This window comes from Armatimonadota bacterium (assembly GCA_016869025.1).
GTDB lineage: Bacteria > Sysuimicrobiota > Sysuimicrobiia > Sysuimicrobiales > Humicultoraceae > VGFA01.
In genome coordinates this window covers 1-42,869 of sequence record VGFA01000023.1, presented here as the reverse complement: position 1 = coordinate 42,869, position 42,869 = coordinate 1, and the positions used below count along the sequence as shown (strand labels likewise).

42 protein-coding genes, 1 tRNA gene and 2 pseudogenes are annotated in these 42,869 nt (G+C 67.6%); 6 read left to right on the top strand and 39 right to left on the bottom strand.

The features are described from left to right. Positions 1–19 precede the first annotated feature (19 nt). On the bottom strand, positions 20–589 hold the full coding sequence (locus tag FJX73_11145) for a plasmid pRiA4b ORF-3 family protein (GenBank protein ID MBM3471327.1): 570 nt from the start codon (positions 587–589) through the stop codon (positions 20–22). Positions 590–868: 279 nt separating this feature from the next. Here FJX73_11145 and FJX73_11140 point away from each other — a divergent pair, with 279 nt between their 5' ends. The 5 genes from FJX73_11140 to FJX73_11120 all read left to right on the top strand — a co-directional run bounded on the left by FJX73_11140 (position 869) and on the right by FJX73_11120 (position 3,555). Continuing rightward, positions 869–1,099 carry a hypothetical protein gene (locus FJX73_11140; protein MBM3471326.1) on the top strand — a complete coding sequence of 77 codons (231 nt, stop codon included), beginning with the start codon at positions 869–871 and terminating at the stop codon, positions 1,097–1,099. After that, a complete protein-coding gene (locus FJX73_11135; GenBank protein MBM3471325.1) occupies positions 1,096–1,536 on the top strand; it encodes a PIN domain-containing protein in 441 nt (146 codons plus the stop codon). The genes FJX73_11140 and FJX73_11135 overlap by 4 nt, the downstream gene beginning before the upstream one ends. A gap of 310 nt (positions 1,537–1,846) precedes the next feature. Beyond that, positions 1,847–2,107, top strand: a complete 261-nt coding sequence (locus FJX73_11130; GenBank protein ID MBM3471324.1) for a hypothetical protein — start codon at positions 1,847–1,849, stop codon at positions 2,105–2,107. Between the two features lie 119 nt (positions 2,108–2,226). Then, positions 2,227–2,853 (top strand): EVE domain-containing protein, encoded by a 627-nt coding sequence (locus FJX73_11125; GenBank protein ID MBM3471323.1) that lies wholly within the window; start codon positions 2,227–2,229, stop codon positions 2,851–2,853. A 48-nt stretch (positions 2,854–2,901) separates the two neighbouring features. Beyond that, positions 2,902–3,555, top strand: a complete 654-nt coding sequence (locus FJX73_11120) for a DUF429 domain-containing protein (protein MBM3471322.1) — start codon at positions 2,902–2,904, stop codon at positions 3,553–3,555. Here FJX73_11120 and FJX73_11115 read toward each other — a convergent pair. From FJX73_11115 to FJX73_11050, 14 genes and pseudogenes are all read right to left on the bottom strand, one after another. Continuing rightward, positions 3,334–3,843: pseudogene (locus FJX73_11115) on the bottom strand (SAM-dependent DNA methyltransferase). The gene FJX73_11120 and the pseudogene FJX73_11115 sit on opposite strands and share 222 nt — an antisense overlap. Before the next feature lie 5 nt (positions 3,844–3,848). Then, positions 3,849–4,076, bottom strand: a complete 228-nt coding sequence (locus FJX73_11110) for a hypothetical protein (GenBank protein MBM3471321.1) — start codon at positions 4,074–4,076, stop codon at positions 3,849–3,851. Continuing rightward, on the bottom strand, positions 4,063–4,365 hold the full coding sequence (locus tag FJX73_11105; protein MBM3471320.1) for a nucleotidyltransferase family protein: 303 nt from the start codon (positions 4,363–4,365) through the stop codon (positions 4,063–4,065). Before FJX73_11105 ends, FJX73_11110 begins: the two co-directional genes overlap by 14 nt. A 3-nt stretch (positions 4,366–4,368) precedes the next feature. Next, positions 4,369–4,620, bottom strand: coding sequence for a hypothetical protein (locus FJX73_11100; protein ID MBM3471319.1), 252 nt, complete (start codon positions 4,618–4,620; stop codon positions 4,369–4,371). A gap of 442 nt (positions 4,621–5,062) precedes the next feature. Beyond that, positions 5,063–5,139, bottom strand: a tRNA-Met gene (locus tag FJX73_11095). Between the two features lie 58 nt (positions 5,140–5,197). Beyond that, the gene (locus FJX73_11090; GenBank protein ID MBM3471318.1) at positions 5,198–6,316 is read right to left on the bottom strand and encodes an ABC transporter permease; all 1,119 of its coding nucleotides are present in this window, start codon (positions 6,314–6,316) and stop codon (positions 5,198–5,200) included. Beyond that, entirely contained in the window at positions 6,309–7,292 is a 984-nt protein-coding gene (locus FJX73_11085) for an ABC transporter ATP-binding protein (GenBank protein ID MBM3471317.1), read from the bottom strand. The genes FJX73_11090 and FJX73_11085 overlap by 8 nt, the downstream gene beginning before the upstream one ends. A gap of 1 nt (position 7,293) precedes the next feature. After that, the gene (locus tag FJX73_11080; GenBank protein MBM3471316.1) at positions 7,294–8,232 is read right to left on the bottom strand and encodes an ABC transporter ATP-binding protein; all 939 of its coding nucleotides are present in this window, start codon (positions 8,230–8,232) and stop codon (positions 7,294–7,296) included. Positions 8,233–8,274: 42 nt separating this feature from the next. Beyond that, positions 8,275–9,594, bottom strand: coding sequence for an HlyD family efflux transporter periplasmic adaptor subunit (locus FJX73_11075; protein MBM3471315.1), 1,320 nt, complete (start codon positions 9,592–9,594; stop codon positions 8,275–8,277). A 77-nt stretch (positions 9,595–9,671) separates the two neighbouring features. Beyond that, the gene (locus tag FJX73_11070) at positions 9,672–11,045 is read right to left on the bottom strand and encodes a TolC family protein (protein ID MBM3471314.1); all 1,374 of its coding nucleotides are present in this window, start codon (positions 11,043–11,045) and stop codon (positions 9,672–9,674) included. Positions 11,046–11,196: 151 nt separating this feature from the next. Continuing rightward, entirely contained in the window at positions 11,197–11,646 is a 450-nt protein-coding gene (locus FJX73_11065) for an SMI1/KNR4 family protein (GenBank protein ID MBM3471313.1), read from the bottom strand. Next, positions 11,628–12,497 (bottom strand): pur operon repressor, encoded by an 870-nt coding sequence (gene purR, locus FJX73_11060; GenBank protein ID MBM3471312.1) that lies wholly within the window; start codon positions 12,495–12,497, stop codon positions 11,628–11,630. The genes FJX73_11065 and purR overlap by 19 nt, the downstream gene beginning before the upstream one ends. 6 nt (positions 12,498–12,503) lie before the next feature. Continuing rightward, positions 12,504–13,262, bottom strand: coding sequence for a hypothetical protein (locus tag FJX73_11055; protein ID MBM3471311.1), 759 nt, complete (start codon positions 13,260–13,262; stop codon positions 12,504–12,506). Further along, complete coding sequence (locus FJX73_11050) at positions 13,262–14,167, bottom strand: 4-(cytidine 5'-diphospho)-2-C-methyl-D-erythritol kinase (GenBank protein ID MBM3471310.1); 906 nt, start codon at positions 14,165–14,167, stop codon at positions 13,262–13,264. The genes FJX73_11055 and FJX73_11050 overlap by 1 nt, the downstream gene beginning before the upstream one ends. A 79-nt stretch (positions 14,168–14,246) precedes the next feature. Between FJX73_11050 and FJX73_11045 the strand changes: the two genes are divergently transcribed. Next, the gene (locus tag FJX73_11045) at positions 14,247–15,551 is read left to right on the top strand and encodes a LytR family transcriptional regulator (GenBank protein MBM3471309.1); all 1,305 of its coding nucleotides are present in this window, start codon (positions 14,247–14,249) and stop codon (positions 15,549–15,551) included. Between the two features lie 121 nt (positions 15,552–15,672). Here the strand turns inward: FJX73_11045 and FJX73_11040 are convergent, their stop codons facing one another. The 24 genes and pseudogenes from FJX73_11040 to FJX73_10925 all read right to left on the bottom strand — a co-directional run bounded on the left by FJX73_11040 (position 15,673) and on the right by FJX73_10925 (position 42,832). Then, a complete protein-coding gene (locus FJX73_11040) occupies positions 15,673–16,926 on the bottom strand; it encodes a PLP-dependent aminotransferase family protein (protein ID MBM3471308.1) in 1,254 nt (417 codons plus the stop codon). A 64-nt stretch (positions 16,927–16,990) separates the two neighbouring features. Beyond that, positions 16,991–17,836 carry a 16S rRNA (adenine(1518)-N(6)/adenine(1519)-N(6))-dimethyltransferase RsmA gene (gene rsmA, locus FJX73_11035; protein MBM3471307.1) on the bottom strand — a complete coding sequence of 282 codons (846 nt, stop codon included), beginning with the start codon at positions 17,834–17,836 and terminating at the stop codon, positions 16,991–16,993. A 32-nt stretch (positions 17,837–17,868) separates the two neighbouring features. After that, a complete protein-coding gene (locus FJX73_11030) occupies positions 17,869–18,870 on the bottom strand; it encodes a DUF348 domain-containing protein (GenBank protein ID MBM3471306.1) in 1,002 nt (333 codons plus the stop codon). Positions 18,871–19,413: 543 nt separating this feature from the next. After that, positions 19,414–20,400, bottom strand: a pseudogene (gene meaB / locus FJX73_11025) (methylmalonyl Co-A mutase-associated GTPase MeaB). Beyond that, positions 20,351–21,883 carry a methylmalonyl-CoA mutase gene (locus FJX73_11020; GenBank protein MBM3471305.1) on the bottom strand — a complete coding sequence of 511 codons (1,533 nt, stop codon included), beginning with the start codon at positions 21,881–21,883 and terminating at the stop codon, positions 20,351–20,353. The pseudogene meaB and the gene FJX73_11020 overlap by 50 nt, the downstream one beginning before the upstream one ends. Further along, positions 21,880–22,374, bottom strand: a complete 495-nt coding sequence (locus FJX73_11015) for a hypothetical protein (GenBank protein MBM3471304.1) — start codon at positions 22,372–22,374, stop codon at positions 21,880–21,882. The genes FJX73_11020 and FJX73_11015 overlap by 4 nt, the downstream gene beginning before the upstream one ends. Next, positions 22,371–23,855 carry an ATP-grasp domain-containing protein gene (locus FJX73_11010; GenBank protein ID MBM3471303.1) on the bottom strand — a complete coding sequence of 495 codons (1,485 nt, stop codon included), beginning with the start codon at positions 23,853–23,855 and terminating at the stop codon, positions 22,371–22,373. The genes FJX73_11015 and FJX73_11010 overlap by 4 nt, the downstream gene beginning before the upstream one ends. Positions 23,856–23,869: 14 nt before the next feature. Then, positions 23,870–24,343: a GNAT family N-acetyltransferase gene (locus tag FJX73_11005; GenBank protein ID MBM3471302.1), complete on the bottom strand. Its 474-nt coding sequence runs from the start codon at positions 24,341–24,343 to the stop codon at positions 23,870–23,872. Between the two features lie 76 nt (positions 24,344–24,419). After that, on the bottom strand, positions 24,420–25,913 hold the full coding sequence (locus tag FJX73_11000) for a methylmalonyl-CoA carboxyltransferase (protein ID MBM3471301.1): 1,494 nt from the start codon (positions 25,911–25,913) through the stop codon (positions 24,420–24,422). 63 nt (positions 25,914–25,976) lie between these two features. Then, complete coding sequence (locus FJX73_10995) at positions 25,977–27,128, bottom strand: hypothetical protein (protein ID MBM3471300.1); 1,152 nt, start codon at positions 27,126–27,128, stop codon at positions 25,977–25,979. Between the two features lie 128 nt (positions 27,129–27,256). Continuing rightward, positions 27,257–27,766, bottom strand: a complete 510-nt coding sequence (locus FJX73_10990; protein MBM3471299.1) for a hypothetical protein — start codon at positions 27,764–27,766, stop codon at positions 27,257–27,259. A 31-nt stretch (positions 27,767–27,797) separates the two neighbouring features. Then, entirely contained in the window at positions 27,798–29,825 is a 2,028-nt protein-coding gene (ligA, locus tag FJX73_10985; GenBank protein MBM3471298.1) for an NAD-dependent DNA ligase LigA, read from the bottom strand. A gap of 80 nt (positions 29,826–29,905) precedes the next feature. Beyond that, a complete protein-coding gene (locus FJX73_10980) occupies positions 29,906–30,688 on the bottom strand; it encodes a creatininase family protein (protein ID MBM3471297.1) in 783 nt (260 codons plus the stop codon). Next, entirely contained in the window at positions 30,685–31,980 is a 1,296-nt protein-coding gene (locus FJX73_10975; GenBank protein ID MBM3471296.1) for an amidohydrolase family protein, read from the bottom strand. The genes FJX73_10980 and FJX73_10975 overlap by 4 nt, the downstream gene beginning before the upstream one ends. Before the next feature lie 14 nt (positions 31,981–31,994). Continuing rightward, positions 31,995–32,828, bottom strand: a complete 834-nt coding sequence (locus tag FJX73_10970; protein MBM3471295.1) for a carbohydrate ABC transporter permease — start codon at positions 32,826–32,828, stop codon at positions 31,995–31,997. Continuing rightward, positions 32,825–33,766, bottom strand: coding sequence for a sugar ABC transporter permease (locus FJX73_10965; GenBank protein MBM3471294.1), 942 nt, complete (start codon positions 33,764–33,766; stop codon positions 32,825–32,827). Before FJX73_10965 ends, FJX73_10970 begins: the two co-directional genes overlap by 4 nt. Before the next feature lie 6 nt (positions 33,767–33,772). Next, a complete protein-coding gene (locus FJX73_10960) occupies positions 33,773–35,032 on the bottom strand; it encodes a sugar ABC transporter substrate-binding protein (protein MBM3471293.1) in 1,260 nt (419 codons plus the stop codon). A 69-nt stretch (positions 35,033–35,101) separates the two neighbouring features. After that, positions 35,102–35,893 (bottom strand): SDR family oxidoreductase, encoded by a 792-nt coding sequence (locus FJX73_10955; protein ID MBM3471292.1) that lies wholly within the window; start codon positions 35,891–35,893, stop codon positions 35,102–35,104. Continuing rightward, positions 35,880–37,370, bottom strand: coding sequence for a carbohydrate kinase (locus FJX73_10950; protein MBM3471291.1), 1,491 nt, complete (start codon positions 37,368–37,370; stop codon positions 35,880–35,882). Before FJX73_10950 ends, FJX73_10955 begins: the two co-directional genes overlap by 14 nt. Position 37,371: 1 nt before the next feature. Further along, positions 37,372–38,184 carry a BtpA/SgcQ family protein gene (locus FJX73_10945; GenBank protein ID MBM3471290.1) on the bottom strand — a complete coding sequence of 271 codons (813 nt, stop codon included), beginning with the start codon at positions 38,182–38,184 and terminating at the stop codon, positions 37,372–37,374. 2 nt (positions 38,185–38,186) lie between these two features. Beyond that, a complete protein-coding gene (locus FJX73_10940; GenBank protein MBM3471289.1) occupies positions 38,187–38,942 on the bottom strand; it encodes a DeoR/GlpR transcriptional regulator in 756 nt (251 codons plus the stop codon). Positions 38,943–39,002: 60 nt separating this feature from the next. After that, a complete protein-coding gene (locus FJX73_10935; protein ID MBM3471288.1) occupies positions 39,003–40,271 on the bottom strand; it encodes a hypothetical protein in 1,269 nt (422 codons plus the stop codon). 20 nt (positions 40,272–40,291) lie between these two features. Next, entirely contained in the window at positions 40,292–41,155 is an 864-nt protein-coding gene (panB, locus tag FJX73_10930; GenBank protein ID MBM3471287.1) for a 3-methyl-2-oxobutanoate hydroxymethyltransferase, read from the bottom strand. A 39-nt stretch (positions 41,156–41,194) separates the two neighbouring features. Beyond that, positions 41,195–42,832, bottom strand: a complete 1,638-nt coding sequence (locus FJX73_10925) for a M1 family metallopeptidase (GenBank protein ID MBM3471286.1) — start codon at positions 42,830–42,832, stop codon at positions 41,195–41,197. Positions 42,833–42,869: the final 37 nt, after the last annotated feature.

Here is a 42,869-nt window from a genome sequence, read left to right as displayed (position 1 = left end):
CGAGCCGAATCTCGCCGACTCACCTCATCCTGCGCAACGCGGCGTTGACCTCCTCTAGGTCGAATGCCGCGGGGTCGAAGGCGCCACCGATCCATTCCTTCATGCTCCCATGCTCCGGGTGGCGTGGGTCGCTGATTGCGTGGAGGAAATCGGCGTATCCCCAGATCCCGCCGCAATCCTCGGGCGGGCACGCGCGCTTCCCAGCAAGACAGACGGGGTACTGAATGCCAGCCTTGGGCTCTTGCACCCCTTCGACCAGGACGTCGTGACGCCAGCAGTCGCCGAAGTCGTACTCGTACACAAACTTGGCAGGTGTCCCGAGAACCACATCCCGCAATCTCACGCGTCTTTCATCCCTCACCTCGAAGCTCTCTGCAGGGATGTCGTCAGGATCGGGCACCCGATAGTAGATCTCACCCACGATGAACTGATGGAGATGTGAATCCGTCCAACCCATCACGACCTGAAGCACCCGGTGTAGCCTGTACAGGGTGACACTCCCCGGAACCTGGAACCGCCTCCAGATCGGTGGCCTGCTTCCCTGCAACGTTACCTTGATCTGACAAACCTGGACAGGAGTCTTGTCCATCGCTCCACACCCGCGGGATATCCAGTCTGCCTCCCAAGTCCCGAAACGAGTTCCCCTCACGCCATTCCCAGGCGGCGCAATCTGACATTTCGATGCTAGGGGGGTATGGCTCCTGTGCGATCCCTCTCTGGCGTAGCACTCACGAAACTCGGTAGCGGGGGGAGGTCAAGATGAACTCGCGGCGCGCCACAGCATGGCCGCCTACCTCCAGCCGTGAAGACGGCGCCGAATGATGCGAGGCCCTAGCCAAAAGCATCAAGGTCGTGGTACGATGCTGACGTGCCAAGGACAACTCTGACGATCGAAGACGATGCGATGAAGGTCGCGAAGATGCATGCCGTGCGCCACCGGATGACGCTGGGTCAGGCCGTCAGCGAACTGGTCAGGCAGGCGGCTGAGCGCTCTCTTGTGACCGAGGATCGGAACGGGCTTCACGTGGTCCGCCTGAACCGGCGATCGCCCATGGTTACGGCGGCGCTTGTCGACCGCCTGCGCGAAGAACTTCCGTGAAGACGGCGCTCCTCGACATCAACATCCTGACGGCACTGCTTTGGCCGGCGCACGAACACCACGAGGCCGCCCATCGATGGTTTCGCGCTCGTGCGAATGCCCACTGGGCGACATGCCCGCTCACACAGCTGGGCTTCATTCGAATCGTCTCCAACCTCGCCTTCTCACGCGACGCTCTCACGCCGGCCGAGGCGGTCGCGCTACTTGCTAAGAACTTGAAGCACCCGGCTCACGAGTTCTGGACGGAGAGCCTCCAAGTGCCGGCTGCCGTCAGGGGAATGGAACCCGGGTTGCACGGCTACCGGCAACTCACCGACGCCTACCTCCTGGCATTGGCGGGTCGCCGCAAAGCCGTGTTGGCCACATTCGATCGTGGTCTGCGCAGACTCGCGGGCGACACATACGACTCGGCCCTCGAAATCGTCCCAACGCGATAGCCATCTCCGGCAACCACGGGGTGTCTGGCCTGGATCGCTTTCACGCTGGCGCCTACTTGGGAAGGCCGTCCCCTCGGCCATGCAGTGAAACCGCGGCGTCGACAGACCGAAGGCGCGCGGTGTTTCGCCAGAGCACCGGTTCCCAACCAAGGTCGCTGTATGGACATGAGCCTCGTCGTATCTAAGAGCCAACGGGCCATCCTCGGTCCAGCCTGGCTCTCCCCCTACCTGGCGCGCCGCCCGAGACGGATGCAGGAGTACCGACCCCCTGGAAGAACCACCCCAGCGGAACAGTCACCGAGGGCTGCAGGTGAACGTCCGGGTCCTGCCCACAGCCGAGGCCACGCGGTCTGCTCTTGAGACCCTGATCGCCGAATCTGACAGCGTCAGGATCGCGTCCGCCTTCGTCAGGCAGAGCGGTGCCGACGAACTCCGCCTGCTGCAACGGCCCATGCGCCAGCTTCAGGTGATCGCGGTGACCGACTTCGGGCTGACCCAGGTCGAGGCGCTCGAAGCCCTGCACGCCCCGCCGGATCGGACTTCGTGGCCGTCGTTGGCTCTTCGAACCTAACCGGCCCTGCCCTGACCAGGAATGTCGAGCTCAACGTGGTCCTCACCGGTGGACTCCAGGAACCGCCGGCCAGCGACCTGGACGGATTCTTTCGGAACCTCTGGCAATCACCTCGCGTGATGGGCCTCACGAAGGAGATCGTCAACGCCTACCGCACCGATCAGAGCGCCCGCGAGCGGCTGTGGCGGCAGATGCGGCACTCACCGGAGTTCCGGCGCGCCCGCGAGCTCGTACAGCGAACGATGCTGGGGCACCTCACCGCGGGGCCTGGGCGGAAGTGGCTGTTGGTGACCTCACTGGAGAACTACTTCGCATGCCTGGGCCGCCGGCGATGGGGTGATGAGAACTACATGCGCATCAGCGAGATCAAGCCCGGCGACCTCCTGATCTTCTACATCAAGGTCCAGCACAAGCTCGGCGCGGTGGCGTGCGTCACCACGCCCGTGTATCGCTCGTCCGAGGCCAACTGGGCCGACCGGCAGTATCCTTGCCGGATTGACTTCGAGGCGATCGTCAATCCCGGAACGCCCATCGATTTCAGACCATTCATCCATCGGCTTGCCTTCCTGCCGCGCAAGGACGAGAAGTGGGGCACAGCCCTGCAGACGTCGTCGCTCGAACTTCCAGGCGCCGACGCACAGCTGCTCGTGGAGGCTATCGGCGCCGCTGAAGCGGCGCCCGGTCTCCGCCTGGCTGTGGCGGAGGGTCAGACAGGGTACGGGACAGAAGTGAAGCCGTCAACGTGAGACGATGGCGGTCGAGGTCGTAGGTGTAGACGGCACCCGGGTGGCTGGATGGCGGTGCGTCTGGCCGGTGACAGGTACGCGGAAGCGCGCTTCTTCTCTGGGTTCCAAGGCGTACTGTGGGGATTCCCCACGGCTGCCGTCATTGCCGTCGACATCCCTATTGGACTGCTGCCGCGAGGGCGCCGGCGCGCTGACGAGGAGGCCCGCCGCATCCTCGGCCCCCGACGAAACAGCGTGTTCTTCGTGCCGCCCCGGCCGGCACTGGAAGCACCTACGTTCGAGGTGGACCGCCTGGCTTCAGACCGGCGAATCGTGGGAGTCCACCCAGAGGTCTCCTTCTGCGCTCTGAACCAGGGGACCCCGCTGCCACATAGGAAGAACTCTTGGAACGGTCTGATGATGCGATTGGAACTGCTACGGAATGCAGGGTTGGAATTGCCCCCCGCGATCGACGGCCTCGACGACGCGCAGCCCGATGACGTCGTGGACGCGGCCCCGGAAGGGCTCGAGCATCTCGACCAGCAGGCGCACGACGCAGCGGGGTGTGTAGAACTCGCCGCCCTTCTTGCCCTCGGCGCTGGCGAACTGGCCCAGGAAGTACTCGTAAACGCGGCCGAGCACGTCCTTGGCCCGGGCGTCGGCGTCGCCCACGCGGATGTTGGCGACCAGGTCGATCAGTTGTCCCAGGCGCTGCCTGTCTAGGGCCTGGCGGGCGTAGTCCTTGGGGAGGACGCCTTTGAGCGAGGGGTTGTCGCGCTCGACGGCCTCCATCGCCTCGTCCACGACCTGCCCGATCGTGGGCTGCCGGGCGCGGGCCTGGAGGCGCGCCCAGCGGGCCTCGGGCGGGACCCAGAAGACGCCGGCGGCACGGTACTCGTCGGGGTCCTCGGGGTCGGCGCCTTGCGCACGTTCGGCGCGCCAGAGCTGGGCTTCGTAGCCGACGGTGGCGCCCGTAGCGGTCTGCCTCGGATTCCTCGTCGTTCGGGACACAGCCTTCACCTCATCTTCAAGGCCTCTTCCAACGCGGTTACCAACGGTGCCAGATCCTGCTGGACCGTTTGCCAGAGAACGTCCAGGCCGATGATCTCTACGTCCTTGACGAGGGCCAGGACCAGCATCCGGTCGCCATCCAGGTCAGATCGGCAGCGGCTGCGCGCGAACCCAAGCGCTTCGCGTCCTGCATCGAGCATATGCTGGAGGTGCACGACATCATCTTTCCGCATACTGCACCTGCGCCTCCTTGAGGACATCCTCCCGGAAATACCGGCTGAGATCCTCAGGTGTGCGCAGATCGACCTTGCGCCCACCAAGGGTGGCTGACAGCTCCCTTTCCAGCCGGGCGATGCCGAGGAGCCCGGGGGTGTGGCCCGGTTCAAACTCCACTAGCACATCGATGTCACTTTCGGGCCCGAAATCCTCACGCAGTGCGGATCCGAACAGTGCCAGCCGTCGGACGTGGTGTTGCCGACAGAAGGCGGCGATCTTTTCTCTGTCCAAGGTGATCTTCGCCATCGCTCAACTCCCTGGCGCCAGGGCCATGTGGAAGCACTTGTTGGTCTCAAGCCGCCCGAAGTCACGCTCGGCACAGCCCGGACTGAGGAGGTCCAGCCGGCGCACTCCGAGACGGCGGCACAGCACTTCTGGATCGGCCCGGCGTCGTTCGACTTGCGGGACCATGCCCCCTCGTTCACAGGATAACCGAAGGGCGTCGGCCATGCGCCAGAGTTGGGCTTCATAGCCGACGGTGGCGCCGGTGCTATTGGTCATGCGGGCCTCCCCCAGCTTCGGCACGACTCAGCCCTTTCTCAACTGCTCCGGACAAAAAGCCGCCTTGTCGCGGCCGCAGCATCGCTCGATGGCGTCGAGGGTGTCCCAGGGGCGCTCCCTGGGCTCTCCCATACTGTCATACCCCAACTCCCTTAAGTTCCGCCAGGCCGTCCCGTCCGGCCAGCGGCCCCTGGCCGTCTCTCTTGATCTTGGCGCGGCACAGGCATCGCCGTGCTCAGCCGGGAAGACCGATGTACCTTCCAGAAAGATTCACTCGCGCTCAACAGACCTCCTGTCAAGCGCGAATCTCGGGGAGAGTGCGGCGACATCCAGGCGGGAGGTGCGTGTGCCCGGCAACGACCGGCAGCAGACTGGCTCTTCGGCGCGTTGGGGAAGCAGACAGGGCGCGAGTCGAAACCCGCGCCCTATCTGCGTTTGAACTTGGTAGCGGGGGCAGGATTTGAACCTGCGACCTTCGGGTTATGAGCCCGACGAGCTACCGGACTGCTCCACCCCGCGTCGCCATCCTTGATGGTAACCCTCATCCCCAGTTGTGTCAATCGCCCCGCACGCCCCCCTACTCCAGCTTCTTCTGGAACCTCGCCACGCTCACAGCGAAGAACGCCGCGCCCAGCAGCGCCATCGGCACGATCTGATCCCAAAGGGCCACGAGGCCCACCCCTTTGAGGATGATCCCCCGCACGATCACCAGGAAGTATGTGATCGGCAGCCCGTAGCCGAGCCACTGGATGAAGACCGGCATCCCCTCGCGCGGGAACATGAAGCCCGAGATCAAAATAGAGGGCAAGAAGATGAAGAACACGCCCTGCATCGCCTGGCGCTGGGTGCGTGAAATGGTGGACACCAGTATCCCAAGCCCTAGCGTCGAGAAGTAGAAGAAGACCGTGACCGAATAGAGCAGCAGCAGACTGCCGCGTATGGGCACCTCAAACCAGTAGGCCGCCACCAGCAGGGCCAGCGTGATGTCAACGTAGCCCAGGATCACGTAGGGCAGTATCTTCCCCAGCATCAGCTCGCCCTTGCGGATCGGCGTGACCACGAGCTGCTCGATAGTCCCCAGCTCCCGCTCGCGCACGATTGCGATCGCGGTCAGGAGCGTCGTGATCAACTGTAGAATCACCGCCAGCAGCCCGGGCACCATGAAGTTGGCGCTGCGCAGGTCGGGGTTGTACCAAGCCTGCGTGCGCACCTCCACGGGCACGCGCGCGCCGGTGCCCCCGAGCATGCGGCCGACGATCTCCAGTGACGTCACCTGGCCGATGGCCTCGGCCGTGGACAGGGCGGTGCGGGCCACCAGGGGGTCGGAGGCGTCCACGATCACCGCCACGCGGGCGGTGACGCCGCGGCGCAGCCGGTCGGCGTAGTCCGGCGGGACCGCGATGATCACCCGGGCCTTGCCGCGCTGGACCAGGTCCTCGGCAGAGCGCAGGCTGTCGTCCCGGTAGTTCACCAGGAAGTACCGGCTGGCCTCGAATCGCTCCACGAGCGCGCGGCTCTCCTGCGTCCTGGAGTGGTCAACGACAACTGTCGGAAGACGCTCCACATCTGTGGCGATCGCATACCCGAACAGCAGCAACTGGATCACAGGCATCAGGAGTGCCATCGCCAGCGTGCGCGGGTCGCGCACGAGCTGGATAAACTCCTTGACGATGATTGCGCCCAGGCGCCTACCCATCTGGCCCACCTCCCGAGGCATCGCCGGTCAGGCTCACGAATATGTCCTCCAGCGAGGGAGCAATCGGCGCGATCGCGTCCACCTGGATGCCCGCGTCGGCGAGGTCGCGGGCCAGCGCATCTACCGCCTGCGCCTGCGCGGCTCCCTGCGCCTCTCCCGCCCCCTCCGCCCGCGACACCAGAACGTGGATCGCGGTGCCGTACAGCGCCGCGCTCCGCACGCGCGGTGAGAGGCGGAGGAAGTCGAACGCGCGCATCCACTCCCGGCAGACCACCCGTATCAGCAAACCCGGCATGTGCCGGCGTTTGATCTCCTCGGGCGCGCCCTCGGCGACGATCCGGCCGCCGTAGATGAAAGCCAGCCGGTCGCAGTGCTCGGCCTCATCCATGTAGTGGGTGGTAACCATAACGGTCGTGCCCTCATCGGCAAATCGGTAGATCAGGTCCCAGAACTGCCGGCGCGACAGCGGATCCACGCCCGAGGTGGGCTCGTCCAGCAGCAGCAGGTCTGGGTGGTGCATCACCGCGCAGCCCAGGGCAAGACGCTGCCGCCATCCTCCCGAGAGCGTGGAGACCAGGTCGCGGTCGCGTCCGGCCAGGCCGGACGACTCGATCCATGAGCCGACCTTCTCATGTGCCGCGCTGGTGTCGAGCCCGTAGATCCTGGCATAGAAACGCAGTTGCTCGACAACGGTAAGGTCGGCGTAGAGACTGGCCCGCTGGCTCATGTAGCCGATGCGCGCCTTCAGCGCCTCGCGTTGGCTGCGCACGTCGAACCCGAGTACCCGCGCCTCTCCGGCCGTGGGATCCATGATGCCGCAGAGCATGCGGATTGTGGTGGTCTTTCCTGCGCCGTTGGGACCCAGGAAGCCGTAGACCTCACCGCGGTGGATCTCGAGGTTGATCCCGTTCACGGCGATCATGTCGCCGAACCGCTTGGTCAGCCCGCGCGCCACCACCGCGGCTTCGGGGGCCATCCTACCGGCCTGCCTGACTCATGAGCGAGATGAACACATCCTCCAGGGATGCGGGGGCCACGCGCAGCAACCGCAACGGGATGCCCGCCCGGTCGAAGGCGGCACGCACCTGGGGTTCGGCCGCGGCGGCGTCGCGCACGGTCAGGTGCAGGGTGTCTCCGAAGATGCTGCCTGTGCGCACCGCCTCGACACCGAGCGCGACCGCCAGCGCGCGCCGGCGTGGCTCGGCCACGATCTCCAGGACCTCGCCCTGCATCCGCGCCTTCATGCCTTCAGGAGGCGCCACCGACAGCAGCCGTCCCCCGTACATGAAGCCAATGCGCGAGCAGCGGTCCGCCTCGTCCATGTAGGGCGTCGCCACCAGCACCGTGGTGCCCCGACGGTTGAGGTCGTACAGGATGCTCCAGAACTCGCGCCGGGAGACCGGGTCCACGCCGGTCGTGGGCTCATCGAGCAGCAGCAGGCGGGGCTCGTGTATCAACGTGCACGCCAGCGCAAGCTTCTGGCGCATCCCGCCCGAGAGGTGCTCGGCCAGCGTGCGCGCGAACGGCCCGAGCCGGCTGAAATCCAGAAGTCGCTCGGTGCGTGAAGCGATCTCGCCGCGTGGCACCTGGTAGGCCTCGGCAAAGAAATGCAGGTTCTCGCCCACTGTCAGGTCGCGGTAGAGCGCGAACGTCTGGGGCATGTAGCCTATGCGCTGGCGGAGCAGTTCGGGCTGCGTGCGGACATCGGCGCCCGCGACCGTGGCACTGCCTTCTGAGGGGTCGAGGATCCCGGCCAGCAGGCGCAGCAGGGTGGTCTTGCCGGCGCCGTCCGGACCGATGAGGCCGAATACCTCGCCGGGCGCCACGCTGAAGGAGATCCGGTCAACGGCGGTGACCGGGCCGAACGACCTGCTAAGGCCCTCGGTGGCGATGGCCGCGTCAGGTGACGCGCGCATGCCTCACGGCGGTCCCTGCCGCGCCCGCACCTGCCGCGCCGGTCACGGCGATGTGCCTGACTGAATCCTCGCGTCGGCCGGCATACCGGGCTTGAGCAGGCCGTCGGGGTTCTCCAGTGTCAGGCGCACCGCGAACACCAGCTTGGCGCGCTCCTGTTGGGTCGCCACGTTGCGGGGGGTGAACTCGGCCTGGCTTGCGATCTCGGACACCCGGCCGGCAAAAGCCCGGCTTGGAAACGCATCCACGAACACCTCGCCGCGCTGCCCCACACGCAGCCTGCCCAGGCGGGCCTCGGGCACGTAGACGCGGAGCCACACGGCGCGCAGATCGGCCACGGTGAGAACCGGTACTCCGGCTCCGACGATCTCGCCCGGCTCGACGCTTCGGGAGAGCACCAAGCCACTGATCGGGGACGTCAGGATCAGGTTGGCCCGCACGGACTGCGCGTAGCGCAGCAAGGCCTCGGCCTGCGCCAGCGCGGCGCGGGCGACCGCGACTTCCGCTTCGCGCTGCGCGACCAGATCCTTGGCGGTCTTGGCGCCGGCGTAGGCCGCCTGAGCCTGGGCCTCTTGGGCCTGGGCCACGGCCACGTCCTGCCGCCGGATGGATGTCTGTCGGGCTCCGGCCTGCGCCAGCTCCAGCGCTGCGCGCGCCTGTTCGACCTGCCGGCGCGCGGCAACCTCCTGGGCCGCGGCCGCGGCCTCCTGTGCCGCCAGCACGTCCACCGCGGCCCGCGCGGCATCCACTGCCTGGGCGGCCACCGCGCCCTCCCGGAACAACGCCGCGGCGCGAGTAAGGTCCGCCTCGGCCTTCCGTAGGTTTGCCCGCACAGCCCCGCGGCCGGCCGCGGCCGCGGCCAGCGACGCCTCGGCCTGAGCTACGGCGGCCTTAGCCTGCGCGATCTGCTGCTCGGACTGTGCCTGCTGAAGCTCCACGACCTCCCTGGCCTGGGGAACCCGGGCCTGAGCAGCGTTCTGCGCTGCCTCGGCCTGGTCTATTGTGGCCGGGGACTGCTGGCGCTGCGCGCGCAGCGCCACCTCGGCCTGTGAGAGGCGCGCCCGGGCCGCGGACACGGCCGCCTCGGCCTGAGCGACCTGGGCATCCACCTCCTGCCTGTCGAAGCGGACCAGCACAGCCCCGGCGGCTACCTCGTCACCTGAGCCGACCAGCACCTCCAGGACGCGCCCCGGGGTTTTGGCGGCGATGTGAACCTGCGTGGCCTCTATGGTGCCGGAGCCCTCGATGATCGCACCGTTGACCGCGTTGCGGCCTGCCAGGTATTGCGCCGCGCCGTAGGCTGCCAGCGCGGCCACCAGCACCAGGGGAACGAGGGGGACCCGCCGCCCGTGTAGGGTCATCATCCGGATCCACCGCGCCGCCGACACCGGAGCGTCATCGTCCTACTCCACAGCACCGCCTATCCCGAAGCGTCGCCATCTTACTCCACCGCGCCCCCGACCGCGCGCTCGAGCTGCGCGCGCGACAGGTTCACGTTGAAGAGCGCCTGGATCCGGTTGCCCTCTGCCTGCGACAGTGAGGCCTGCGCGGTGACCACCTCCAGGTTGGTGGAGACGCCGGCGGCGAAACGGACGTTGGCAATGCGTAGCCCTTCCTGGGCCATCTCGACCGCCTTGTCCGCGGCGGCCAGCTCCTCGGCCGCAGAGGAGAAGCTGAGCAGCGCGCGCCGTACTTCCAGCTCTATCCCCTGCCGGATCTGCGCCTCTGCCTCGCGCAGCTGCTCGACCCTGGCCTCTGCCTCGCGCACGCGCTGCGCGGTTAGGCCGCCATCGAACAGCGACACCGTGGCCGAGAGGGTGACCGCCCAGCCGCTCGCCGTCACCGAAGACCCGCCAGGGTTTCCGTAGCTCGGGCCGCCGGAAAGCGCCACAAAAGGGCGCCCTCCCGCGCGCGCGATCTCGATCGCGGCCAGTGCCACGTCAATACGGGCGCGGTGCTCGATCAGCTCGGGGCGGGCCTCGAGCGCGCGGCGCAGCAGGGCCACGGGGTCGCCGCGGAGCGGAACGACGGTCATCGTCTCGCGCGGTTGCAGTACCGTATCCAGTGGCAGGACCATCAGCGCGTTCAGACCGTGCTGCGCCAGCGCCAGGGAGTTCCGGGAGCGAATCTGTCCCTGCCTGGCGTTCGCCAGGCTCACCTCTGCCTGCACCTCGTCGAAGCGGGGCGAGACGCCCGCGGCCACGCGCGCCCGGGCCACGCGCAGGTTCTCATCGGCGGCGGTCACCGCGCGCGAGGCCACCTCAATGCCGGCCTGGGCCAGTAGCACTTGGAAGTACGCCTGCTTGACGTCGAGTATGAGCTGTTGTTTGGCGCGTTCCAGCGCCGCCTCCGATCCGCGCAGGTTCGCCTGCGCCAGGGCGATCTGGGACTCGATCCGACCGCCGCTGTACAGCGGGACCTGGTAGGTGAGGGCCGCGGAGTACACGTTGGGATCCGGGGCCGGCAGCGTTATGACAATCGGGACAATGATTCCGGGAATCGTCCCGGGCGGGATGACCATCGTCCCGCCTTCCCGCTCGTTGACGCGCGTATACGATGCGGACAGTGTGAGCTGGCCCGATTTCGCCGCCTCTGCCTGCGCCAGTTGCGCGCGGGCGATCTTCACCTCGACCGCCGCAACCCGCAGTCCGTGGTTCTTCTGTGCGGCCAGCGTCAGCGCCTCGACCAGCGTCACCGGCCTGGGCGCCTGCGCCGCCGCCGGAAGGACCGGCGCCGCGAGCACCATGACGGCCACAGCAGTGGCGGCGAGTGCTCCGAGTCGTGGGTGTGTGATTGATCTCATCTCATCCTCCATGCGGGCGGAGTGGGCTCACCGCCACCTGATCAGGGCCGGGTCGTGGGCCAGCGTCCACGCCTCGTTGGAGCGCCACGGCGACAGCGCTCCCGAGTGCACGATCACCTTCCTGTCCGTCCAGTCAACTTCCTGCCGCGCGCGCGGACTCCCGTCAGCCCGATAATGCCACTTCACGTCTTGCGTGACAAACCACAGGGGACTCGCACCCCAAGCCCTCGCGGTCCAGCAACAGCACATACTGATTGCCGCAGCCGTCGCTGCCGATCTCGACCCAGCCGTCCGGCCAGAAGATGGGCCCCCAGTGGACCCGGGCCTGCCGGGTGGCATGCACCATGTCGAGTGCCGACTGGATAGGCGGGACGCCCAGCACGGGCTCGCCCACGATGAAACCGCCGTTTGAGACCGCCAGCACGGCCAGCAGCGAGGGCGGGAACCTGACTCTCAACTCGAGCTGGGCCCGGTCAATCGCGCGCAAGTCTGCCGGCGGGTTGAGCCGGATCACACCGGGATCGAAGAACGCCAGCTCCTCCCTGATTTCCTCCAACGTCACCGCGCCGCTCCCCGCGGCCAGTCCCGACCGTCCTACAATGCCGCGATCCACCGGCTGGGACCAACCAGGGCCTCACCGCTCGCCCCCACGCCGCGATAGGTAATCAGGGCAAGGTAGCGATCCAGCATCTTGTCGGCGGGCCTCTCTGTTTCAACAAATACCCCAATGCCCACCACTTCAGCCTGGAACTCGCGCATCAGGTCGTGCACGCCGCGGGCAGTGCCTCCTCCGCGCAGGAAGTCGTCAATGAACAGTACGCGCGCGCGCTGCGGGATGGCCCGGAGCGGCAGCGTCATCGTCTGCACGATCTGGGAGGATCCCGACAGGTAGTTGACGCTGACCGAGGGGCCCTCGGTGATCCTGCCTTCCCTGCGGATCGTTACCATCGGCACGTTGAACGCGCGGGCGGTCATCAGCGCCAGCGGTATTCCCATGACCTCCATGGTCAGAACGCAGTCGGGGCGCGCGTCCCAGAACAGGGTCGCGAATACCTCGCCCATCTCCGCGGCCACGGACGGCGTAAAGATGAGATCGGTCATCTGCAAGAACCCGCCGGGGAGTACCCGTCCGGGCTCCCTGAGCCGCCCGACAAGATCCTCGACCAGGCGCCGGATCTGCGCAGAGGTGCGGTGCGGCCGGAAGCGGACTCCGCCTGAGGCGCCGGGCACTGTGACGATCCGCCCCAGACCGAACCGCTCGCAGGCGGCCTTCAGCAGGGCCAGGTCCTCGCTTATCGTGGACTTGGCCGCGCCCAGCAGATCAGCGAAGCCGGCCAGCGAGTGCAGCCGGTCCGGGGACTGCATGAGATTCTGGGCGAGCACCACCATGCGCTCGCCGCGACGAAGCCGCCGGCCGGACCGCTCCCCGTCTGAACGAGCCCTGGCGTCCCTCCGGCGCGGCATCCTCGGCTACGGCTCCGGAGGTGGCTCCAGGGCCGCGCGTATCGCGGCCAGGTTCTCGGGCCGTCCGGCGTCCACGTCGAGCGCCATCTCAGGACCGTCGAGCACCACCGCGCGGCCGCTAAGCCCGCTGATCGCGTACGCCCGCGCCTCCAGATCGGCGATCGAGAGCCGGCCCGAGGCAAACCGCATCACCGTCGCCAATCCAAAGAGTTGGGCCAGCAGCCATGGTTTCTTTCGGGCGGCGATTGCCTGCTCGATCAGCGGCCGTACCCGCTCCAGCGCCTCGGGCGCGAGGAGCACGATGCTGCCTCCGCAAAACGTCCCGTCGGTGAGCTTGACGTAGGTCTTGCGGGCGGTGGGGAAACGGCCCTCGATCGCGGACTGTGGCACGACCGCGTAGTAGATGTCGGCGTCTCCTGTGCAAAGCCCCAAGAAGCGCTCCACTGCTTCCGGCGTGATCAGCGGCAGATCCGATGCCACCGCCAGCACGCGATCTCCATCCCGAAGCCGGGCCACGCCCGCGACGATGTTGTCCATCATCTTGCCCTGATCCGGGACGATCTCGACCGAAGATCCCAGAAGGGCCGCCAGCGGCCCGGGTGGCCCGACGGCCACGATCCTTCCTATGCTGGGGATGCCCCGCAGGGCGGTGACAACGCGCTCCACCAGCGCCAGGCCGCCGATCTGGAGGAACGCCTTGTTCGGAAGGCCCGGGGCCAGATGCGGCTCCGGCCCTCCCCCGGCCAGCACGACCGCCGAAGGCACTAGCGCTCCTCCGAGAAGGTCCGCGTCACGATGATGTCCACCTTGTCCCCAGCGCCAAGGTCCTCGGCGAGGTGCCTGGCCGCGGCCTCGTTGGCCATCAACCCGTAGACGGTGGGGCCTGTGCCGCTCATGGCGGCGCCATAGGCCTCACCACGCAGGATCTGCGCCTTCAGATCGGCAACGATGGGATGGTGGCGGGCCACAACCTCCTCGAACACGTTCCCCACCAGGCGCCCTACCGCGGGCAGATCTCGCCGGGCCACCGCGTCCAAGAGCAGAGGGATGTTTGGGCGAACGGTGATCTCTGTGGGCCGTATGCGCCCGTAGGCCCACTCGGTCAGCACCGGGAATCTGGGCCTGGCCAGCACCACCCAGGTGGCCGGCAGCGGCGCGAGCGGCTGGACCCGTTCGCCCCTGCCCCGGGCAACGGCTGCGCCGCCGCCCAGGAAGAAGGGCACGTCCGAGCCGAGCCGCGCTGCCAGCGCGTAGAGCTCGCGGCGGTCGAGCCGCAGCTTCCACATCTGGGCCAGCCCGATCAGCGTCATCGCAGCATCGGCGCTGCCTCCACCCAGGCCCGCCGCCACGGGAATGCGTTTGCGCACCTCGATCTCCACCGGCCGCGCCACGCCGTACTTCTCCCTCAACAGCGCGGCCGTCCGGTACAGCAGGCTGCTTGCGTCCGTTGGGATCGAAGGGTCGTCGGTGGTGACGAGGATCCCCTCGCCCGACTCGCGCAGCGTGATCGAGTCGTGCAGCGCGATCGTGTGGAGGACAGTCTCGATCTCGTGATAACCGTCCTCTCGTCGCTGCAGTACATCCAGGGCCAGGTTGACTTTGGCGTAGGCATTGAGGCGCAGTTCCTTCACAACATCGGCCCCCCCGTGCGGCTCCGCGGCACATAACAGTTAGGTACCGGGGGCCGCAAGTCCTCCGTGGGAGGCGGCATTCATTGCGCGGGCCGGTCGGTTCCCGTAAGATAGCCCCGTGGCCGAGCAACTCCCAGACAACCCAGACCTCGCGCATGGCGCCGAGACGGCGGATGCCGAGCGTCCCGCGGCACCTCCGCCGCCTCCGCGCAGGCCCTGGTGGCGCGTGGCCCTGTGGGCCGTCCCGGCCGCCGTGCTGGTGGCCGGCGGGTTTGCGCTGGGAATCTACCTGTACGTGCTGAGCCAGGTGACCATAGGCACGGGCGAGGCCGTCGTGGGGCGGTGCAACGTCGAGGCCTTCGGCTGGCCGCTCCGCCTGACCGGCCGGGTGAACGTCCTCCTGATAGGCATTGACGTGACCCTGGACAACCGCCGCCAGGTGTTGAACTTCGCACGGGCGGACACCCTCATCTTGCTCTCGTTCGACCCGGACGGCGAGCGGATCACCGCGCTCTCCATACCGCGCGATACACGGGCGGAGATCCCGCGCCACGGCGTCACCAAGATCAACGCCTCTTACGCCTACGGCGGCCCGCGCCTGACGGTCAAGACCGTGGAACGTCTGCTGGGAGTCAGGGTGGACTACCATATCAAGCTGGGGCCCGAGTCGTTTGCGCGCCTGGTGGACGCGGTCGGCGGCATCGAGATAGACGTCGAGAAGGACATGCGGTACACAGATACCTGGGCCGGGTTCACCGTGGACTTGAAGAAGGGACGGCAGCGGCTGAACGGTGATCAGGTCGCGGGCTACATCCGCTTCCGCCACGACGCCCTTGGCGACATCGGCCGGGTGAACCGCCAGCACCAGGTGATCATGACGCTGGTCCGGCAGCTCAGGCAGCCCTCCACGCTCCTGGCCGGCCCGCGACTCCTGGGTGCCTTCGCCCGCAACGCGCAGACCGACTTGACCCGGGCCGAACTAATGACCCTGGGCGTGTTCGCGGTGCGCGCGCGCGGGACGCCGCTGCGCGTGGAAACGCTACCCGGCAACTTCGCGCCCCTGTACTGGGAGCCCGATCCGGTCAGGATGCGCGCGGTGGTCGCGGACTTCTTCTACGGCCTGGCCGAAGAGGATCTGAAGGCGCTGCCGGTTGAGGTGCGGAATGCCAGCGGCGTCCCGGGCCTGGGCCAGCAGGCGGCGGCCCGAATCAGGGATCTCGGCTTCAAGATGGTCACGGTGCGCGCAGCGGAGGGGCAGGCAGAGGTGACGACCGTCATTGATCGCGCGGACCGGCTCCGCACCGCGCGCGCGCTGGCTTCTGCGCTGGGCGGATTCGCTTTCAGGCAGGAACCGCTGGCGCCCGGAGGTGGGATCACGGTGCTGCTCGGCAGGGATGCGGTGGCAAAGCTCCAGGGCCCGTAGAAAGCGTCAGCGGCCGCCTGCTGCCGAGTTAGGCCGGGTAGCTCCCGAAGGAGACCTCCTCCCACCTCAACCAGCCACGTACCGCTGACACCAACGACGCTAGCACGCGACCCAATAGCCGTCAATCCGAAACTGTTGTTCCCATCCTGTGGACTGTGTGGACAGACGCGTGTATGCCGCGGCGCACGATCCGGCCCAGGCGGGCGATGCCCTCGGTGATCTGGGCCTCGGACGGATACGAGAAGTTCAGACGCAGTGTGTTCTGGCCGCTCCCGTCGGCGTGGAACGGCTGCCCGGGAACGTAGGCCACGGCCTCTTCCTCGAGTGCGACCTTGAGCATCGCGCCCGCGTCCATGCCTTCGGGGAGACGCACCCAGAGGAACAACCCTCCCTCCGGTCGCGTCCAGGACACGCCCTCGGGCATCTCGCGCGCCAGCGCATCAATCATCACGTCCCGCTTGCGGTGGTAGAGCCCCACCACCGTGGACAGCCGCTCCAGGAGCGTCCCGCGGGCCAGCAGCACGGCCGCGATCGCCTGCGTCAGCGCCGGGCCGCAGAGATCCATCGCCTGCTTCACGGTCACGCAGCGGGCGATGAGAGGCTGGGGGCCGGCCATCCAGCCAATCCGGAGACCGGGCGCCAGCGTCTTGCTGAATGTGGAAAGGTATAGCGTGCGCCCCTCGGCATCGAGCGTGGTGATCGGTGGCGGAGCGCTCCCCAGGAAACGCATCTCGCGGTAGGGGTTGTCCTCGATGACCAGGGTATCGAACTCGCTCGCCAGCTCGATCAGGCGCTCACGGCGTCCCCGGCTCCAGGTGATCCCGGACGGGTTCTGGAAATCGGGCACGGCATAGAGGAACTTCGGGCGGCGGCCTTCCTTCCGCAGGCGCACTAGGACGCCGTGCAGCGCGTCCACGTCTATGCCGTCGTCATCTTGCTGAACGCCGATCATCTCCACGCCATAGTTGCGGAAGGCCTGGAGCCCGCCCAGATAGGTCGGCAGCTCGACCACGATCACGTCCCCTGGGTCCAGGAGCACGCGGCCGACGATGTCGAGCGCCTGCTGCGAGCCTGTCGTGATCAGGACGTCATCGCGGCCGGCCTTGATGCCGTCCTTGGCCATCCATCGGACGAGCTCCTCGCGCAGGGCAGGATCGCCCTCCGTGGTCGCGTACTGCAACGCCGTCCTGCCCCCGGTCGCAAGGACCTCACGGGTCACCTCCTGGAGATCTGCGATCGGAAAGGTGGCTGGATCGGGCAGGCCGCCGGCAAAGGAAATCACGTTCCCCGGTCGGGTCAGCTTCAGTAGTTCCCGGATGACGGAGCGCTCTGTCCGCCGCGCGAGCGTGGACAGGAAGGACTCGTAGTCTAGCATCTCGATTCCACCCCACCTGGTCCCAGCGTTACATCCATTGATGGCATCTTCCCCGCCGACCCTCTCACTCCCTGTCGCCGAGAGCGCGTGCCAGGAGGGAGAACTCAGAGAGCGAAAGGCTCTCCCCCCGACGCCGCGGGTCAACCCCGGCTGCCCGGCAGAGATCCTCGACAGCGGCCGCGGGCAGGCGCGTTCCCCGGACGGACTGCAACGCCGAGCGCAGCATCTTCCGGCGCTGACCGAACGCGGCACGGGCAACGGCCATCAGCACCGGCATCAGCGGCCGCGGCACCGCGGGCTCTTCCCGCACTTCCAACCGGACGATGGCCGAGTCCACCTCTGGCGGCGGGAAGAAAGCCGACCGGGGGACCCGGGCGACGATGGCCGCGCCTGCTCGTGCCTGTACCGCCACCGAGAGCAGGCCGTAGGACTTGCCGCCGGGGGAAGCGACGATGCGGCCGGCCACCTCGCGCTGAACCATCACGACGAACCGGCGGCCGAGCCCGGCCTCCAGGAGGTTGATCAGCAACGGCGAGGCGATGGCGTAGGGCAGGTTGGCCACGACCGCATCCGGCGCCTCCGTGAGCATCTCCGGGGTCAGGGTCATGGCGTCACCGTGTACGATGCGGACGTTGGGGTAGGGAGCGCAGACCGCATGCAATACCGGGATGAACCTGCCGTCCACCTCCACCGCGGTGACCCGCGCGCCGGAGCGCGCCAGCGCCACGGTGAGGGTGCCGACGCCTGCGCCTATCTCCAGGATGGCCTCGCCGGGCTCGATCCCGGCCAAGGACAGGATCCGGTCCAGCACGTGGCGGCTAACAAGGAAGTGCTGGCCGCGCGAAGTGCGGAGGCGCAGGCCTGCCGCGGACAGGGCCGCGCGGAGCCCCGACGGCGTGACCAGGTCCAGCCCGGCCAGGTCGGTGTCCTGTAAGGCGGCGCCTATTTCCTGCGTGGGGGCGGCACCGAGAGGATGTACACGCGCACCGGCCGCCGACCGAACTGGTATGCCTGGCGCGCTGTGTTGAAGCCCAGGTCAATCCTGTGGCCCTTGATTGCCCCGCCGGTATCCCCGGCGATGGCGCGGCCGTATCCTTCGATGAACAGCTCGGACCGCAGGGGGATCACCCTGGGATCCACGGCTACGACACCGAATCCGGCCCGCATTCCGATCGCGGTAGTACCGTCAACGCCCTTGCCGTGCCAGGGCGCGTAGCCGGTGGCTTCCATGTGGACGATCTCTTTCCCGGCAAACTCCCCTCGGGTGGCTATGATCCTGCGGGTTCCGACCTGGGAGATCTGGTCCTGCGGGGGCCGGGCCAGCACATTGCCGATTACCTGCCGGTCCACCACGCGACCGTCCGCGGTCGTAACCGCGATCCGGAGCATCCGGGTGCCGGGCCTGCCCGCCTGCACCAGGCGGGTCATCCCACGTGGCAGCGTCGCGTCAGGCCTGATGAGACGCGCGAACGGAAGGCGCTCCTCCCTGGTGACGAGCAGGGTATTGATGCGCACAACCCTGACGACGGCTCCTGACCACAATCGGGTGTCCATGGGAGGATGAACGCGGTCGCGCGGCCGCAGGCGCACCCCGCCGTGGCGCTCGGCCAGGAACTCCTCCACGGACTCAGATGCGGTCATGACCTGGAGCGTGCGGCCGTCAACGATGAGGGTCACGGGAAACGCGCGCCTGATACGGATCGTCATCTCCGAGGCAAGCGGTTCGGCAATCCCGGGATTGACCCGATCATAGGGCCTGACCGCGATGCCTGCTTCCGCGAGGGCGCTTCCCACCGTGGGCTGGTGCGTCCATACCTTCCGGACGCCCGCCTCTGCTGCAATGGCCACGATCAAGGGGCGCTGCGCCAGAGAGACAGCTCCGACCGCGAGCGATGCGGCCGTCACGAACGTCGCCAGCACCCGGCGAGACATCAAGGGGCGCATCCGCTCACCTCCTGTCGGGATGGAAATCACTGCGGCCAAGACCGCGCAAGGGCCTGTCGGGGTGGTAGTTGTATTTTACCCCTCTTCGGGCGGGTGAGCAACCGTCGGGGCATGCTCGACCATCTCGACCAGCACGCCGTGGGTGCCCTTGGGGTGCAGGAAGGCCACGCGGGTGCCGTGCGCGCCCGGCCTGGGAGTCGCATCAACTGGCTCGAAACCCGCTTCCCGCGCGCCTTCCAGCGCCCGTGCCACATCGGGTACGGCCAGGGCGACGTGGTGCACGCCCTCACCGCGGCGCTCCAGGAACCGGGCGACTGGCCCGTCAGGTGTGAGCGGCTCCAGGAGCTCAATCCTGGTCTCGCCCGCGGCGAAGAAGACCGTCGTCACGCCCTGCGCCTGGAGCCGCTCGGGCGGGCTGCCCTGGAGCCCTAGGGCCTCCTGATAGAACCGTGCGGCCTCGGCAATGCTGCGGACAGCCACGCCAATGTGGTCCACCCGAACGCCCGGCTGGGCCGCAGCCTTGGTGTCGTCGCGGCCCGCATCCAGCAGCCGGGCGGCCGCGCCGCGCGGGTCGAGCTGTCCGGAGGCCACGAGTTCAACCAGCCCATCCAGCGAGGCAGCCGCGGCGCCGCCCATGGTCTGGGCCCGCAGGCGCGCCTCGACCGCTCGGATGACCTCCCTCCTCCAGCGGGCTTTCCTTCGGGTTGCCAGGGCGCCGCTCTGTTCCAGATGGCGCAGGTGGTCGGAAACCGCTCCCAGGACCGCGGCAACGCCCTCGCCGGTCGTGGCAACCGTGGTCAGAACCGGAGGCCGCCAAGCGCCTTCAGGAGCCATCGCCAGCACCAGTCTGAGATCGGTCACGGCACGATCGGCTTCGGGGCGATCGGCCTTGTTGACGGCGAACACGTCGCCTATCTCCATCACGCCGGCTTTCAGGGTCTGCACACCGTCGCCCAGCCCGGGCGCGCTTACAACCACCACGGTGTCGGCGGCGGAAACGACGTCCACCTCGGCCTGCCCGGTGCCCACGGTCTCGATGAAGACCGTTGAGGCGCCCCACGCCTCCAGCACGGCCACGGCCTCGCCCGTGGCCGGCGCCAGCCCGCCCAGACTACCGCGGGTGGCCATCGAGCGCACGAAAACCTCAGGGTCGGTGCTGTGGTCCTGCATCCGGATGCGGTCACCCAGCAGCGCGCCGCCGGTGAACGGGCTGCTGGGGTCCACGGCGATCACGCCTACGCGCCGGCCCTGGGCACGCAGCGCGCGAATGGCCGCGTTGACCAGCGTGCTCTTGCCCGACCCAGGCGGCCCGGTGATACCGATCACGTGGGCGCCTCCGGCGTGCGGGAACAGGGCCCGCATCGCCACGGCCGCGTCCTCGCCGTCGTTCTCGATCAGCGTGATCAGGCGCGCGGCCGCCTGGACAGACCCGGCCACGACGGCTGAAACCAGACGGAGGATCTCGTCGGCGTTCACGATCTCACACCACTGCCGGCGGCCGGTAGGTCCCGAACACCGCCCGCAGGACATCGCAGATCTCACCGACGGTGGCGTAGGCCCGCACTGCTTCCAGGATGGGCTGCATCAGGTTGCCTGATCCGCGTGCTTCGTCACGCAGGCGTTTCAGCGCAAGGGCGGCGGCGCCGTCGCGTCCCGCGCGCACCTCGTTCAGGCGCGCGATCTGGCGTGCCGCGGTCTGCGGATCCAGGCGCTGGAGTTCCTTCTTGACCGGGCTGTCGGATTGGTATCGGTTCATGCCCACTACGATCTTGTCCCCGCGCTCGATCGCCTGAGCTTCCTGGTAGGCGCTCTCCGAGATCTCGCGCTGGATCAGCCCCGTCTGTATCGCGCGCAGCACCCCGCCGAAGGCCTCGATCTGCGAGATCCGCGCCAGGGCCTGCTCCTCGATCTCGCCGGTCAGTTGCTCCACGGCGAAGGAGCCGCCGAGCGGATCCACGACAGAGGCAATCCCGCTCTCGTGCGCGATGATCTGCTGGGTGCGCAGGGCCAGCAGGGCCGAGTCCTCACTGGGCAGCGCCAGCGCCTCGTCGCGGGAGTTGGTGTGCAGCGACTGGGTGCCGCCCAGCACCGCGGCCAGGGCCTGGATCGCGACCCGCACCACGTTGTTGTCGGGCTGCTGCGCGGTCAGCGCCGCGCCGGCGGTCTGTGTGTGGAACCGCAGCATCATCGAGCGCGGGTTCTGCGGGTCGAAGCGGTCCCGCACGAGCCGCGCCCACAGCCGTCGTGCCGCCCTGAACTTCGCAACCTCTTCCAGCAGATTCATCTGCGCCGCGAAGAAGAACGAGAACGAGGGCGCGACCTGGTCTGGGCCCAGGCCAGCGTCCACCGCCGCCTGCAGGTAGGTCAGGCCGTTGGCCAGCGTGAACGCCACCTCCTGCACCGCGGTGGCGCCGGCCTCGCGAATGTGGTAGCCGCTGATGCTGATCGGGTTCCAGCGGGGCAGGTGGTGCGCGCAGAAGGCCATCGAGTCGGTCACCAGGCGCAGTGACGGCGCGGGCGGAAAGATGTAGGTTCCCCGCGCGATGTACTCCTTGAGGATGTCGTTCTGGGTGGTGCCGTCCACGCTGCCGGAGGGCACTCCCTGCCGCTCGGCCACTGCCACGTACATCGCCAGCAGGATCGCCGCCGTGGCGTTGATCGTCATCGAGGTGGAGACGCGGTCCAGCGGGATCCCCTGGAACAGGACCTCCATGTCCGCGAGCGAGTCAACGGCTACGCCAACCCGGCCGATTTCCGGGAGCGCCAGCGTGTGATCCGAGTCATAGCCCATCTGCGTGGGCAAATCGAAGGCGACCGACAGACCGGTCTGTCCCTGATCCAGCAGGTACCGGAAGCGGCGGTTGGTCTCCTCCGCGGTGCCGTAGCCCGCGTACTGGCGCATCGTCCAGAGCCGGCCCCGGTACATCGTCGGGTGGATGCCGCGGGTGTACGGGAAGGCGCCGGGCTCGCCCAGCTCGGCGCTGGAGTCGGGGCGCGGCTTCCCGTCGTTCATGGGAGCGCCTCCTCGCCTGCCTTGGGTGCCGGCGCCCGGACCAGGACCAGCACCTGCCCCCCGGCCACCTCCTGGCCCGGCCGCACGCGTATCTCCTCGATGCACCCGGCCGTCGGAGATGCCACCTCCATCTGCATCTTCATCGCCTCCACGACGGCAACCGCGCCTCCGGCCCGCACCAGCTCTCCGATTGTCGCTGGAATGCTGACAACGAGCCCGGGCATGGGCGCGCGCACCTCGACGCGGTCCACGCCGTTCCGCGCCGATGCGCGGCGCGAAGGCACCGGAAGCGCCCGGCGAACGCCCACCTCGACCCGATCGGCGCCGATCGTGACAAGTAGCCGTCCCTCCCGCTCCTGTACGCGCACGGGCACGGCCCGTCCTCCAACGACGAGCCTCCAGCATTCGGTGCCTGCCGTCGGCTCCAGAAGGATCTCATCCCCGGCTTCCACTTCCTGCCGCTGGCCCCGCACCCTGATCTCGAACGTCACCTGAGGCCCTCTTCCCTCGCAGCGGCAATCCACCTGGACGCGGGCCTGGCGGCAGGGCCGTCAGATACAAGCACGGACGCCGCTGCCTTTCGCCGGAGCCAGGCAGCCGCTGCCGCCGCGGCCAGGCGCTCCGCTTCCTGTGATGGTGCGGCGCCGTCCCACTCCTCGGCAAGCCGCACGTCGTAGGCCCCGTCCAGGAAGGCCGGCTGCTCCAGGGCCCACCGATGAAACGGGATCGTCGTGTCCACGCCCGAGATGGCGTACTCGGCGAGCGCCCGCCGCATGCGGGCGATCGCCTCGGCCCGATCGCGGCCCCAGGCCACGACCTTCGACAGCAGTGGATCGTAGTGCCGGGACACCGTGCACCCGGCCCGGAACCCGCTGTCTACCCGGATGCCCGGGCCCTGGGGCTCTACCACGCCGTCAATCCGCCCGAGCGAAGGCAGGAATCCACCGTGAGGGTCTTCGGCGCTGATGCGGCACTCTATCGCCCAGCCATCGTGGCGCACCTCTTCCTGCGCGAACGGGATGGGCTCACCTCCGGCCATTGCAAGCTGGGCGGCCACGATGTCCACTCCCGCGACCATCTCGGTCACCGGATGTTCCACCTGGAGTCGGGCGTTGACCTCGATGAAGAAGAACGCATCGCCGTCCAGGAGGAACTCCACTGTGCCGGCGTTGCGGTAGCCCAGCGCGCGCGCCACGCGGACCGCCGACTCCAGCAGCGCGCCGCGCAGATAAGGGGAGACGCCTGGAGCCGGTGCCTCCTCGATGAGTTTCTGGTGGCGGCGCTGCACCGAGCAGGCGCGTTCACCCAGATGGATCACACCTCCGGCATAGTCCGCCAGGATCTGCACCTCTACGTGCCTCGGCCGCTCCACCCATTTCTCGAGATAGACCCGGGGATCCCCGAAGGCGGTCTGTGCCTCACCCCTGGCCAGCCGCATGGCGGCGGGCAGATCCTCTGGCGAGCGCACGAGGTGAATCCCCTTGCCGCCACCGCCGCCGGCTGCCTTGATTAGCAGCGGGAAACCAACTTGCTCGGCCGCGCTCAGGGCCTCGGCATCGTCCACCGTTCCTGATCCCGGCAGCACCGGGACTCCTGCCGATGCCACGGCCGCCCTGGTCGCGGCCTTGTCCCCGCACATCTCCAGCACCGAGGCGGGCGGGCCGACATACGCGATGCCCGCCGCCTCGCAGGCCGCAGCAAAGGACGGGTTCTCCGAGAGGAATCCATACCCGGGATGGATCGCTGTGGCGCCGCACCTCTGCGCGAGTTCCACCAGATAGGGACCGTTCAGGTAGCCCTCGGCCGGCGAGTCACCAGGTAACGGCAGGGCATCGGCGGCCAGGCGGACATGCGGGGCTCCGGCGTCCACGGGCGCATAGACGGCCACCGGCTCGATCCCAAGATCGCGGCAGGCGCGCACGATGCGCACGGCTATCTCGCCGCGGTTGGCGACCAGCAGGCGGCAGGGCAGCGGCATCTGAGCGGTCAGTCGTCCTCGTCGGGCTCGCGAGGCCGGTCCGGGCGGTACACCAGGGAGTAGCGCGCGATCTGAAACCCCATGGCCTCCCAGAACCGAAGGCCCCTGAGGTTGCCGGCGATCACCCCTGACTGAATCTCGTCCACGCCTTCGGACTTCAGCCACTCGATGACCGTCTGGGCCAGGCGCCGGCCCAGTCCTTCGCGGCGGTACTGCGGATGGATGAAGAACTCACCGATCTGGGCGTGGGTGCGGGAGCGGTCGGCCCAGTGTCTGCCCGTAGCGGCAACGACAAACCCGACCTTGCGGCCGCCGTCAACCGCCCACCAGACGTGCCGGCGCTTGTTCACAGGAGAAAACAGCGCCTTGAGGTACTTGTTCAGGAACACGTCGGTGGGCGCCTCACCGGTGATCTCCTCCCGGTATCGGCTCAGCCATTCGCGGAAGCGGGCATCACCCGCCTGGACAGGATGCAGCTTCATGCGGCGTCGGCAGTTCCAGGACCCCAACAGGAACTCTACGGGGGGATTTCGCCTGCGGTCCTTGTATTCCTCTGGCCTAGAGCGGCAGGTTGCCGTGCTTGCGCCTGGGGTTTGTGGCGCGCTTGCGTCGCAGCAGATCGAGCGAGGAGATCAGACGGCGGCGGGTCTCGTGCGGCTCGATCACGTCGTCAACGTACCCGCGGCCGGCCGCCACGTAGGGCGTCGCGAACCGCGCGCGGTAGTCGGCGACGAGCTCGCGCCGGCGTGCCTCAGGGTCGGCGGCCTCGGCCAGTTCCTTTCTGAAGACGATGTCAATCGCGCCCTCTGGACCCATCACGGCGATCTCGGCGGTGGGCCAGGCCAGGTTGAGGTCACCCCGGATATGAGCGCTGGACATGACGTCGTATGCCCCGCCGTATGCCTTGCGCGTAATCACCGTGAACTTGGGCACCGTGGCCTCGCAATAGGCGTACAGCAGCTTGGCGCCGTGCCTGATGATGCCGCCGTGCTCCTGGGCCGTGCCCGGCAGGAAGCCCGGTACGTCCACGAAGGTGAGCAGGGGGATGTTGAAGGCGTCGCAGAACCGCACGAACCGCGCACCTTTGACCGAAGCGTCTATGTCGAGCGCGCCGGCCATGACCGCGGGCTGCTGGGCTACGACGCCCACGGGCCAGCCGTGCAGCCGGCAGAAGCCCACGATGAGGTTGCGCGCAAACGCGGCGTGGACCTCCAGGAACTCACCGTCGTCTACGATACGTTGGATCGCCACGTGCATGTCGTAGGGCCGGGACGGGTCCTCGGGCACAAGATCGTCGAGCGCTGGATCGGCGCGAGAGGGGTCGTCGGTTGGATTCCTGCGAGGCGGGTCGTCCAGGTTGTTGGAGGGAAGGTAGCTCATCAGGCGCCGCAGGAGCAGCAGACACTCCTCGTCATCTTCGGCCACGAAGTGGGCGATGCCGCTCCGGCCCGCGTGCACGTCCGCCCCGCCCAACTCCTCGAACGAGACCTCCTCGCGCGTGACCGTTCTTACCACCTGGGGGCCGGTTACGAACATGTACGAGGTGCCCCGGACCATTACGGTGAAGTCGGTGATTGCCGGCGAGTAGACGGCGCCGCCGGCGCACGGACCCATGATCGCCGAGATCTGCGGTATTACGCCGCTGGCAAGGGTGTTGCGCAGGAAGATGTCGGCGTACCCGCCGAGACTGACCACGCCCTCCTGGATGCGCGCACCGCCGGAATCGTTGAGCCCGATGACCGGTGTGCCGGTCCTCATCGCCAGGTCCATGACCTTGCAGATCTTCGCTGCGTGTCCCTCGCCCAGCGAGCCGCCCAGCACGGTGAAGTCCTGCGAGAAGACGTGCACCGGCCGGCCGTCTATGGCGCCGTGGCCGGTAACGACGCCGTCGGCCGGTGCTTCCACGCGGTCCAGCCCGAAGTCACGGCTGCGGGGCACGACAAAGGGATCCAGTTCCACGAACGATCCGGGATCCAGCAAGAGGTCGAGCCGTTCGCGCGCGGTGAGCTTGCCTGCTTCGTGCTGGCGCCGCACGCGCTCCGGACCCCCCATGGCCAGGAGCCGTTCACGGCGGCGACGCAGCTCTTCCAGGCGCTCGGACGGCACGAACTGCTACTAGGGAGTACCGGTCTCGGGCGGCAGCGGGCCGTAAGGACGGATGGCGATGATCCCGTGCTTGAAGATCAGCTCCACCACGCCGTTGACCTCAACGAGAAGGCTGTACGTCCCGAACTCCTTGACCACTGCGGTGGGTATCTCGTATCCGTCGCGACACCGGATGTGAACCGGAGCACCGGTTACCACCAGCCGGCGGTAGAAAGCGTCCTCCACCGAGGCGCGCGGCGGCGCCTTGGCTGCGGACTGGACGTCCACGCGCATCTCGTCACGCGTCACGATCGCAGCACCTCCCTCACGTTCCGGACGAATGTCAGCCGGTGTCTGATCGGAGTCCTGCACCGCCGGCGCGGCCATTTCTGCGGGCCCGGCCATCTCTGCGGGCCCCGGCCTTACCGCCGGCCCGGCCATCTCTGCCGACGCGCCTTCCCGGCGGAGCAGCCGCTCATAGTGCTGCCGCAGCCCCTCGATCTGATGCCTGCGGTCAGGCCGGACCCCTGCCGCCCTTTCCACCGGCCGGACCGGCTTGCGGACGGCATCGAGGACCGCGCTCACCACGGCCTCGGCCTCGCTCGTGGACACCACCGCGGCGCCCACATGGAGCAGGCTGGCGCGTTCCGAGGCCATGCTGATCGCGGCCAGGGCGACCGTCGCGCCGGCAAACGGCATGAGCGTCAGACCCTCCAGCGAGGGCCTGTTGCCAGACCTCTGGGCCAGCGGGCGCAGCGCCTCGATCGCGGCCGCCGCCACCGTGCGCAGGCGGTGCGCCTGGCCAGGCGGCGCCTGGGCGGTTCCGATCAGGGTTTTGGACACGCCGTCGCGCTCGTAGCGCAGCTCGACCTGGGCCCGCGTGAGCGTCTCGGTTATCGTCTCTTCCAGGCGCACCAGGCGGCATTCAGGAAGGCTTTCCGCCTCAGGCGTGGGCTCGAAGTGGGCGATCTGGATCCGCCACCCGTCCACGGGCAGGTTGAACTGGCTCATCAACGCCGAGGTGATGGCGCGGCGGATCGCCCCGTCGTCGCGGGCGGACTCTGTGGTCACGTAGATCCGATCTATCTCGCCCGCCTCGTTGGCCACGACGCGCGTGGCGGCGACGGCATCGAGCCGTTCCAAGAAGGTCTCTATCTCTTCGGCGAAGACCTCGCGAGGCACCCGGCAGCTCCGTTGTCGAAGGGTGTAAGCAGTCAACTCTTCTGCGGCCCGAAAACGGTCTCCTGCCCGGGGATCCGGTTCCGGGAATCTGGTTTCTGGGAGACCTGCGGGCCGGTCGGCGATGGCCCTTAGAACCTGGGATAGGTCGGCGGCCTGGCGATGGGACGGTCTATCAGCAAACCTTCCCCACCCAAGGCCTGGCGCTCCTCTCCCTCGATGATCAGCCGCACCTGCCGCGCGGCCGGATGCGCGGTGCCCGTGTAGACGATCTGCCAGAGCCGTCCCTGCATGCTGGCCGATCCGCCACCTGAGCCAACGGCCTCGGAGAGATCCACCGTGACGATCCCTTCACGGACGGAAAGGCCCCGCAGCCGCGTCCCGGTAGGGATCTCGCTGGTCAACCCCCTTGCGCGCTCCTGCGCAGTCGGACCAGCCAGCAGCGCCTCGAACGCGCCTCGGAGCAACTCCTCGGCCCCGCGGCCGCGCACCGTGCGCTGGACCTGAACGATCGTGCCTGCACCGTCGGCCGTCCCCACGAAGAACACGGGAGCGCGCGCCTCCTGTGGACGCAGTTGCGTCCACCAGACGAGCGCCGCCGCAAGCACAAGAATCGCAATCCAGATCAGGATTCGCCTCATGCGTCACCACCGCTCGCGTTGCGCTGGCCGTTCATGCTTCGCCTATGAGCCGGGCGAACTCGCCTTCGGTCAGCACCTTCACACCCAGGCGCCGTGCCCGCTCGAGCTTGGAGCCGGGCGATGCTCCGGCTACCAGGTACGCGGTCTTCTTCGTCACGCCGTCCGCCACCACCCCCCCGGCGGCCCGCGCCAGGGCCTCTGCTTCGCCGCGCTTCCAGCGCGACAGCGTGCCGGTGAAGACGATCTGCGCGCCATCCAGTGCCCTGCCCGGCGGCCCGCCGCGCGCCTGGACCCGCGCCGCGCCCGTGGCCGGCCTGATCCCGGCCGCGACCAGCCGCATCACCAGGCGGCGATTGGCGGGTCGCTTGAAGAAGTCCACGACGCTGGCGGCTATCGTTGGCCCGATTCCGGGGACCTCACGCACCTCCTCGAACGAGGCATCCATCAGGGCCTCCGGGGAGGTGAAGTGGGCGGCCAGCAGGTCGGCGACGTGAGATCCGACATGCCGCATGCCTAGGGCGAAGAGGAAGCGGGCGAGGGTGGTCTCGCGGCTGCGGGCGATCGCGTCCAGGACGTTCTGTGCCGATCTATCGGCCATGCGGTCCAGCGAGAGGAGCTGCTCTTTCGTCAGGTGGTAGAGGTCGGCGGGATCGCGGATCAGGCCGGCCTCCAGCATCTGGGCCAGCAGCCTACCGCCCACGCCCTCGATGTCCATCGCGTCGCGCGATCCAAAGTGATACAACCGCTCCAGGACCTGCGCCGGGCACGCCGGGTTTGGACACCTTGCCACCGCCTCGCCCTCGGGACGCTCTACCGCTGTCCGGCAGACAGGGCAGTGCCCTGGCATCGTAAACAGGCGCTCATCTCCGCTCCTCCGCTCGGGCAGTGGCGCCACCACCTCCGGGATGACCTCGCCGGCGCGCTGCACGATCACCCAGTCGCCTATGCGTATGTCCTTGCGCGCGATCTCGTCCTCGTTGTGCAGCGTGGCACTGCTGACCGTGACGCCGGAGACGCGCACCGGCTCCAGCACCGCGGCCGGTGTAAGCGCGCCGGTCCGGCCCACGTTGATCGTGATGTCGAGCAGACGCGTGATCGCCTGCTCCGCGGGGAACTTGTAGGCCAGGGCCCAGCGCGGGGCCGCCGTGGTAGCCCCAAGCTCGGCCTGCTGGGCCAGATCGTCCACCTTGACCACCACGCCGTCGGTCCCGTGGTCCAGTGTCGCCCTGCGCTCCGTCCAAGTCCTCAGGTACTCCCGGACCTCATCGAGAGCGCCGCACCTCGCCGCGTGCGGGTCGGTGCGGAAGCCCGCCTCGCGCAACCACCGGAGGGTCTCCCAGTGCGTGCGCAGATCCACTCCCTCGGCGAGCCCGACACCGTACACGAAGATCTGAAGCGGCCGGCCGGCCGTGATCTGGGGGTCGAGCTGCCGCAGCGAGCCGGCCGCGGCGTTCCGCGGGTTGGCGAAGCGAGGCTCGCCGCTGGCCTCGCGCTGGGCATTTACCGCCTCGAAGGCCGCGCGGGGCAGATAGACCTCACCACGCACCTCTATCAATGCGGGCGGCCTCGCGCTGCGCAGGCGCAGGGGGATGCTTGGGATGGTGCGGAGATTGGGGGTGACGTCTTCTCCCTGCTCGCCGTCGCCCCGGGTCGCTCCGGTGACGAGCCGGCCATCCTGGTAGACAAGCGAAACCGCGGCCCCATCAATCTTGAGCTCGCAGACATAGTGAACTGAAACCTCGCCCAAGGCGGTCCGGATCCGCTTATCCCAGGAGTCCAGTTCCGCCTCCTCAAAAGCGTTGGTCAGGCTGAGCATCGGCGCCCGGTGCCGGACCATGGCAAACGCGGCGGACGGCGGCGCGCCCACGCGCTGCGTCGGCGAGTCAGGCGTTATGAGACCGGGGTAGCGCTCCTCGAGATCGCGGAGCTCGCGGACCAGCCGGTCATACGCCGCGTCCGAGATCGTCGGTGCATCAAGAACGTGGTACCGATAGTTATGCTCGGCTATCTCTTCGCGCAGCTTCTCGGCGCGCCGCCGCGCCTCGCTGGGGATGACCATCCCGGCCGCCTCCGACCATCGCGGGAGTGATGGACGCCTCTCTGGATTCGTCGAGCGGGGTGGCCAGCCCTTGCCGGGGGCTATCCCGGCCTGAAGGCGTGGATCGCCCGGATCTCCTGGGCCAGCCGGGCGGCCAGGGATTCGAGGATCTGCCGGCCCTTCGCCGCGCTTGCGGCCCTGGCGTCGCCCACAACGCCGCTGGCAGTCAGGTCGCGAGATGACCAGGCAAAGGGAATCCCGCCGTCCGGGAACCCCTCCATCAAGACGGCTGGGGGATGCTCCGTGACCGCGGCGTCGGTGCGCACCGCCTCGGGCATGATGGCCAGCATCAGGCTCGTCTCATCATCGCCGGCGTGGAGATCGAGCCCGCCGCCCTCGTGCGGCCCGGTGTGGGAGGGCGTTCCCCAGATGAAGATCGGAAAGACCCACATCTCCGGATGCCGCACGTGGATGTCTCGCGCCGCAATCTCAACTACCTGTCTGTTGCCGCCGTGCGCGTTGAGCAGGACAAGCCGGCGGAACCCGGCGCGGTGAAGGCTCGCGGCCACCTCCATCAGCACGGCCAGCAGCGTACCGGCTTCCAGGGATATCGTCCCGGCGAAGTCGAGGTGCTCATTGGACTTTCCATAGTACAGCGGGGGCAACGCGAGCGCCGGCACCGCATCGCCCAGCCGCTCCATGGCCCCGGCGAGCACCGCGGGCCCAACCGCCGAGTCCACGAGCAGCGGGAGGTGCGGCCCATGCTGCTCGGTCGAACCGATCGGCTGGATGAGGACCGCGTCGGCCTTGTCTGGCATGTCCCTGACCTCCACCCACGTCAGGTGGGCGAAGGACCGCTGGCGAGGGATGGGCCAGCCGTTCATTCGCGGATCAACTCAATGTGCCGCTGCCGTGTGGTTCTCGCAACGACCCGGCCGCGGGCGATCACGTGGTTGCGATCGGCCTGCATCTGGAGAACATCGTGCAGGTTCTTCCCGTCGAAGACAAGCAAGTTGGCCTCGGCGCCGACCTCGAGTCCGTACCCTGACAGCCCCAGGGTTCTCGCCCCGTTACGCGTTACGATGTCGAAGGCGACCTCGAACCCTTGCGGCGTGGCCAGGTGCGCCAGGTGGACCATGAAGTTCATTGAGTCCAGCAAGTCCGCGCGGCCCAGAGGGTAGTAGAAGTTGTCCAGGTCGTCCTGCCCTGAGCAGACGTTTACGCCGGCGGCCATCAGCTCGTTCACGCGCGTGAGGGTCCCAAGCGCGTTGACGTTCGGGTTCGCCACGATGTTGATCCGGGCCTGCCTGACCAGGTTGATGACCCTGGCGGCGTGCGCATCCGGGTAGACGCGCAGGGCGCCGTTGTGGCCCGAGGAGACCCGGCCGTGGTACCCCTCGCGGATCGTCTTCGCGGCCAACATCTCCAGCGTCCGGAAGTTGGGGTTGGGCGCGTCGTCGCACAGCACGTGCACATCGCGGTCGAAGAGCTTCGCCAGATCGAAGCAGTAGTCAATGTGCTGCCGGGCGCCCTCGTCGTCCAGCTCGATGAACGGGATTCCGCCGACCACGTCGGCGCCCATCTCCATCGCCTGCCGCATCAGGTCTAGTGATGCGGGATTGGTCAGCAGGCCCTCCTGTGGAAAGGCGCACACCTGGAGCGTCATGGTGCGTCCAAATCGCTCCCGCGCTAGCAGCACCCCTTCCAGCGCGCGCAGGCCTGCGAACGAGTCCACATCCACAAACATGCGCATCGCCAGCGTCCCATGGGCGAGGGCGAGCTCGAGCGCACGGCCGACCCTGCCGGCGACCTCAGGCGGCGTGTACCGTCGCTTGAAGGCCCACGTGTGCTCGATGGGCACCACGTTGCTGTGGAGCAACTCATACTCCTGCATGCCAGACCTGACCTCGCCCTCGAACAGCTCATCCGGCCCGCCCAGCGGTTTGAGGGGGTAGTCGTACCGCCCCACGGACTCGCCGAAGAACGACTTGTCTATGTGGAAGTGGCAGTCCACAAAAGGCTCGGTCACCAAGCGGCCCGCGGCGTCAATCTCCTGGGCTCCCTCGGTGGGGAGGCGCGGCTCAACGGCCGCGATTCTGCCGCCCGCGATGCCGATGTCGGCCAGGCCGGCACGCTGGCGCAACTGCGCATGGCGGATGATCAGGTCAAAGGTCATTCGGTATCACCCTCCTACTCCCGGACCGCGCCCAGGGTAAGCCCACGGACATAGTACGGCTGCAGGATATATCCCAGTAGCAGCACGGGCAATACGGTGATCATCCCGATTGCGGCCATGTTGTTCCAGCCGATCTCGTAGGTGCTCATCGTCTCCAGGATACCCAGGGTCAGCGTTCGCGTCGTGCGTCCCGACAGCAGCATCGGCAGGAGGAAGTCGTTCCATGAGAAGGTGAAGGTGAAGATAGCCGCGGTCGCCACTCCGGGCACGGCAAGCGGCAGCGCCACGCGCCAGAACGCGCCGAACCTGGTACAGCCGTCGGTCAGCGCCGCCAGCTCCAGGTCGGCAGGCAGTGAGTGGAAGTAGCCGCGCATCATCCAGGTCACGAAGGTGGTGTTGAAAACGCTCTGCAGCAGGATCACCGCCAGGTATGTGCCCAGCAGGCGCATGTCCCGCATCACTAGGTAGAACGGAATCAGCAGCGCCACTGGCGGCGCCATGCGGATCGCCAGCATCAGGAGCGCGGAGTTCCCGGCGGCGCGCGACATGGTGCGGGCGAGCCCGTATCCGGCGGGCACGCCGAGCACCAGCGACAGCGCCGTTGTCCCCAGCGCGATCGTCAGGCTGTTCTTCAAGTATGCCGCGACGGGCACCATGGCGAACACGTTACGGAAGTTATCCAGGATCGGACGGAAGACCCACACCGGTGGGATCGCAAATGCGTCGCGTGCGGGCTTCAGCGAGGTCAAGAGCAGCCACACGATCGGGAAAAGGAAGAACCCCAAGATCAGGGTAAGCAGCGCGTATGTGATCACGTCGGCCGCCCGCCGGCGCCGCCGCATCTTCATTGGGTAACCCCCAGCTGCCCGATGGCGCGGAAGTAGGCGGCGGTAAACAGGCCGATGAGAACCAGCAGCAGGTTGGACATCGCCGCCGCGTACCCCATGTCGAAAAAGGTCAGGCCGGTCTTGAAGATGTAGTGGTTCATCACCTCGGTGGCGTAGCCGGGCCCTCCGCCCGTGACGACGAAGACCGAGTCGAAAAGCTTGAAGACGTCCATGGTCCGGATCAGCAGGGCGACGATAAGAATCGGGCGCAGCAGGGGCAGGGCCACGCACCAGAACTGCTGCCACCCCGAGGCGCCGTCAATCTGGGCCGCCTCAAAGAGATCGGCGCTCTGACTGCGCAGACCGGCGAGGAGCATCAAGGCCACCAACGGGGTCCACTGCCAGACATCCACTATGACGAGGGCCAGGAGCGCCGTGGACGGTTCGCCGATCGGACCGCGCCCGATGTGCACACCGAGCTCTTTCAGATAGTAGGAGAACACCCCGTAGTCGGCGTTGTACAACGCTCTCCAGACCAGCGCCACGACGATGGGCGTGAGGGTCAACGGCGCCAGCAGTAGCGTGCGGACCAGCGGGGCGCCTGGCCGGTCGCGGTTCAGCAGCACGGCGATGGCCAGGCCGAGCACCGTCTGGATGCCCACGGCCAGGGTCACGAACAACACCGAGTTCAAGGCGGCGATGCGGAAGGCCGGATCCGCGAACGCCTTCAGGTAATTGGCGAGCCCGGTGAACTTCTGAGCCTGGGTCGGATCCGTCAGGCTGTAGTTGAAGAAGGAGATATACAAAGAGTAGCCCAGAGGGTAGAAAGCAAAGCACAGCATGAACAGAAGGGCTGGGGCTGCCCAGGGGAGCAACCCCAGCCGCTTCAGCCACTTCTCCACCGGGCGCGCGGCCGCTACTGCCGAGCGGTCCGCGGTCGCTCCGGTGTACTCGCCCACCTTGTTCTACCGCCCAAACAGCGGCATCGCCTTGGCCTGAGCGTCGTCCAGAGCTGCCTTAGGGGACTTCTGGCCGGTTATGACCAGGTTGACCTCAAGACCCAGGATGTCCTGGATCCGCGGGTACTGCCGGATGCGTGGCCGGAAATCGCCGTCGGCATTCTCAAAGGACTTGCCCACCATCGCAAACCACGGGAACTCCGCCAGGAGCGTGGAGTCCGACGTCTCGCTGCGGCGGATGGGTTCACCGCCCAGGCGCACGAACTCCCGCCGCATGCGCTGCGAGGTGATCCACTTGATGAACTGCCAGGCCGCCTCCTTGTTGCGGGAGTCGCGGTTGATGCCAATGCTCCATCCGCCCAGCGGGTAGCGTGTGGGAGCGCCCGCGGCCTGGGGCAGAGTCGTGATGTCGCTGATCGTGGCCACCTTGGACATCGAGGGATCGCGATGGGCCCGGACGCCGGTGGACCAGGCGATCTGCATCATGGCCACCCCGCTGCGGAACGCCAGCTCGCGGTCACCCCAGGCGTAGCTGGTGGCGCCCGGCGGCGCGTACTTGAACATGTCCGCGAAGAACGTGAGGGCGCGCACGTTGACCGGGGTGTTGAGGGCGGGCATCCCCTCCTTGTCCAGGATACTGCCGCCGTGTATCAACATATGGTACATCCAGTCCTGCGCACACGGTGCCCCCCTGGCGCCGTTCATGACGATGCCATAGCGCCCGTCGCCGGTGAGCTTCTGGATGGCCATTGCGAACTCGGGCACGCTCCGCGGCGGCTTGATGCCCGCGTCCGTGAGGACCTTCTTGTTATAGGCGAGCACGCCCGCGTAGGCGGCGAGGGGAAAGGCGTACTGCTTGCCCTGCCAGCCGCCCAACTTCCACACCGACGGGAAGACATCATCGTAGGCGATCGCGGCGCGGTCGCGCTGGATCATGGGGGTCAGGTCCAACAGGTAGCCGTTCTCCCCCCACTCCCCGGTCCAGACGATGTCCACCGTATAGAGGTCGGCTCCCCCAGTGCGGCCCACGAAGTCCGCGATGGCCCGGGAGTACAGCTCGGCGTAGCTCTGGATCGTGACGTTGACCTTGATGCCGGTCTCCCGTTCGAACTCCGGCGCCATCCGGGTGAGCGCGCCGGAGAAGCGGTCCGACATCGAGACGAGGTTCAGGGTTGGCCTCGGCTGTGCCACGCTGCTTGACAGCGGCAGCAGCGCAACCACGAGGGCAACCACCAGGATGAGCCATGTTGCTCTCCACACCGTCATCCCTTGCACCTCCCATCGCGTGCGTTTGTTCTTTCGAGTGCGACGTGCAGTCCGGGCGCGCGCCCGCGTTCAGGCGATCCACGCGCCCCCGTTCACCTCGATGGCTTCTCCGGTAATGAAATCGGCGTCGGGCCCGCACAGGAACGCCACGACTCCAGCCACGTCCTCAGGGGTCTCCAGCCGCCCCAGGGGCGTGTCCTTCAGGTAGTCGCGGACCACCTCGTCGGGGTCGGCGCCCCGCAGCCGCGCTTCCCAGGCCACCTCGCGATCCTGCATCGCGGTTCTGACGTAGCCGGGGTTGACCGCGTTCACGGTGATACGGTGGGGCGCCAGTTCCCGGGCCGCGGCCTGCATCAGACCTAGGGCGGCGAACTTGGAGGCCGAGTAGTGCGCCAACAATGGCGCAGCGCGCCGCGCGGCCATGGATGCCGTGAGCACGATCTTGCCGCGCAGTTCCCTGCCCGGAATCGGCCCCTGTCCCACCATCCGCCTTGCGAAGGTCTGCATGGTGAGGAACGCGCCCCTGACGTTGACGCCGAAGTTGAGGTCCCACTCCTCTTCGGTCAGATCCAGGAAGTGGTTCATGGTCGAGACTCCCGCGTTGACTATCAGCAGGTCGAGCCGGCCGGCGGCGGCGTAGACTTCCTCCGCGACGCGCTCCAGATCGGAGCGGCTCGTAACATCAAGGATACGAGCGGTCGCATCGCCGCCGGACGCGGTAATCTCCGCCCCTACGCGCGCGGCGGCCTCCGCGTCTACGTCCGTCACCCATACGCGCGCCCCCTCGCGGGCGAGCCGGAGGGCAATCGCCCGGCCTATGCCCGACGCGGCTCCTGTCACGAGTGCCTCAAGCCCCAACAACGTGCTCCCTCCTCAGCTTCGGGTAGAGGTCCTTCAGCCTGCGATAGGTATCTCGGTATGTCCCGTAGATCTCCGCGTATACGGGCACGGCTGCGGCGTCCGGCTGGGTTATCCCGGCGATCCTGACCTGATCCCTGACCCGCTCCCACGGCCACAGACCCGCGGCCACACCCGCCACGAAGGCCACGCCGTACGCGCTGCCCGCGTGGCCGCCCTCCAGGTGACACACCTCCCTCCCCAGGACCGATGCGGTGATCTGGCGCCAAAGCGCGCTGCGCGCGCCGCCGTCCATGACGTAGAACCGCGCGACCGGGTGGCCCGCGGCCTCCAGTACCTCCACGTGGTGACGGAACGCGAAGGCCACGCCCTCTAGAATTGCGCGGTAGATGTGGGCAGGAGTGTGAGACAGTGTCAGCCCCAGGACGGTGCCGCGCGCCTCGGGGTCGTGCAGGGGCGTCTTCTCGCCGAGGAAATAGGGCAGCAGCACGAGGCCGTCGCTCCCCGGCGGGATCCTCGACGCGGCCAGGTCGAGGTCTGCGTACGAGGCGCCGGCATGGAACCGGTCCCTGAACCACTTCACCAGGCTCCCCGAGGTTGCCATGCAGCCGTTGATAACGAAGAGGCCCGGCAGGTCGTGGTAGTCTATGAACATCTCGCGCAGGGGCCGGAATCCGTCCACCGCGTAGAGGAAATCCCCTGCGCCGCCGAACTTCAACACCGCCTCGCCCCCGGCGGCCAGGCCTGCGGCCAGCGCCGCCGCGATGTGGTCTGCGCTGCCGGCCACGACCGGGGTTCCTGCCCGCACGCCGGTCTCCCGCGCCGCGCGGCCGGTCACCTCGCCGACGATCTCGTGCGCGCGCCGTACGGGCGCGAGCACCCCAGGCGGCAGGTCAACCAGGTCGAGCACCGGCGCGAACCAGGTCTCCTCCAGCGCATCCCACATGCCCGATTCCAGCGCCCAGTTGGCTTCCGTGTATGTCGCCCCTGCCAGCCGTTGCGTCAGGTGCTCGTAGGAACCGCAGATGCGGCGGATCTTCGGCCAGGCCTCGGGCTCGTGCCGCCTGATCCACCACAGCTTGGGCGGAATCACCTGTTGGTTCCACGTGGCGCCGGTACGCCGGAACAAGTCGTCCTCGGGAAGACGCTCTTTGCAGAAGCGGATCTCGTCTACCGCGCGCGCGTCGTTCTGCTGGATGGAGCGCCGGATTGGGTTTCCATCCCCGTCGAGCAGAAGCAGCGCAGGCACCATACCAGAGATCCCAACGGCGCGCACGCCGGAGGGGTCCTGGCCGGCAAGGACCTGCCGTGTCGTGGCCACCGCTCCCCGCCACCAGTCCTCGGGGTCTTCCTCCGCCCACCCGGGATGGAGGTTGACGAGATCGTGGGGATGCTCGGCCTCCGCCACGATCCGGGCGTGCTCATCCAGCAGGACCGCCTTGCACGCGGTCGTGCCGACGTCCACGCCCAGAGTCATCATCTCAGGAGAGGGCGCGCACCCCGCGCGCCAGTTCCATGAACTGCCTGGCCCGTTCGGGATCCACCGGGCTCCACGTGTCGCCGTTCACCTTGAGCGCAGTCCCAACCACGCAGCCGTCGGCCACCGCCAGGACATCGGCGACGTTATCGTGGCGAACGCCGGTGTTGGCCAGAACCGGCGTGGCCGGAAGCACGCGCTTGACCTCGCGCAGGTGTTCCAGGGGAGTCGCCTCGCCTGTGATCGGCCCGGAGACCAGAATAGCGTCCGCCACGCTCGAGAAGACCGCGCTGCGCGCACGCTCGGCCACCGTCCGGCTGTCCAGGGGCGAGGCAAACTCCGCGGATATGTTGTAGAGCAGGAACAGGTCACTGCGCCCAAGCCGGCGCCCGTAGCGCAGGGCCTCGGCGGCACGGCCTTCCCAGAGCCCCATGTCCGAGCCGTACACACCGGTGAAGATCTCCCTGGCGAACCGCGCGCCGGTGGCCGCGGATAGTGCCAGGGTGCTGAGCGGATCCCAAAGCACGTCCACGCCGAACGGCACCCTTATCTCGTCGCGGAGCCGTCCGATTGCATAGGCCATCGCAGCGGTCGAGGCGACGTCCACGCGCAGCTCATACGGCCGGTCGTTCTCGTTCCCGAACATCACCGCATCCACGCCGGCCGATTGCAGGGCAACCAGATCCTGCCTGGCCTGGCCGATCAGCGCGCTCATCCCTCCCACGTCATCGTGCAGCGGGGTGCCGGGGAGCGCCTGAAAGTGCACCATCGCGATCACGGGTTTGCGCGTCCCAAACAGGTCGGCGAAACGCTCCATGGCTAGACGATCACCACCTTCCTGACTCGCTCACGGAGAACTGCCTCGCGTGGACCGATACCCCTGTCCGTCACCAAGACGCTCAACTCGTCGAGCCGGCACACTTGAGCCAGCGCCTTGCGCCCGAACTTGCTGTGGTCCGCCAGCAGGATCACTTCCCTCGCCGCCCGGATGGCCAGCCGCTTCACCGCTGCCTCGTCCACGGTGCTGTTGGAAACCTCGTCGTCGTCCACGGCATCCGCACCCATGAAGAAGAGATCCCCGTGGAGTCCGCGCATGGTTTCTTCGGTCCACGGGCCAACCAGGCTGTACAATCCGTTGCGCACGCGCCCTCCGGCCAGCAGGACCTCTGTCTGCCCGGCGGCGGCGGCCTGCGCGGCGGGTAGGTCGAGCGCGATCACCGTGATGCGCTGGCCTGCCAGTTGGCGGGCCAGCGCCAGAGCGGTGGAGCCGGAGTCGAGAATGATGGTTGAGCCGGGGGAAACCAATCGCGCTGCGCCCTTTGCGATCCGCTCCTTCTCCTCGCGCATCAGGGCGGACTTCACCGAGAAAGGCGGCTCGTGCGCCGTGCCCAGCGCCCTCTGGAGGGCGCCGCCGTGGGTTCGTTCTATGAGGTTCTGCTCTGCGAGGTCGCTGAGATCCCGTCGGATCGTGGCGACCGACACTCCGATGGCCTGCTGCAGATCTGCGGTGCGCAGACCTCCCCGGGCCTCCAGTAACTGGAGGATGCGCTGGCGCCGCTCAGCGGGGAGATCCATTTTGATTGGTCGTGATTGATAGTAAGCGAGAATGATCGGAAAGTCAACGGAGTCGGATACCTAGCCGTCCACCTCCGGAGCATTCCCTCTGTGGAGGTTGCGGGCCGCCACGAACGCCAGCCCTCCCTCGGTCAGCGCCCGCGCCGTCTGGTTTAGCGCGGCGTGCTTGTCCAGGTAGTTGCGCTCCAGAAGCGCCATTTGACCGCTCGATTCCACCTCGGCCTTCTCCCGGAAGTAATCCAGAACATCCGAAGGGTGCTCGCGGGTCTGCTCCACCTCTGGGTCGCCGCCCTCGTGCTTGGCGGAGATGTTGGCGACGCGCCCGGCGACCTCGACCAGCTCGCGCCTCCGGTTGTAGGGCTGGCGCACGATGCTCTTCCACGTCTCGGTGATGTGGTGCTCGAACCGCACCACGGTCTCGAAGTCAAGCGCGCGACGCGCCTCGGCGCAGCGCTCGATCGTCTGGTTGTTCACCGAGTTGCTGAAGTTGAAGCCGATCAGGGGGCTGGTGCCGTCCGGACGCGAGAACAGCTTGGCGCCGATCAGCGTCCAGAGGACCGCGTAGGGGTTGTCGTTGCCCATGAACACCGAGATCTTGAACTCGATGTTCACCCCCAGCTTGTGCAGCAGGTACGCCAGCATCACCGTGCCCGGGTTTATGTTGAGCACCTGGGGGGTGCCGTAGTTCGTGTAGTAGTACAGAAACTCGTCCACCCACTTGAGGGCATGGTCGTTGGGCTGGCCGATGCCTCCAAAGTAGCCGGTGATGGTCTCAGGCCCGCCCAGGTGCACGTTGGAGCCGTCCGTGCCCTTGGTATCGAGCGTCTCCACGTAGCTGGCGCCCATGATCTGCATGGCCGCGGCCACGGCCGGCATGTCACCGTCGTCGGCCTCCGACTCCTTCATCCTGCGCACACGGATGAACCGCGCCGGCATCAGCTCTCCGCCGGCGATGGCCTGCCTGGCCTCGCTGATCAGCCAGGGGAAGTACTGCAGCGCGCTGATCTCCAGCGTGACGGCAAACTCCTCGGCGAAGACCCTCTCCTCCGCGCTCGGGCCCAGGATCCGGCGGCGATAGTCCGCGATGCTGATGAAGGCGCCGCGGTCGCGCTGCTCGGCCAGCCAGCGCAGGTCGGCCAGGTATGGAGACCGCATCGCCTCGAGCCGGGACAGCAGCGATGGAAGAGCGCGGGCCGACTCGGCCTTGCGGTTGATCTCCTCAGGGGTCCCGTACGGACGCATCACCTCGAGCAGGGCGTTCACCACCCGGTTGCCGGGATCCAGCAACAGCGCGTTGACTGCCTCCAGTTGAGCGTCGGAGACGCGCAGTCTCCCTCGAAGCTCGTCTTTCACGGGGCATCACCCTCCACCATGCGTTTTAGCTCGGCCATCTGCTCGTCGTCAATTCCAAACCCGTGTTCCGGCTGCGGGAACTGGCGGCCGATCACCTCGGCCACGTACTGCCTAAGGCCGTTTAGGATAACCTCACCTGCGTTGCCGTACACCTTGGCCATCCTGGGCTTGAAGCGCGGATACAGCCCGAACATGTCGTGGAAGATCAATAGCTGGCCGTGGGCATCCAGACCGGAACCGAGACTGATGATGGGGATGCTCGAACGCTCGGCGATCAGCGCGCACACCCGGTCGGGCACCATCTCCAGTAGTATGCTGAAGGCCCCGGCCTCCTCGAGCGCCATGGCGTCGTCAACGATCTTCTTGGCCTGCAAAGCGTCTCTGCCCTGCACCCTAAATCCACCAAGCGCCGACACACTCTGCGGTGTAAGCCCCAGGTGCCCCATCACCGGGATACCTGACCTGGTGATGCCCGCCATCCGGTCGGCCATCTCGGCGCCGCCTTCCAGCTTCACGGCGTCGCACCCGGTCTCGGCCATGAACCGGCCAGCGTTGCGTATTGCGCTCTCCACGGACGGCTGGTAGGACATGTACGGCATGTCGCCGATGAGCCAGCTGTTTGGCGTGCCCCGCCGCACCCCCTGAGTGTACCGGATCATGTCGTCCATAGTCACGGGCAGTGTGCCCGCGTAGCCCAGCATGGTCATTCCGAGACTGTCCCCAACTAGTACTATGTCCACGCCGGCCTTCTCGACCAGGTCTGCCATGGCATAGTCGTAGCAGGTGATCATCGTGATCGGGACGCCGTCGGCCATCTTCCTCATCAGCGACGGAAGCGTAACCTTCTTGCGATCGGTCATCTCTTGCTCCTTTCGGCCCCGGGCGCGCCGGGGCTACGGTTATCGGATCTCGTACCTATCGTTCTTATAGTTCGACTGGATCAGCCATCTACCTGGATCAACCTCGACCTCCTTGATCGCCGCCGGGGTCGTAACCGTCACCGTGGCCTCGCCACGGCCGGGCACCTCGACGCGGCGCACGACCCGGCCTTCACCGGCGCCGAACGCCACATCCACAGGCATAGTTCCGGTGCCGGTGTTGCGAATCGTCGCTGTGGTTCGGAACTCCCCCTCATCGGTCCGGGTCGTGGAGGCAGAGGCCACAACGTAGTCGGGCAGCACGACCTGGGAAATCCACTGGTCGAAGAACCATTCGAGCTTCGCTCCGGAGATCTCCTCCGCCACATCCCGGAACTCATCCACGCGCGCCGCCCGGCCTCGGGTCCGCTGGAAGAAGGCCGCCAGCGAGCGCCGGAACGCATCGTCCCCGATGACGAACCGCAGCATGTGGAGCACCAGGCTCCCCTTGCCGTAGATCACGCGGCGCGAGGCGCGCGGGCCGTAGTTGGCGAACGTGAACGATGCGATCGACCTGTCCTCTGGCTTGCCGGCGATCACGGCGTAGTCGTCCCTCTCCTCCTGCAGCTCACGGGCAAACGCCTCCGGCCCCATCACGGCCTCCACAGCCATAAGGGCCAGGTACTCGGCGAACCCCTCCGATAGCCAGACGAACCCCACTCCCTTGGGCACGGTCCGGCTGGGCACGTAGGAGTGGGCGGCCTCGTGTGCCATCAGGAGAAAGAGCCATGAGTCACGGTTGAGCGCGCCGGGCATCGTGCCGCTGAAGGCACGGTCGTCAATCAGCAGCATCGCTGGATACCCGATGCCCCCACCCACGACGATCAGCGAGACCACCTTCAGCTCGGTATACGGAAACGGGTAGAGCAGCCGGCCGAAGAACTCCACGGCCTGCCCGGTGTAGCCGGCCAGCTTGTCGAGGTTGCGCTCCTCGCCCGGGATCACGTAGATCTGCAGCCGCACGCCGCCGGCTGTCCGTTCCACCCGCCGGTGCCGCCTGCCTCCGGCCAGCGCGACCCAGGGCACCTCGACCTCGGAGTCCCACCGCACCACGTTCCCCTCTGCGGAGACCTGCCGACCCGTGGACACGGCCGCAAAACCCGCAGGAGCGGTGACCTGGATGCTCACCCGGCCCATGTTGGCGGAGTAGTCGCCGAACGGGCTTACCAGAACCGGGTACAGCGCGCCGGTGTGGAGCAGCACAAACTCGTTGTAAAGATAGAGCGGCTGCCCGTCGTACTCGACGGTCACCGTCTGGCGCGCCTTGGGGGACAGCGCCGGGTCAAAGGTTAGAAGCACTTGTGAACCCGTCCGTGTGAAGGTGACCCTGGCGCCTTCGGCCTGCACCGACCGGACGGTCAGCGCAGACGACAGCTCCATCCTGACCCGGGAGACCGGCTGTTCGGCCGTGATCTCTAGGGCGACCCGGGCGGTCCCGCGCAGCGTGCCCCGGCTCAGGAAACGCAGATCGCCTCCCACCATCTCCAGGCTCAGGTCAACCGGCGTGATCGAAACGGCGACCTCGAAGCCGCGGGCAACCACGTCTTCTAGGACTATCTGGCCAACTGCCGGCAGAGTGGGCGGCCAACCGACCAGTAGGGCTGCCAGGACCAAAATCACCGCCTTGCGTGCACGCGCCAGGATCCCCATGACTTAG

Bases quoted from the DNA above. Each gene is read 5' to 3' on its own strand.
- FJX73_11070 (MBM3471314.1), bottom strand. From the start codon at position 11,045: ATGGAGGATGAGATGAGATCAATCACACACCCACGACTCGGAGCACTC.
- FJX73_10960 (MBM3471293.1), bottom strand. From the start codon at position 35,032: ATGACGGTGTGGAGAGCAACATGGCTCATCCTGGTGGTTGCCCTCGTG.
- FJX73_11085 (MBM3471317.1), bottom strand. From the start codon at position 7,292: ATGGCCCCCGAAGCCGCGGTGGTGGCGCGCGGGCTGACCAAGCGGTTC.
- FJX73_11000 (MBM3471301.1), bottom strand. From the start codon at position 25,913: ATGGGGGGTCCGGAGCGCGTGCGGCGCCAGCACGAAGCAGGCAAGCTC.
- FJX73_10950 (MBM3471291.1), bottom strand. From the start codon at position 37,370: ATGATGACTCTGGGCGTGGACGTCGGCACGACCGCGTGCAAGGCGGTC.
- FJX73_11020 (MBM3471305.1), bottom strand. From the start codon at position 21,883: ATGAACGACGGGAAGCCGCGCCCCGACTCCAGCGCCGAGCTGGGCGAG.
- FJX73_10990 (MBM3471299.1), bottom strand. From the start codon at position 27,766: ATGAGGCGAATCCTGATCTGGATTGCGATTCTTGTGCTTGCGGCGGCG.
- FJX73_10945 (MBM3471290.1), bottom strand. From the start codon at position 38,184: ATGGAGCGTTTCGCCGACCTGTTTGGGACGCGCAAACCCGTGATCGCG.
- FJX73_11030 (MBM3471306.1), bottom strand. From the start codon at position 18,870: ATGCGCCCCTTGATGTCTCGCCGGGTGCTGGCGACGTTCGTGACGGCC.
- FJX73_10975 (MBM3471296.1), bottom strand. From the start codon at position 31,980: ATGACCTTTGACCTGATCATCCGCCATGCGCAGTTGCGCCAGCGTGCC.
- FJX73_11005 (MBM3471302.1), bottom strand. From the start codon at position 24,343: ATGAAGCTGCATCCTGTCCAGGCGGGTGATGCCCGCTTCCGCGAATGG.
- FJX73_10940 (MBM3471289.1), bottom strand. From the start codon at position 38,942: ATGGATCTCCCCGCTGAGCGGCGCCAGCGCATCCTCCAGTTACTGGAG.
- FJX73_11090 (MBM3471318.1), bottom strand. From the start codon at position 6,316: ATGGGTAGGCGCCTGGGCGCAATCATCGTCAAGGAGTTTATCCAGCTC.
- FJX73_10970 (MBM3471295.1), bottom strand. From the start codon at position 32,828: ATGAAGATGCGGCGGCGCCGGCGGGCGGCCGACGTGATCACATACGCG.
- FJX73_11080 (MBM3471316.1), bottom strand. From the start codon at position 8,232: ATGCGCGCGTCACCTGACGCGGCCATCGCCACCGAGGGCCTTAGCAGG.
- FJX73_11105 (MBM3471320.1), bottom strand. From the start codon at position 4,365: ATGGCGAAGATCACCTTGGACAGAGAAAAGATCGCCGCCTTCTGTCGG.
- FJX73_10980 (MBM3471297.1), bottom strand. From the start codon at position 30,688: ATGAACGGCTGGCCCATCCCTCGCCAGCGGTCCTTCGCCCACCTGACG.
- purR (MBM3471312.1), bottom strand. From the start codon at position 12,497: ATGCCGCGCCGGAGGGACGCCAGGGCTCGTTCAGACGGGGAGCGGTCC.
- FJX73_11100 (MBM3471319.1), bottom strand. From the start codon at position 4,620: ATGACCAATAGCACCGGCGCCACCGTCGGCTATGAAGCCCAACTCTGG.
- FJX73_11125 (MBM3471323.1), top strand. From the start codon at position 2,227: ATGGGCCTCACGAAGGAGATCGTCAACGCCTACCGCACCGATCAGAGC.
- FJX73_11040 (MBM3471308.1), bottom strand. From the start codon at position 16,926: ATGCTAGACTACGAGTCCTTCCTGTCCACGCTCGCGCGGCGGACAGAG.
- FJX73_11145 (MBM3471327.1), bottom strand. From the start codon at position 589: ATGGACAAGACTCCTGTCCAGGTTTGTCAGATCAAGGTAACGTTGCAG.
- FJX73_11075 (MBM3471315.1), bottom strand. From the start codon at position 9,594: ATGATGACCCTACACGGGCGGCGGGTCCCCCTCGTTCCCCTGGTGCTG.
- panB (MBM3471287.1), bottom strand. From the start codon at position 41,155: ATGACCGATCGCAAGAAGGTTACGCTTCCGTCGCTGATGAGGAAGATG.
- FJX73_11120 (MBM3471322.1), top strand. From the start codon at position 2,902: ATGGCGGTGCGTCTGGCCGGTGACAGGTACGCGGAAGCGCGCTTCTTC.
- FJX73_11110 (MBM3471321.1), bottom strand. From the start codon at position 4,076: ATGCGGAAAGATGATGTCGTGCACCTCCAGCATATGCTCGATGCAGGA.
- ligA (MBM3471298.1), bottom strand. From the start codon at position 29,825: ATGGTCATCCCCAGCGAGGCGCGGCGGCGCGCCGAGAAGCTGCGCGAA.